This is a genomic window from Zoogloea sp. (genome assembly GCF_041914405.1).
GTDB lineage: Bacteria > Pseudomonadota > Gammaproteobacteria > Burkholderiales > Rhodocyclaceae > Zoogloea.
Window position 1 is genome coordinate 1 of sequence record NZ_JAYSDK010000017.1, and the last position, 57,671, is coordinate 57,671.

39 protein-coding genes and 1 pseudogene (1 of these 40 running past the window's edge) are annotated in these 57,671 nt (G+C 62.7%); 25 read left to right on the forward strand and 15 right to left on the reverse strand.

Going from position 1 to position 57,671, the window contains the following annotated elements; translation table 11 throughout:
- The first annotated feature begins 98 nt into the window (after window positions 1-98).
- The 6 genes from ACE3RX_RS11845 (at window position 99) to ACE3RX_RS11870 (ending at window position 13,909) form a co-directional block, all read left to right on the forward strand.
- Window positions 99-2,237, forward strand: a complete 2,139-nt coding sequence (locus ACE3RX_RS11845) for an N-6 DNA methylase (protein WP_374483669.1) — start codon at window positions 99-101, stop codon at window positions 2,235-2,237.
- Window positions 2,228-3,400 (forward strand): restriction endonuclease subunit S, encoded by a 1,173-nt coding sequence (locus tag ACE3RX_RS11850; protein ID WP_374483671.1) that lies wholly within the window; start codon window positions 2,228-2,230, stop codon window positions 3,398-3,400. Before ACE3RX_RS11845 ends, ACE3RX_RS11850 begins: the two co-directional genes overlap by 10 nt.
- The gene (locus ACE3RX_RS11855; RefSeq protein WP_374483674.1) at window positions 3,393-6,491 is read left to right on the forward strand and encodes a type I restriction endonuclease subunit R; all 3,099 of its coding nucleotides are present in this window, start codon (window positions 3,393-3,395) and stop codon (window positions 6,489-6,491) included. The genes ACE3RX_RS11850 and ACE3RX_RS11855 overlap by 8 nt, the downstream gene beginning before the upstream one ends.
- Window positions 6,488-7,213, forward strand: coding sequence for a M48 family metallopeptidase (locus ACE3RX_RS11860; protein ID WP_374483676.1), 726 nt, complete (start codon window positions 6,488-6,490; stop codon window positions 7,211-7,213). Before ACE3RX_RS11855 ends, ACE3RX_RS11860 begins: the two co-directional genes overlap by 4 nt.
- A gap of 800 nt (window positions 7,214-8,013) precedes the next feature.
- Complete coding sequence (locus tag ACE3RX_RS11865) at window positions 8,014-12,972, forward strand: hypothetical protein (protein WP_374483678.1); 4,959 nt, start codon at window positions 8,014-8,016, stop codon at window positions 12,970-12,972.
- A complete protein-coding gene (locus tag ACE3RX_RS11870; protein WP_374483680.1) occupies window positions 12,959-13,909 on the forward strand; it encodes a hypothetical protein in 951 nt (316 codons plus the stop codon). Before ACE3RX_RS11865 ends, ACE3RX_RS11870 begins: the two co-directional genes overlap by 14 nt.
- A 41-nt stretch (window positions 13,910-13,950) precedes the next feature.
- Here ACE3RX_RS11870 and ACE3RX_RS11875 read toward each other — a convergent pair whose 3' ends face one another.
- The 7 genes and pseudogenes from ACE3RX_RS11875 to ACE3RX_RS11905 form a co-directional block, all read right to left on the reverse strand.
- Window positions 13,951-16,611, reverse strand: a complete 2,661-nt coding sequence (locus ACE3RX_RS11875; RefSeq protein ID WP_374483682.1) for a helicase-related protein — start codon at window positions 16,609-16,611, stop codon at window positions 13,951-13,953.
- Window positions 16,595-18,214, reverse strand: coding sequence for a hypothetical protein (locus tag ACE3RX_RS11880; RefSeq protein ID WP_374483684.1), 1,620 nt, complete (start codon window positions 18,212-18,214; stop codon window positions 16,595-16,597). The genes ACE3RX_RS11875 and ACE3RX_RS11880 overlap by 17 nt, the downstream gene beginning before the upstream one ends.
- A 12-nt stretch (window positions 18,215-18,226) precedes the next feature.
- The gene (locus tag ACE3RX_RS11885; protein ID WP_374483686.1) at window positions 18,227-18,601 is read right to left on the reverse strand and encodes a hypothetical protein; all 375 of its coding nucleotides are present in this window, start codon (window positions 18,599-18,601) and stop codon (window positions 18,227-18,229) included.
- Window positions 18,594-19,805, reverse strand: coding sequence for a hypothetical protein (locus ACE3RX_RS11890; RefSeq protein WP_374483688.1), 1,212 nt, complete (start codon window positions 19,803-19,805; stop codon window positions 18,594-18,596). Before ACE3RX_RS11890 ends, ACE3RX_RS11885 begins: the two co-directional genes overlap by 8 nt.
- A 413-nt stretch (window positions 19,806-20,218) precedes the next feature.
- The gene (locus tag ACE3RX_RS11895; RefSeq protein WP_374483690.1) at window positions 20,219-20,785 is read right to left on the reverse strand and encodes a DnaJ family molecular chaperone; all 567 of its coding nucleotides are present in this window, start codon (window positions 20,783-20,785) and stop codon (window positions 20,219-20,221) included.
- A gap of 194 nt (window positions 20,786-20,979) precedes the next feature.
- Window positions 20,980-21,246, reverse strand: a complete 267-nt coding sequence (locus tag ACE3RX_RS11900) for a hypothetical protein (RefSeq protein WP_374483817.1) — start codon at window positions 21,244-21,246, stop codon at window positions 20,980-20,982.
- A 27-nt stretch (window positions 21,247-21,273) separates the two neighbouring features.
- Window positions 21,274-21,495: pseudogene (locus ACE3RX_RS11905) on the reverse strand (Sir2 family NAD-dependent protein deacetylase); the annotation flags it as partial.
- A gap of 169 nt (window positions 21,496-21,664) precedes the next feature.
- Between ACE3RX_RS11905 and ACE3RX_RS11910 the strand changes: the two are divergent.
- Window positions 21,665-22,021: a hypothetical protein gene (locus tag ACE3RX_RS11910; RefSeq protein ID WP_374483692.1), complete on the forward strand. Its 357-nt coding sequence runs from the start codon at window positions 21,665-21,667 to the stop codon at window positions 22,019-22,021.
- On the opposite strand, the gene ACE3RX_RS11915 is transcribed toward ACE3RX_RS11910, so the two are convergent.
- Window positions 21,940-22,185, reverse strand: coding sequence for a hypothetical protein (locus tag ACE3RX_RS11915; protein WP_374483819.1), 246 nt, complete (start codon window positions 22,183-22,185; stop codon window positions 21,940-21,942). The two genes, ACE3RX_RS11910 and ACE3RX_RS11915, sit on opposite strands and share 82 nt — an antisense overlap.
- Before the next feature lie 71 nt (window positions 22,186-22,256).
- Between ACE3RX_RS11915 and ACE3RX_RS11920 the strand changes: the two genes are divergently transcribed.
- Both ACE3RX_RS11920 and ACE3RX_RS11925 read left to right on the forward strand, forming a co-directional pair.
- Entirely contained in the window at window positions 22,257-23,039 is a 783-nt protein-coding gene (locus ACE3RX_RS11920; RefSeq protein ID WP_374483694.1) for an ATP-binding protein, read from the forward strand.
- 882 nt (window positions 23,040-23,921) lie between these two features.
- Window positions 23,922-27,266 (forward strand): PAS domain S-box protein, encoded by a 3,345-nt coding sequence (locus tag ACE3RX_RS11925; RefSeq protein WP_374483696.1) that lies wholly within the window; start codon window positions 23,922-23,924, stop codon window positions 27,264-27,266.
- A 49-nt stretch (window positions 27,267-27,315) separates the two neighbouring features.
- On the opposite strand, the gene ACE3RX_RS11930 is transcribed toward ACE3RX_RS11925, so the two are convergent.
- Window positions 27,316-28,365, reverse strand: coding sequence for an AraC family transcriptional regulator (locus ACE3RX_RS11930; protein WP_374483698.1), 1,050 nt, complete (start codon window positions 28,363-28,365; stop codon window positions 27,316-27,318).
- A gap of 367 nt (window positions 28,366-28,732) precedes the next feature.
- On the opposite strand from ACE3RX_RS11930, the gene ACE3RX_RS11935 reads away from it, so the two are divergent.
- The 4 genes from ACE3RX_RS11935 to ACE3RX_RS11950 all read left to right on the forward strand — a co-directional run bounded on the left by ACE3RX_RS11935 (window position 28,733) and on the right by ACE3RX_RS11950 (window position 34,173).
- Complete coding sequence (locus tag ACE3RX_RS11935) at window positions 28,733-29,872, forward strand: acyl-CoA dehydrogenase family protein (protein ID WP_374483700.1); 1,140 nt, start codon at window positions 28,733-28,735, stop codon at window positions 29,870-29,872.
- A gap of 33 nt (window positions 29,873-29,905) precedes the next feature.
- Window positions 29,906-31,096, forward strand: a complete 1,191-nt coding sequence (locus tag ACE3RX_RS11940; RefSeq protein ID WP_374483702.1) for an acetyl-CoA C-acyltransferase — start codon at window positions 29,906-29,908, stop codon at window positions 31,094-31,096.
- Window positions 31,097-31,140: 44 nt separating this feature from the next.
- Window positions 31,141-32,694 carry an acyl-CoA synthetase gene (locus ACE3RX_RS11945; RefSeq protein ID WP_374483704.1) on the forward strand — a complete coding sequence of 518 codons (1,554 nt, stop codon included), beginning with the start codon at window positions 31,141-31,143 and terminating at the stop codon, window positions 32,692-32,694.
- A gap of 189 nt (window positions 32,695-32,883) precedes the next feature.
- Window positions 32,884-34,173, forward strand: a complete 1,290-nt coding sequence (locus ACE3RX_RS11950) for a porin (protein WP_374483706.1) — start codon at window positions 32,884-32,886, stop codon at window positions 34,171-34,173.
- 203 nt (window positions 34,174-34,376) lie between these two features.
- Here ACE3RX_RS11950 and ACE3RX_RS11955 read toward each other — a convergent pair whose 3' ends face one another.
- The 3 genes from ACE3RX_RS11955 to ACE3RX_RS11965 all read right to left on the reverse strand — a co-directional run bounded on the left by ACE3RX_RS11955 (window position 34,377) and on the right by ACE3RX_RS11965 (window position 36,615).
- On the reverse strand, window positions 34,377-35,189 hold the full coding sequence (locus ACE3RX_RS11955) for a class I SAM-dependent methyltransferase (protein WP_374483708.1): 813 nt from the start codon (window positions 35,187-35,189) through the stop codon (window positions 34,377-34,379).
- Between the two features lie 157 nt (window positions 35,190-35,346).
- Window positions 35,347-36,042 carry a hypothetical protein gene (locus ACE3RX_RS11960; protein ID WP_374483710.1) on the reverse strand — a complete coding sequence of 232 codons (696 nt, stop codon included), beginning with the start codon at window positions 36,040-36,042 and terminating at the stop codon, window positions 35,347-35,349.
- Between the two features lie 96 nt (window positions 36,043-36,138).
- Window positions 36,139-36,615: an Lrp/AsnC family transcriptional regulator gene (locus tag ACE3RX_RS11965; protein ID WP_374483712.1), complete on the reverse strand. Its 477-nt coding sequence runs from the start codon at window positions 36,613-36,615 to the stop codon at window positions 36,139-36,141.
- Window positions 36,616-36,749: 134 nt separating this feature from the next.
- Here ACE3RX_RS11965 and leuA point away from each other — a divergent pair, with 134 nt between their 5' ends.
- Window positions 36,750-38,450, forward strand: coding sequence for a 2-isopropylmalate synthase (gene leuA / locus ACE3RX_RS11970; RefSeq protein ID WP_374483714.1), 1,701 nt, complete (start codon window positions 36,750-36,752; stop codon window positions 38,448-38,450).
- Between the two features lie 64 nt (window positions 38,451-38,514).
- Here leuA and ACE3RX_RS11975 read toward each other — a convergent pair whose 3' ends face one another.
- From ACE3RX_RS11975 to ACE3RX_RS11985, 3 genes are all read right to left on the reverse strand, one after another.
- The gene (locus ACE3RX_RS11975; protein ID WP_374483716.1) at window positions 38,515-39,834 is read right to left on the reverse strand and encodes a PAS domain-containing protein; all 1,320 of its coding nucleotides are present in this window, start codon (window positions 39,832-39,834) and stop codon (window positions 38,515-38,517) included.
- Between the two features lie 94 nt (window positions 39,835-39,928).
- Window positions 39,929-40,966, reverse strand: a complete 1,038-nt coding sequence (locus ACE3RX_RS11980; protein ID WP_374483719.1) for a zinc-dependent alcohol dehydrogenase family protein — start codon at window positions 40,964-40,966, stop codon at window positions 39,929-39,931.
- 203 nt (window positions 40,967-41,169) lie between these two features.
- Complete coding sequence (locus tag ACE3RX_RS11985; RefSeq protein WP_374483721.1) at window positions 41,170-42,411, reverse strand: GTP-binding protein; 1,242 nt, start codon at window positions 42,409-42,411, stop codon at window positions 41,170-41,172.
- Window positions 42,412-42,802: 391 nt separating this feature from the next.
- Here ACE3RX_RS11985 and ACE3RX_RS11990 point away from each other — a divergent pair, with 391 nt between their 5' ends.
- The 11 genes from ACE3RX_RS11990 to ACE3RX_RS12040 form a co-directional block, all read left to right on the forward strand.
- Entirely contained in the window at window positions 42,803-43,969 is a 1,167-nt protein-coding gene (locus tag ACE3RX_RS11990; protein WP_374483723.1) for an acetyl-CoA acetyltransferase, read from the forward strand.
- Window positions 43,966-45,507, forward strand: a complete 1,542-nt coding sequence (locus ACE3RX_RS11995) for a class I adenylate-forming enzyme family protein (RefSeq protein ID WP_374483725.1) — start codon at window positions 43,966-43,968, stop codon at window positions 45,505-45,507. The genes ACE3RX_RS11990 and ACE3RX_RS11995 overlap by 4 nt, the downstream gene beginning before the upstream one ends.
- Before the next feature lie 418 nt (window positions 45,508-45,925).
- Window positions 45,926-46,585: a CoA transferase subunit A gene (locus tag ACE3RX_RS12000; protein ID WP_374483813.1), complete on the forward strand. Its 660-nt coding sequence runs from the start codon at window positions 45,926-45,928 to the stop codon at window positions 46,583-46,585.
- A gap of 4 nt (window positions 46,586-46,589) precedes the next feature.
- Entirely contained in the window at window positions 46,590-47,225 is a 636-nt protein-coding gene (locus ACE3RX_RS12005; protein WP_374483727.1) for a CoA transferase subunit B, read from the forward strand.
- A gap of 609 nt (window positions 47,226-47,834) precedes the next feature.
- Window positions 47,835-49,874, forward strand: a complete 2,040-nt coding sequence (locus ACE3RX_RS12010; protein WP_374483729.1) for a sigma-54-dependent Fis family transcriptional regulator — start codon at window positions 47,835-47,837, stop codon at window positions 49,872-49,874.
- Between the two features lie 169 nt (window positions 49,875-50,043).
- Window positions 50,044-50,316 (forward strand): hypothetical protein, encoded by a 273-nt coding sequence (locus tag ACE3RX_RS12015; protein ID WP_374483731.1) that lies wholly within the window; start codon window positions 50,044-50,046, stop codon window positions 50,314-50,316.
- A gap of 87 nt (window positions 50,317-50,403) precedes the next feature.
- Window positions 50,404-52,341 carry a hydantoinase/oxoprolinase family protein gene (locus ACE3RX_RS12020; protein WP_374483733.1) on the forward strand — a complete coding sequence of 646 codons (1,938 nt, stop codon included), beginning with the start codon at window positions 50,404-50,406 and terminating at the stop codon, window positions 52,339-52,341.
- A 17-nt stretch (window positions 52,342-52,358) separates the two neighbouring features.
- Window positions 52,359-52,745, forward strand: a complete 387-nt coding sequence (locus ACE3RX_RS12025; protein ID WP_374483735.1) for an acetone carboxylase subunit gamma — start codon at window positions 52,359-52,361, stop codon at window positions 52,743-52,745.
- Window positions 52,746-52,832: 87 nt separating this feature from the next.
- Entirely contained in the window at window positions 52,833-54,968 is a 2,136-nt protein-coding gene (locus ACE3RX_RS12030) for a hydantoinase/oxoprolinase family protein (RefSeq protein ID WP_374483737.1), read from the forward strand.
- Window positions 54,969-55,014: 46 nt separating this feature from the next.
- Window positions 55,015-57,291, forward strand: coding sequence for a hydantoinase B/oxoprolinase family protein (locus ACE3RX_RS12035; protein WP_374483739.1), 2,277 nt, complete (start codon window positions 55,015-55,017; stop codon window positions 57,289-57,291).
- A protein-coding gene (locus ACE3RX_RS12040; protein ID WP_374483741.1) for a hypothetical protein crosses the window boundary here: on the forward strand, window positions 57,288-57,671 show its beginning. The gene runs 480 nt beyond the window's last position; only the first 384 of its 864 coding nucleotides appear in the window; its start codon is at window positions 57,288-57,290; its stop codon lies off the right edge, out of view. The genes ACE3RX_RS12035 and ACE3RX_RS12040 overlap by 4 nt, the downstream gene beginning before the upstream one ends.

Sequence of the window (57,671 nt, forward strand, 5' to 3'; positions counted from 1 at the left end):
CCCGGCCGTCAGGCTGGCGGCTGGAGGCGGCAAATTGAATATTTCAGGGCCGACTCAATACCCAGATCATCGCCCCGCTGGTCAGCGCCAACGCCCGGTTGTCGAAGAGCGATTTCCCCGACTTCAACGATCCGAACAAGCTCGGCGAAGGCAAGGACATGGTGGAGAAGCTCTCCAACCTGATCGGCATCTTCCAGAAGCCGGAGCTCGACTTCTCCCAGAACCGCGCCGAGCACGACGACATCCTGGGCGATGCCTACGAGTACCTGATGCGTCACTTCGCCAGCGAGAGCGGCAAGAGCAAGGGTCAGTTCTACACGCCGTCCGAGGTGAGCCGCGTCATCGCCAAGGTGATCGGCATCGGGCCGGACAACACCAAGGCCTCCACTATCGCCTACGACCCGACCTGCGGCTCCGGGTCGCTGCTATTGAAGGTGGCTGCCGCTGCGGGCAAGGCAATCACGCTGGAAGGTCAGGAGAAGGACGTCACCACGGCCGGCCTCGCGCGGATGAACATGATCCTGCACGACTTCCCGACAGCCAACATCCAGTCGGGGAACACCCTGGCTGCGCCCAAGTTCAAGGACGACGAGCAGCTGCGCACCTACGACTACGTGGTCGCCAATCCGCCGTTTTCCGACAAGGCCTGGAGCACCGGCCTGACCCCGTCCGACGATCTCTACCAGCGCTTCCAGTGGGGCGAGCCGCCCGCAAAGCAGGGCGACTACGCTTACCTTCTGCACATCATCCGGTCCATGAAGAGCACCGGCAAGGCCGCCTGCATCCTGCCCCACGGCGTGCTCTTCCGCGGCAACGCCGAGGCAGTGATCCGCGAGAAGCTGGTCCGCTCCGGCATTCTGAAGGGCATCATCGGCCTGCCGGCCAACCTGTTCTACGGGACCGGCATCCCCGCCTGCATCCTGGTGCTCGACAAGGAGAACGCGGCCGCACGTAAAGGCATCTTCATGATCGACGCCAGCAAGGGCTTCATCAAGGACGGCAACAAGAATCGCCTGCGTGAGCAGGACATCCACAAGATCGTCGACACCTTCACCCGTCAGATCGATACCCCGCGCTACGCCCGCATGGTGCCTTTCGACGAGATCGCCGACCCGAAAAACGGCTTCAACCTCAACCTGCCGCGCTACATCGACAGCACGGAGCCGGAGGACATCCAGGACATCGACGCCCACCTGAACGGCGGCATCCCCGAGCGCGACCTGGACGCGCTGGACGCCTACTGGCAAGTGATGCCCGGCCTGCAGTCGGCGCTCTTCGATGCCCTACGCCCTGGTTACGCCCGCCTCAAGCTGGCGCCCACCGAACTCAAGCCCACTATCCTCGGCCACCCGGAATTCGCTGCCTTCAACCAGGCAGCAACCCAGCGCTTCATCGACTGGCGTGAGGCCACCACGCCGCACCTCACCGCCTTCGACAAGGATGACCACCCCAAGGTGCTGATCGAGACCATCGCCGAGGACCTGCTGGCGCGCTTCCGCGAGGCGCCGCTACTCGACGCCTACGACCTCTACCAGCACCTGATGGACTACTGGGCCGAGACGATGCAGGACGACGCCTACCTGATCGCCGCCGACGGCTGGGTGGCCAAGCCGACCCGCATCATCGAAACCGACAAGAAGGGCAAGACGAAGGACAAGGGCTGGACCTGCGAGCTGATCCCCAAGCCCTACATCGTCGCCCGCTACTTCTCCGCCGAGCAGGCCGCCATCGACGCGAAGCAGGCCGAGCTGGACGCCAACACAGCCCGCCTCGCCGAACTGGAGGAGGAACACAGCGGCGAGGACGCAGCTTTCTCCGGCTTCGACAGCATCACCGTTGCCGTCGTCAAGGAGCGCGTCCGCGAGATCGGCAAGGACCCGGATGGTGCCGACGAGTTGAACGTGCTGAAAGAATGGCAGACCCTGACCGAGCAGATTGCCGCGCTCAAGAAGCAGCTCAAGGCGGCTGAAGTAACTCTCGACGCGCAGGCCTATGGGCACTATGCCCAGCTCAGCGAGGCGGAGATCAAGACGCTGGTTGTGGACGACAAGTGGATGGCTCACCTGTCGGCTGCGGTGCAGGGCGAACTGGATCGCGTCTCGCAGACCCTGACTGGGCGCATCCGCAAGCTGGCGGAGCGTTACGCAGCGCCGCTGCCTGTACTCACCGACGAGGTGGCGATGCTCGCAACCCGCGTCGAGGGACATCTTGAAAAGATGGGGAGGGGATGGAGGTGAAGTCGGGGTACAAGCAAACGGAGGCGGGGACTATCCCGGACGATTGGGAAGTACGTGACATCAGATCAGTCTGCAAGCTAATAAACGGACGAGGATTCAAACCGTTCGAATGGAAGACTTCCGGTTTGCCGATAATCCGAATTCAGAATCTGAATGGATCGGACGAATTTAATTATTTTGATGGCTCATACGATCGAAAGCTTGAAGTCAGCACGGGGCAGTTGTTATTCGCTTGGTCCGGCAGCAGGGGAACGTCGTTTGGCCCACATCTTTGGTTGGGTCCACTTGGGTTGCTGAACTATCACACCTGGAGAATTCAAGTTGATAATTATGAGATTAATCCGGCCTTTTTCTTTCACGCGCTCAAAAAGCTGACCGAGTTCATAGAGGGAAGAGCTCATGGAGCTTCCGCCTTAGTTCATGTCCAGAAATGGGAAATGGAAGGGTTCACCTTTCCTGCCCCCAGAGATCCACTCGAGCAACGAGCCATCGCCTCCGCCTTGAGCGACGTCGACGCACTGCTGTCCGGTCTGGATCGCCTTCTCGCCAAGAAGCGGGACCTCAAACAAGCCACCATCCAGCAACTCTTGACCGGCCAAACCCGTCTCCCGGGGTTCTTGGAGGAGTGGGAGGTTAAGCGGTTGGGCGAGGTTGTAACATTTCAGCGCGGACACGACTTACCTCAACACGCTCGACGGCAAGGCCCTATCCCCATAATCAGTTCAGCCGGCATTACGGACTATCACGATATCGAGATGGTTAGTCCTCCGGGGGTTATTACCGGGCGATACGGTACGATAGGTAAGCTATTCTTCGTCACAGAGCCTTTCTGGCCGTTGAATACGACTCTCTATGTCAGTGACTTCCATGGCAACGATCCGAAGTTCGTTTTCTACCTGCTTCAGCGATTTGACTTTCATGCATTCAGCGGCAAGAGCGGTGTGCCAGGAGTAAATCGTAATGATCTCCATAGCGAGCTTGTACTGTTACCAAACAACCACGCAGAACAACTTGCAATCGCCACCGTCCTCTCCGACATGGATACCGAACTGGCTGCCCTCGAAGCCCGCCGCGAAAAGACCCGTCTCCTCAAGCAAGGTATGATGCAGGAATTGCTGACCGGCAAGACCCGACTGATTACCCCCGAGCGCGACGATGCCTAGAACCACTCGCCCAGAACGCCAGACCCAGAACCGCGTTGCTGCCCTCTTCACCGACGAGGCGCGCCCGGACTTTCTCGGTTACCGCTATCTGGGCGACTGGAGCCAGCGCGAAGATAACCGCCCCATCGAGACCGAACTGCTGCGGGCCAACCTCCTGGCCCGGGGTTATTCCCCCGCCCACATCGCCGCCGCGCTGCAGAAGCTCGAAACCGCCGCCGACGCGACCGGCATCACCCTGTACCAAGCCAACCTGCGCACCTACCAGCTGCTGCGCTATGGCGTGCCGGTCCAGATTGCTGCCGGCCAGCCCCACGAGACGGTACATCTGATCGACTGGACCAAGCCGGAGCGCAACGATTTCGCGCTCGCAGAGGAGGTCACGCTGAAGGGCGGCTATGAGCGCCGGCCAGATCTGGTGCTCTACCTCAACGGGATTGCCATCGCGGTGATCGAACTCAAGCGCAGCTCGGTTGAAGTGGCCGAGGGCGTGCGCCAGCTCATCACGAACCAGGAAGAGATCTTCAACAAGGGCTTCTTCAGCACCGTGCAGCTGGTGTTGGCAGGCAGCGACGCCCAGGGCCTGCGCTACGGCACCACCGGCACGCCGGAGCAGTTCTTCGTTGAGTGGAAGGATGAGGCACCGGCCGACGCCGAGCCCACGCCCGGCCAGCTGCTCGACCGCCCGCTGGCCCAGCTGTGCAGCAAGGCCCGCCTGCTCGACCTGATCCGCCATTTCGTGATCTTCGACGCCGGCCAGAAGAAGGTCCCGCGCCAGCACCAGTTTCAAGGTGTGAAGGCGGCCCAGGCCCGTATCGCCCAGAAGGAGGGCGGTGTCATCTGGCACACCCAGGGCAGCGGCAAGAGCATCCTGATGGTGCTGATCGCCAAGTGGCTGCTGGAGCACGACCCGGACGCCCGCATCCTCGTCATCACCGACCGCGACGAACTGGACAAGCAGATCGTCGGCGTGATGCGAAACGCCGGGGTGATCGGCGAGAACTCACCGTCACCACGCATCACTTCCCGGGCCGACTTCATCCACAAGCTTGCGGCGACCACTCCGCGCCTGCTGTGCGCGCTGATCCACAAGTTCGATGTGGCCGACTTGGAAGGCCCCGGCCCGGCCGTGCATGGCCGCTTTTACGTCTTCGTCGATGAATGCCACCGCACCCAGGGCGGCGACATGAATCGGCAGATGAAGCGCTGGCTGGAAGGCGCGATCTTCATCGGCTTCACCGGCACCCCGCTCCTGCGCAAGGACAAGCTGATGACGCGGGACGTCTTCGGCACTTACATCCACACCTACAAGTTCCATCAGGCGGTGGCGGACAAGGTGGTGCTGGACCTGAAGTACGAAGCCCGCGATGTGCCGCAGCAACTGACTTCGCAAGCGGCGATCGACCGGTGGTTCGAGCAGAAGACCCGGAACCTTAACAACTTCCAGAAGGCCATCCTGCGCAAGCGCTGGGCGACGATGGAGGCACTGATGAGCGCGGGGGAGCGCAAGCAGCGCATCGTCGCCAACATCATCGAAGACTTCAGCCTCAAGCCCCGCCTCAATAACGACCGGGGAACGGCGATCCTGGTAGCGGCCTCCATCTACGACGCCTGCCATTACTTCCGTCTGTTCCAGAACACGAACTTCGGCCCCTACTGCGGCATCGTCACGTCCTTCGAGCCGAACCACAACGCGATCTCGCGGGAGCCGCCGAATAGCGACGAACGCTACAAGTTCGACACCTACACCCAGCACGTCCTCCAGCAGAATCACACGACCAAGCAGTACGAGGACGAGATCAAGCGTCGCTTCATCAAGGAACCCGCCAACCTCAAGCTGTTGATCGTGGTGAGCAAGCTTCTGACTGGCTTCGACGCCCCCAGCTGTACCTACATCTACCTCGACAACGAACTACACGACCACAACTTGTTCCAGGCCATCTGCCGCACCAACAGGCTGGACGGCGACGACAAGGATTACGGCTATATCGTCGACTACAAGGAACTCTTCGGCGACGTGCAGCAGGCGATCGCGGTGTATAGCTCCGACGAGCTGGACATCGATGCGGGCGACGGCGGCGACAACAACGTACGCCTCAAGAACTGGCTGGAAGAGGGCAGGAAGCAGCTCGACGATGCCCGCCAGGCGCTGCACTACCTGTGCGAGCCTGTGCCCCAGCCCGGCGAGATGGAGCAGTTCCTGCGCTACTTCTGCGGTGACGCTGCCGACCCCGAGGCACTGAACACGACCGAACCGCTGCGGGTGTCCTTCTACAAGGCGGTGGCCTTGTTTACCCGTGCCTACGCTGATATGGCCCAGAACCTGATCGAGGCGGGCTACTCTGATGCGGAGGAGGGGGCACTGAAGCGGGAGGTCGAGTTCTACGCCGAGGTCCGCGCGGCCATCAAGCGGCACTCTGGCGAAGAGCTCGACATCAAGCCCTACGAGGCGGACATGCGCCACCTCATCAACACCTACATCCAGGCCGATCACGCGGAGGTATTGGGCGAGCTCGGCGATATATCGCTGACCGAGCTGATCATCCAGACCGGCATCCACGACGCCATCGCCAAGAAGCTCAACGAGAGGGGCAAGCTGTCGAAGAACGCCGTCGCCGAGGGCATCATCAACAACGTCCGCCAGACGATCATCCGGGACCAGCTGACCGACCCGATGTTCTACGCGCAGATGTCCCAGCTGCTGGAGGATCTGATCCAACAGAGCCGGGACGATACCGCGGCCTACGAGGAGTTCCTGCGCAAGGCCGAGGAGCTGGTCAAAAAGCTAGCCGCCAAGCAGCCCAGTGACGGCATCCCGGCCAGCCTGCACGGCCTGCAGGAGGCGACGGTGCTGTACAACAACCTGGGCTCGATCCCGGCCACCCAGTTCAGCTACCCCACCGCCGACGAAGATCGCGCCGCGCTGGCCCTGAAGATCGACTCCGCCATCCGGGAGCATGCTCCCGCCGGCTGGTATGGCGACCAGGCACGGGAAGCGCAGGTGCTGAACGCCCTGTTCCCGCTGCTCGACCGCGACCGCGACGCGACGCAGGCGCTCTTCGAGATCATCAAGAACCAGCCGGGCTACCAGTGACCGAAACGATCCAGATCGGTGAATTAGCCATCGCGGTCACCCGCAAGGCCGTCAAACACGTCCATCTCTCGGTGCATCCACCGGAAGGTCACGTCACGCTGGTCGCCCCGGCCGCCACCCGGCTGGAAGTGGCCCGCGCTTACGCCATCTCGAAACTGGGCTGGATTCGCGACCAGCAGGCCAAGCTGCGTGCCCAGGCCCGGGAGACGCCGCGACAGTTCGTCGAGCGCGAAAGCCACTACCTGTGGGGGCGCCGCTATCTGCTGACCGTGATCGAGGCGGACACTAAACCCGCAGTGAAGCTCGACCATCGGCAGATCACCCTCAGCGTGCGCCCCGGAACACCTCAGGCCAAGCGGGAAGAGGTGATGCAGGGCTGGTATCGGGCGCAGCTCCACGCCGCTGTGCCGCCGCTCATCGAGAAGTGGGAAGCCAGGCTGGGCGTCAAGGTTTCAGCCTACTTCCTGCAGCGCATGAAAACTAAGTGGGGAGGCTGTACTCCCGCTACCCGCACCATCCGCCTCAACACCGAGCTGGCCAAAAAGCCGAAGGACCTGCTGGAGTACATCGTCGTGCACGAGATGGCACACCTGGTCGAGCCGACGCACAGCGAGCGGTTTACCGCCTTGCTTGATGAGCATTACTCGACGTGGCGGGAGGCGCGGGCAGAGTTGAATGAGTTACCGCTGGGGGCAGAGTCCTGGGGCGCACAAGAGTCATGAAGCGCCAATCGGCAGCTCCAGCGCTGGCGCAACGCCAGTGCTTTGAGGCTGTTGTGCCCGACTTGAGCATGCGGCTGCCCTTGGGCGTTGGGCGGAGTTCACATCCATCGGCTGCCGTTTTGGACAGCCAGACGCTGTAATCGACCTACGCCGGTGCGCGTGCCGCCTGCTGACGGATCTCGATCAGGCTCTGGACTAGGCTGACGTGCCGAGCCGGCTCCGTCCAACGAGCGGCGGCGCTCATCAGACTGATCCAATCGACACGTCTGAACGGACCGCGCATCCCTGCGTACACGCTCCAACATCAAAAAACCTATCCCAATCCCATGGGCGACTGGCTACGCGACAGAACGTCTGGCGTATCAAATTTCCATTCGCTAAAACATATTGAGATTTCACACTTGAAAATCTGAATTGGAAAATAAAGTCCGGTTTTGCCGCTTTGAAACTAATTCCATTTTCCAATCTAGAAAATGAGAAAACGCTTTGAAATCGTTTGTTTTCCGATAGATTTCATGCGAAACGAAACTCAAAAAACTCACTTTCTGATCAAGCCACCCCTGTGCTGCATGATTTTATTTTAGCCGCCCTCAAATTAGACGTCCCTAGAACTATTCCTCACGCGAAGCGGTGATATCGTCCACCAAGTCAACTGCAACAAACTTCGGCAACGATGAAAAGAAATACAACGCCCGGCAAGCCTTCATCTAGGCGGACGAACTTATCCATAAATCAACTTTGTGGGCGATGGGCTTTTTTCCGTCAGAGCCTGTGCCAAATCGAGCGCGGAGTTAGTACCAGTGAGCAATACTGAGAGTGCAGCCTTCCCTTGGCTGGACAGGGAACTAAGCGGTGACGAACTGTTTCTTGCCAAGCGCATCGCCTGGGCTATTCATTGCCCTGCAGCCGGACAGGGCTTTTTAGTGGCTTTCAGCCTGGCAATTGACTCGCTCGAAGCTCTGGCACTGGCGTGGACGCAGATGCAGAGCTCGATCGATATTTCCCACATCGTTTACGCCGTCAAAAGCGCTCGTGCATGCCTGATTGCTTCAACGACGCTGCCGTCCGTAGTACGAAGCCGCCCCGACCTAAAACCATTGTCGCAGAGTTATGCGCTATGGCATTCAGCCGTAGAGAAGGCTCACTCCATCGCAGATGCTAAAAAAGTTCGCCAAGCTCTCGGGCTGACGCTGCTTTGGCACATGGGCAAAGGGGAAAAAATCGGCGAAAGCATTTCTGATTCGCTCAGGATTTTGGTCGATTGTGGTGCTCGTCGCGGACGTCACGCACAATTTTGGAAAGATATTATCCCTTTGATCAAGCCCGATAGCACGGTACTCGAGGAACTTGCCAAGGAGGAACGTCATGATCCAGTTGTAAAGCTACTGCGATCTTTGGCCGGCTATGCAGCCACATGTGTTCTTCCCGTTCGCCCCTCAGCTTCGAGTCCCGACTCAGATCTACTACAACAAGAATTCCGTCCCGGTCTACACGCTGAAAGCAATAAGAGAACGGAGGATCGAGATTGCTCCAATGACAGGCAGGAGCCGGCGGAAGAAGTATTGGAAAAAAATCATTCCATTATTCGCTGGCAGGTTGCGCGTGCGACCCGTGCGCCGTGGCCGCATGTTTTAGGCTTGGCAAATTGGGATATCTTCACCCCGCCCTTGCTTAAAGCTGCCCTAGCCCACGTCCCGGGCAGTTTCGGCGACAAGAGTTTTTGTGCGTATGCAATTTTGTCTACAGTGTCAATGGTTGCTGCACTGCCACCTCGCTTGGCATTGAAGCTTCCTCTGACGCCGAATAACGACATCTGGATAGACGTCGCTACCGCTCATGTCTGCTGGCATCTGGCAGAGATTGTGCCTCGAGGGGACACAACAGCAGCGATCTGGGCAGGGGGGTATCAGCCCAGTCAAATCGTCCGACTGCCGTTGCCAAAGTTAGTAGCTGCTGCGCTAAATGCTATTGACGCACGCCGTGAATCTTCTAGCACTTTACTGGAATTTCTGTTCGGTGAAAACGCACATACGGAAGACGTCTTGTTTGCATATGGACGATTCCTGCGCTCAGGTGGCGCGGCTTCAGAAATACCTGTCGGCTATTCGGCGCGCATCGCATATAGCTTCGGCGCGGTGGTTTATCAGGTGAGCCGCAACGCGGTTTTAACCGCGCTCGCCAGCCTTGATCTACGCTTCAGCGCTCCTGCCGAGCTTGACTATTTGTGTATTCACGAGGATGCCATCGCTAAAGCAGTAGGTGATGCCTTCGATTATCTCGGCTTTGGCGAATGTGTTACGACACCCGATCCACGGCATGTGGGCTCGCCCCTTTGCCCAAAGCCAGAGACGATTAGAAATGCGCTCCAGAAGATCCACGAAGAGATGACCAGTATTGTTGGCAGGGTTACTCCGCGCATGCCCATATTCAACTTCGTCAAGAATTTCAACCGACTTGCGGAGCTGAGCGCCCAGGCTTTTGTCATCCTTAGTGGACATCGGGGTAGCAAAATGGAAAGAATTAACTTCACTTCGCTCTATTCCTCGCCAGAGTACTTTCAGCTCAACGACAAGCTGACGAAAAATAACTCCACCCGAATAATTTCGAAGACATCCTCCCTAAATTCCTTGCTTGACGGCCATCTTGCTGCGACCCGGTCGTTGGCAAAAAGGCTTGCCAAGGATTGCCCAGCGGTGGCAGCAAGAATAAATAGGATTGCAAATTTTGAAAAACCATTTGCACCCGTCTTCTTTACTGTTGAGGTTGAAAATGGCGCAACCCTTCATCCCGTCAAGTTGGAGCGGCAATCCATTGATGGCACTGAATCTGGAATCGCAAAAAACGGCGGACGCCATTTTATTGTTTCGGAATTGGTGAAGCGGGGAGTGTTCGCGCCATTAATAAGGGTGATCACTGGGCATGCGCGGGAGGCGGCTGCTACATTTCATGCGGCGGCAGGGTTGTCACCTGCGGAGGCGCTCGAATCTCTGCGCCCGTTGCTGGGCGATGTCTACGCAGAGGTAGTCCCGGCTGATTGGCCGTCTCTAAGACAACCCCCCTGTAATTTTCCTCTGGTGGCAATCGTTCCCAAAGCCAGGCTGATCGGAATCACTCCCGAGATTGTCGTCAATGATGATTTTGCTCCGCCCCCAAGCTTCCCCAAAGAGCCTTTTCACAGCCAGACGCTCGCCTTTTATTCCTACGGGAAGTACTTGGTAACGGAGCTTCTTTCCGGTGCGCCCGGACTATCTCCGTGGGTGGTCGTTTTTAATTCACTGATGCTAGTGGAGTCGCTTTGGCAGCCCTCTCGAATTGCATCAGCATGGGCAAGCATTTCCAAAAAGGAGGTATGGAGACTGGGCAATACGCTGACCCTCAGAATTGAGCGGGAAAACCAGCAGCCTATAAATCTTCCCCTTCACCCCATCACCACGATGATGATCAACGCTGCCTGGGGTAGCCCAATTCCTGAGTATTTTGAGTGTGTAGTGCTGACATCCCGCTGGGTATCGTCGCTGACGCCACATACTAGGTGGGCCTCAGAACCAGATATCTTCATGCGTCAATACTCGGACATTGCTCACGCGCACCATGTTATCCGACTCCCACCTTGGTTAATAACGGCCGTAAAAACCGAAATGGAGGCTGCTGCGATATCACTTTCGTCTATTGCCCGTATAGCTTATGGACGCCCGGCGCTCTCAGAGGCGGCTGAACAAAAAGCGCCTCGAAGACCTGCAAATGTGAGCAATCACGATCTTCTTTCTGAAATAATCCGTATTGTTAATCACATGGGAGACAACTCTAAACGGCATGGTGAGGACGGCGCGCGCAAAACTGAACTTGCCAAAAAACTGCTCGCATGGAAGGCAGGCTGCGGCGTTTCCGTTGGCATCGCAATCGATATCTCGGATTGGATCATTGCTGAATGTGGAAAAAAGAAAAGTGAAAAATCGCATCTGGAAGTCTCCTCAATTGCGACTTACCTATCAAGGCTGCGTCCGTTTCTGGAGAGGGTCGATTTAAACGAGGAACTGGAAGACCTGGACAGTACTGAGTGGAGAGAGGGGCGTCGACTCGTTTTGGGCGACCTCACTGGTGACTCACAGAAGCAGGCGTCCTCCATCTTTAGACACTTTGCTCGTTTTTGGCTGGACAGGGGCTGTGTCGCAATATCTCACGACATCCTTTGGGATACTCAAAACGAAGAAAAAATCGGCCGGTGTCACAATGCCTCCAGCACGTATGTGACGGCGCAGGAGGCCGACGCTATCGTCGAGTCAGTGACCAGATCATTTGACGCGGACTCTCTTGACGCAGCACGAGCTACACGCTATGCGCAATTGGCTACATGCCTCCCGCTTCGCTCCTCTGAAGTCGGTCTTATTCATTTTCAGCATGTATTTCATGATCTGGATGTGGTCGCGATAACGACTTCTGGGCGCAGCCATCTTAAAAACCCAGAATCAAGCCGGCGCCGAATTCCGGTTCCTCATTCCATAAGCGACGCACTCGACTTATTGAAAATACGCATTAATTCTGCAGATCCGACGTCGAGGGGGTATTTTCTATCGACTGACTCCAGTTCAGACCAAACACATATAGCCGACATCAAAAATGCGATGCAGGACGCCCTTCGCTCCATCACAGGAGAGGGGTTGGTTAAACAGCACTCCCTGCGTGGCTCCGCTGAGTGCCGAATGGTATGGCCTGAATTCGAGCAAGCCGTTATTTCGATGAAAAATTGTACTCCGCCTCCGCAGATGAGTCGTGCTCCTGATGCTCGCTGGAATGAGGTGGGGCGGGCTGCTATGGCTGCCGGACACCATCCACTCTCGGCAATAAAGTACTACCTTTCGATGTGGCCTATATTTTTCTATGCGGCTAATTTCCAGATCTACTCTACTTGTAGGCCACGAGTCGGTTTTGCTCGTTTTCTTCCCGAAATCAAGGAAGACAACTTTCGCCAAATTCTTTCTCGTTCAGCGAGACGTTGCGAAGAGAATGAAGCTGCGACGGGCAGTGGCGAAGCAGCGAAAGAAAAAGATTTTTGGCAGAAACTGCTCTGCCGCTCCCAGTTTGCCAGCGAGATCAAACTGATTGAGGATCTTCTGCAGCCCACGCCCAAGTCGCAGACTTCGGTTGCGCCGGATGAGCTACGGCCCGCAAGTCTTGCGCTGCAAATAAGCTATGTTGCGCTTCGTTTTAACGGATATCCACCCGAATCGAGTGCCGATATATTTGGACTATCCGCTGCCGATTCCCGGAGACTTGATCAGCTGATCCCCGACCTCCTGTCAACAGACTCAAACGAGCTCGGGATGTCCCTTAAATTCGCAAGGGCGGAATGCCCTGGAATGAGCTCAGCCATTGTCGAATGCTGCGATCTCGACCGTCTAAGGATTGCCTTACGCGCGACATCTTCGGAAAAACGAAATTCAACATCGCCTCTCACTAAAATTTTTGAGGCTACCCGGATATTGCTCAGTCTCATTCCGTCTTACCTGACGCTCACAATACTTCCTGAAGTCGATCATGAGGTAGCTCAACTTCGAGCAGCTCTTTTTAATCTGGACAACGGGGTTGAAGTCAAGCCGAGATCTCTGGTCAAGACGATGCGGTATCGAATTCAGGTTCTTCCACGCGAAAAGTCCAAGCAAGGACCTCGTCCTCAGGGGCAATACACACGTCTTTTTAGGGCTCTTCTTCGTTCGCAAATTCTGCTTCTATCACAAGGAAAAAACAATGACCTCAAATAACAACAACCCGTTTAGTCAAGATGCCGTCCAATATGTGCTTGGCCTGCCCGTTCTGTCCCTTAAAAAAGCTCAGAGTCTGCTATCTCCACCCGGAGATTGGGTGTTTATAGACGATGTAATCCGACTTCTCCAAAGTGCAAAGAGCGCTCTGTTCGGCCTTCGCCCAAGAGGCATGGCAAATACAAACGTCGTTATTTCTCGCGACATGACTCAAGCTGCACTCGTCCGTACAAAGGGTCCGCAGAGAGATCTCCATGACGATGCTGGTGATCAGCCACCAGAGAGTTCGGGAGTGGATAAGGCCGAACTAGAAAGTGACGGCATTCTCGACAACAGCAAGCCGTTTGATAGCGAAGGAGCAAAGGCGGCAAGCCGACGCGCTATTGAGACCGCGCAGAAACTGATCAGCATGTATAAAAGTGGGGCTATTTCAAACGCAGAAGATTTTCTTGAGGTGCTTTCGACGAGCCCCGATGCCGCCGTGACACGACACTACCTTACCTTCCCGGGAAAACATCCTTTTGATGTAAGCACTCCAGACTTTACTTTCCCGATCGGGGGTAGTCCTGTTTTCCCTCAACACCTTGAGTCCGCGGAGCGGTTTAAGGTTACGTTGGAGAATATTGGAGATGTTAATAAGGATTCGGTTTCTGCTCGATTGATTTCTGTGAACTCCGGCCAAAAAAACCCTTGTATTCGTTTTTTTTCAAACAACAAAAGGTTCACGGTTCATATCGGCACAAGCCACGACGCTCTCCTCATCCGGCACCCAGGGGTATCGCTGTGTGATGAGCTGAAGGCCGAAGTAACAGTAACCGTGGATACAACCAAGGGAGTTGTCTGTGCGCTAACTCTTGTCAGGATTCTTAACAAAGACGCCCTCAAGCCGTTTGTTACAGAAATTAGTAAGCAGATCGAAATTCAGTTCGACGCGTAGGCGAGGATGCCGATTTTCTCTGCGTATGGAAAAGATATATGTCATTTTAGAAGACCAAAACCCTCTGGTGAAAAATTGGGCGCGCTGGCATTGATGTCGCTGACAATGACCGGATCAATCCCGAAGTCTTCACTCATGCGAGGCGAGATCACCACGCCATGTAGTTGTGCACGTAACTCGTCCCAGCGCTCACGGAGTACCGCCCAGTTTTGCTCGTCGTATGTACCTTTGAATATGATGGGCCTGATCAAAATGCGAGGGAGATCGTCGGCTGAAATGTTTTCGTTCAGACTGGTTTCTAATTGTTTCTCCCAGAGGCTGCCGACTCGATCTACGCGTCCGATTTGCTGCTCTACCACGCCTGGATTCCATTCCGGATGGAGTAGCACGACGGTCTTGCATGCCTTATGAAGGTTAAGGCCCTCCCGGCCGACTACCGACTGGGCAACCAGCACGCGGGGGTTGCTGTGAGGACGATTGAATGCCAATTGCAGCAGACGCCGGGTTTCCGGCTTGGTACTGCCATTCATCAAGCGTGCAAAGCCACCTTCGGGGCGGTTGAATTCCTCATCTAGACGCCCCTTTAGAAGGCTCCATAGATTGTTGGCTTCGTCGTCATCAAGGCTGCCGTCTCCATTTTCGTCGCCCTCCCCACGTTCGCTGGCTGCTTCGATGAGATCGGTGAATGCCGCGGCAATGCGCGACGCATTGGTTTGATCTTGCCCTTGCCCTGAGCCTGTGAGTTCCTGCATTACCTTGGCCACCAATCCCACTGGGCTTTCGTTGCTTTCGCCGTGCAGCCCGACCGTTCGCTTAAAGGCTTCGAATACTTGTCTTTGCGTCCCTTTGGCAGGCAATCCAGCATCTAGTAGTTCAATTAGTCCGGCACGGCTTTCGCGGCGACGATTCTCAAGCTCCCGATATTGGCGGATGAGCATCGAGTTGATCTGTTCGCGATCGAGCGGCCCTACCCGCATCAGTTGGCTATGAGCGGCCTGAATCGCTTGCCATTCATTCTCGTGGATCTTGGCCTGAGGCCAAGTGTTACCAGAATCGAGCGTACGTAGCATCTCGCGGGCATTGAGCAGTGCGACCAGGGCTTGCAAAGGCAGAGTGAAGCGGCCGAAGACCAGCACCTTCTCGTCCTTGCGGGTGACCGCTTCAATAGCGTCGACTGCAGCCAGCAGGGCGGGATGTTCGTACAGCGGATTATTGTTTCCCGAGAAGGCGTCCGAGATCACCTGTCGCCACCACGCGGATCGTTGCGATCGCTTGTCTGCTGGCGGCGTCTGAGCTAGATCGCCGAAAAGCGTGAGCTCAGAGCCCTGTGGTGCTTGCTGCGTGTCTAGCGCCAGCTGCTGGCGGTCCTGTTCAGCGTCGCGCTTAACGTGATCGAGAAGTGCTGCGATGCCGTGTCCGTTACCCATGGTCAGCCGGATACGTTTGGATATGGAGTCTTTTGTTTTGCTGGAAACGATGGACAGAGCTTCTGCCGCGCAGACGGCCTGACGCCACCCGGGGCTGAGATTCAGGGTGTCAACCGATACCTCCAGTTCCTTCCGATATGCATGGATGGACGTATTGGCCCGCTTCGCAAAAACCTGCACCCAGGAAACTTCTCGTTTGTCACGACGCAGCAAATAAGGCGAGAGCGCACTCTGAAAGGTCTCAGACGCTGAACGATAGATTTCTCGGGCCTCGCCGTTGCCGGGGCATTGCCGCACCTTGGCACAGGCGTCGGCGTAGCGTTCAAAGACATCCCCGTCCGTATTGCACAGTGTGGAAGAATCGACCCCAATGCGTCCGAGTGTCTGGTGCCATTGGAGGACATCCAGTTCCACCGGCGTGGCGGTCATGGCCAGTCGACGAGCGGTGTCTCCCACCAGTACGACCTGCTCGAGCATGCGCGACAAGCCGCTCTCGTCGCCACGGCTCTTGTGAGCCTCGTCGATGATCACCAGATCGAAGATGCCCAGGCCAAGGCCTACGGCTCGCTCCAGCCACGGACGCAGGCTCTGGTTGCGGCTATAGGCTGCCCCATCCATTGCCCCCGGCCACGGCGTGTGATCGGACAGTTCGGTGATCAGGCGGACTGCCTGATGGGATTCGGGCAGGCCAGCGACTGTTTCCGCGATACTCTTTGCTGCGGCTTGAACCCAGCCATCAGTAAGTTCCTCGTGGCCGTTAAACCCTCGGGGAAAGCGAGTCCCCTGCTGCTTGCGCCACCAGGCATAGAGCGTTGGAAGCAGCGCCCACCGCCACGCGTCGCTCTTTTCCCCCAGCCGCCAGTTGGTAAACGCATGGGAAACCAGCACCACATCCTGCTCGAACCAAGGCGTGTCCTCTGAACGTTGCGGATCCCACGCGGCGAGGAATTGCCACAGGCTGCGAAGCAGATGTGGTGACTGAATGCCGCCATCCCTCAGCTCGTCGCGCCACTGATAGCCCAAGCCCGGCGGAACGAGGACTGCGACGCGGCCTCCGGCCTTGAGAACACAGCGGGCCAGAGCAACAGCTATACGTGTCTTGCCCATGCCGACTTCGTCGGCAATGATGACTCCGTTATCCGGGAGACGGGTCTTGATACCCCGCAGGCTCGCGCACTGGCCGCTGTTGAGAGGCCAGCTTTCGGTGCCTCTGGCTGCGGCCAGAGCTTCAAGCTCAGTGGCAACGGCGTGCCACCCACTAAATTGTTGCTTCATTGTGGGCCTCCCCAATCGTCAGCAAATCCGTCGTTCCCCATTTCTCATTTATCCGGGCCAGCGCCGCCTCGTACAGTCTTCCCTCCGCGGAGTCTGATGTTTCGGCAAAGGAGGGCCTGAAGGCGGCAACGCTCAAGGGGCTCAAGGGGTTCAGGCCGAGAGTATGGAAATACGCCAATACGGGGCTGTCGGCGATTTGTGACAGCGTCTGCTCTAGCCGAACACACCATGCTGTCCAGTCGGCCGGTGTGATGCCTGTCTGTTTGGCCGCGATGTTTTCGACTAACTCCATCATCTGTCGGATGGGGTAGGCCGGAACAAGGGCTGCCGACGAGTTGCCTCCAGATGTTTGCTGGGTGGGCTCCTCGTCGTCGGGCCCGCCGTCCACGTCACGTGCAGCCGGGAAGCCCACCAGTGCCCACCAGGCTTCGTCGAATTCCAGCCGTGTCAGCTCCGTTGCGGCAAGACGTCCAAACTCGTCCATCACCGGGATGAGGCATTCCCGCTCCTGACCCTCGTCCTGCCAGCGGACACGGACTTGCCTTGGTTTGCATTCTGGCCACCAAAACCCTTTTTGGCGCTTGGCGCACGGGTTGCCAGCTTCGTTTAGCACACAAAGGTCTTCGGGCAGCACCTGCGAAGACTGAAGATACCCACCGGTATCGGCGTCGAGCCATGCCAGCCATGCGATCGGCGGGGCCACGAAAGAGACGCCCTGTTCCGGCATGTCAGCGCCAGCCGCCAGGGACGTGCCTCGGGAGAGTTCGGTGTCCCACTGGATCGGCAGCAAGTTTGTGACGAGGGTACGCGGATCGATCCGGGCTTGCGGATACCACTGAAGATTGTCAGGAGCGAAAATGACCCCCGCCTCAAGATTGCCCCGATCGCGAGACATCGCCTCTATGAATCCGGGGCCAGTCAGGTTGCCCGATCCGAGATAGAGCCAAGCGCTAGTGCAGTGGTTTGAACTTTCAATTTCGCGCGCACTGAAAATGAATTTCGCGTGGAGGGATCGCTGTGTGTTAGGGCCAAACCACTGAGGCATCGGTGACGCACATCTCACGGTCCACTGACGGTCGAGAATGGCATCAAGCGAGCTTGCGACAGCTTGGCAGCCGGCGGGATTTACGAAAAGGTCGATCGATCCGGACTTGGTTAGCAGCGCCTCGTTGGTCAGCCGGGTCACGATGGCATCGAGCACGGTCGGTACTGCGCCATCAGTAGTCTGGGCCGACGACTCAAAAAAACCCGACCCCATTGCCAGGTAGTTGCGTCGGCTCTCTCCAGCCACAACCTTGACCCTGGGCACAAGTTGCTGGAATAGCGATGCACGTCGGTTGTCGATGAAGCGTGTCGTTTTACCCGCATGGGCCCTACACAGGCCAACCCACTCAGCCAGCAGGTTTCTTCCATGCGCGGTTTCACCAATGCCGTGGGCGCTAGAGGCATCTAGCACCCGCAGGTCGAACAGCTCATGGAGGGCGCCGAGCATGGACCAGGCTGCCTTCAAATCGGCGCAACGAAGCTGGAAGTCTTCGTTTCTGGACTTCAGTTCGCCCGACTCAATCTCGATGCTCCATGCCAGATCGAGGCTCTCCTCCAAGGTCTGACGGGTCTAGTTACCGGTGGAGACGAGTAGCCGGATCCGCCAGCGGCCATCGCCTGATTCGTGACGGAAACCCAATACGGCGACCTTCGCATGAAGCAGCCGGAACGGTCGCTCAGGCAGATGACGAATCGGCAAGTGGGCGAGACCAGGCACGTCCACTGGTCCGATCGCCGGATGTCCTGGATCCAGAATAAGGGCCAGTGACACGTAGCCCCCATGGGCGCGCTGTCCTTGGGTCGCGCGGGTGAAGCGCTCGGCCGCGTCGTTGAGGAAGGCCGCATCAGCGGAGTAACCGCAGATCCAGCCAAAAGCTCCCCGGTATTCCGCGGGCGCATCGAAATGCTGAGCCAGCGATAGCGGGCAAAAGTTCTTGTCAGCCATGAGTGGCCTCTTTATTTTCAGAATTCAACCAAGCTTCGATCTCGCCATCGAGATCTAGGCTGAGCCACCAAAGATTGGAAATGCGATGGGAGATTCCGTCGGGCCAGCCGTGGCTAGCGGCTCCAGGCGCATCGTTGGATTCGGGCTGAACTTCTTCAGGTTGCTCGCCGCCATGAAACGCCGGGCCGGGGCAAATGTTGGTACCAACCAGACGTAGAATCCGGCCATCGCGACCGACAAGTTTGCTCAATACCTCGACGGCAGAGTCGGATACGCACTCGCTGCAGAACTTCCTGGCCTCCACTGAGTGGTGATTTAAGTCCAGGAAGGCCTGTGCCACGCTATTCAGAGATGTCAGCGCATCCTGTACACGCGCCGGGATTGATGCGCCGAAGGCATATTTTCGTTCGGGCGTACCAATGTAAATTTCCAACTCGTCCAGCACGTCTAAGGCCGCATTACGGACCCTGAAGAATAGAGCTCCCGCATGCAAATCAGCCCAGTGCTCTGGATTGCTGATCTGTACAGGTCGGCTGTCCCAGCCGACCGGAGGTGCGGCTTGGCGCCGTGACTCCACCCAGCGGAGTGCATCGCTACGTCGGCGCCGCGACGATTCCGCCTCACGGGATGTTCCCTGATGCAAACGTGCCTGAATCAGCAATCGTGCATGGGGCGGCAAGGGGGTCAGGGGCGAGAGCGCTGCACGCAGTCGACCCGAATCGACCCGGTCGTCTTGCCCGCAAACCCACTGGACCAAGTGCTCCACAACACTCTTGTTAAATGGCCGACTGTCCTGGCAGACCGCTTCGACCAGCTCTAGCCCCTGCCTGCTGCAGGAAAAGGAGTTGAAGCGGTTGCCCGAAGTCTCGACCAGCCCCAAGGCTGGTAGGGCTGTGACGGTGGTCATGCGCATCGGTGTGGTGACATAGAAATTCGACTGGCTAACTTTGCTGAAAGAGTAGCTGTCATGCCCAATGATCTTGGTGCTTCCAAGCACGCGGCCGCCACTTGTTCGCGGCTCTCCGGTTAGCGCCAGCCAGCAGGCGATGGCTTCAATAGCATTGGCGACCGCTATTTTCGTTACCTGGCAGCCCCGTTCATTCGCCTGCTCGGCCACCAGTACGCCCAGCGTTGCAAGAAACAGCTGCTTGCCAAACCACACTCCGCCGAGTCCAGGCACGGCGAGTTCATTGAACAGGCGCACGCATGGTGTCAGGTCTAGCGTCCTGACCCTTCTGACACTTTCGACGGAGCCAGGTCCAAGTATTCCCCACTGCATTGTCATCTTCTATTGCCTCTGTTTGTCCCGATGTCATGCTAAAAGAACTGCCGCAGCTGAACCAACGCAAGGGAGCCCAGGCTCACAGTAGTAGAGCAACTGCGTCCGGGGCTGCTCCTTGCGGGTTTGAGCCGGCTTCTGGATTGATGGCTTCCAGGGAGGCCTCCATCAGTTTCATCGGGGCAGGCTGCAACAGAGTTCAGAACGATGTAATTTTACTAAGGGCGGGCGAGCCAAGGTTTTTCGAGGCGCCCTAGTGACTATCTGATTGGGGCCCAAGCACACGCTGACGTGTTTGATTACATCGAGTTGTTCTACGACCCGAAATGTATAAACGGCTAATCTGGCTCTTCACTAGAAGGGGGACTTGTGCGGAGAGCCTTCAATTCAGCGTAAGCTGAATTTATTGCCTGCATTTTTTGCAATGCAAACTGCAATAATTCTTCGTGCAGTCCTAGACGTCTTAGTTTGTCGTCATGAAAAAAATCGCATTTTTTACCGTAGGCATATCTCACCTCCGAGAAAGGACAGTTTTTTTCAACACCTAGAACTTCATACGGATCGGCTTTGGTAGCAAAGCCATCATCGTTCTTTTGATCGCCATTTTCTTTGTCGGCATGATAATTTTTCAGGTAGTCAATTTCCAATCTCAACAGATCTATATCGTAAGTTGACCTAAGGTTTTCGATGAGAATGTTTCCGTGTGCATTTTCACCGTTCCCTTTTTGAACGGCAACGGAGCTGTTTGGATATTTTTTGATGAACCGAGCTTTCCATTTGGAAAGCGTTGAATTCCCTGGGAAAGGACGAACGAAGTAATCTTTGAAGTTTTCGTTCGGAGAACTAATTGATGCGGTAAATCCTTCGATTGCATATATGCAATCCTCTAGCTCACGAACATTCATAATTACCCCCTAAAGTTGACTCCCCTCAATCCACGAAGCTCTTGAGGTTTAAAAGATACGAGCGGCCTTACCAAAGTATTGTTCTTTATTTATTTACGTCAGAAAAAATAAGTTCTTGAGGGGGGATTTCCTGATGGCATAGTTTTGTTGTCAAAGCCCCCAGCCTGCCCCTCTAATCCCGACGACGGCGACCCTCATGACATACTCCCGGCCAGTAACTCCAGCCCGGTAAGTGCGCCCAGCGGCAGGCTCACTGCCCTCGGACTGCGGATCTGCGCCTCGGTTGGGTTGATGCGTATCAGCGTGCCGCCGGCACGCTCGCCGAAATGACGTACGGTCGGAATTGCGGTGCCGGCACCCAGTTCTACCACGACGAGCTTCTCCACCTTGGCCAACCAGTCGCGCAAGCGGATGGTCTGTCTTTCGGTTCGCTGCTCGAGCCAGTCCCCATCGTTGAACATCAGGATGTTGGGTCGTGCAATGCTGCCGCAGGCACTACACCGCGGAAGCGGGGATTCAAGCCGACAGGCGTCGACATCGACGAGCGGGAGAACCCCCCCGGCGGGCCAGATCCGTGACTCGCACTGCGACGACAGGCACTGCAGGTGGTGAATGGAGCCATGGCACTCGCAAACCTGCATTTCGGAAAACCCGGCCTTCTGGAACTGCCCGTCCACATTGCTGGTAAACACGAAGGCGCCGTGCTGCATCTGCGACGCGATTCGGTGCAGTATTCCACCTCGGCACTTCGACAGGGGGCAGGCTCACCAGGGATAGTGTCAAGATGTTCTTGTCCTGCCCCAGTTCAGCCAACGCGGCGGCGGCCATGCATTCCAGTGGATCGTCTAGCCCGGTCAGCAGCAGGATCAGATGCGCGCCGTGAATGACGTGCTCGACGATGTCCGCGGTCTGCGCAGCCATTCTTTCAATGACTTCTGGTTCGCTGTCCGTGCCAAAGCCGCGCCCCACATAAAACCCCACATCGGCGCTGGAGCAGCCCAGCGTGTCGATATTGGTTTCGACGGCGATGTAGCGTATTTCCGCAATGGTCGGGGACTCGTCGGTGTCGAGTTCCTCGCGCAGGCCACACGCCATCATGCCGTCGAGCAGTCGGCAGCCGCTGTGGCCGATGCCGATGATCCTGATCTGCGCTTTCATGGGCGGTCCTTCAAGGTTTGTGGGACTGCGGCAGAGAGGCACGAGACTCCACCTTTGTCATACGGGTCAGAGCGGTGAGTGTAGGCGAAGGCTGCGACGTGACATGTCGCGTCGGCCTGGAGGTACAAGCGCGGGCCGCGCTGCAGCAGGGCCTGGGGCTGCAGCACCGGGCGGGTTAGCTTGCCGTCCCGGTCGCGGTAGGTGGCGTGCAGGGTTCGCGGCAGGGAGAGGGCTTCGAGCACTGCTGCCGGCCCAGTTTGGTGCGGCCAGGCGTCTTATCGACCTGCAGCCAGAGACCGACCCGGTAGATGTCGTGCGAGGCGGTGTAGCCGCGACCCGTCGCCTGGTGCATGGAAGCGCCAGCCCGCGTCGGCGCCAGGCCACAACGGAGTTCGATGTGGCCTATCTCAACCTCGCCGGCGGCATCGCGCCAGGGAAAATCGCCGCGGCGCTCCAGCGCAACGGCCACGGCCGGCTATGTTTCTACGGGCCGCCTGGAACCGGCAAAACCGAGTTTGCGCATGTGCTGGCCGATGCACTTGGGCGCGAGCTGGTGGTTCGTGCAACTTCCGATCTGGTGTCGAAATACGTTGGAGAAACCGAGCGGAACATCGCCGCCCTGTTCAACAACATCGATGCCGAGCGTAGCGTGCTCTTTCTTGACGAAGTGGACAGCCTGCTGCGCGACCGCCGCCAGGCCCGACAGAGCTGGGAGACGACCCAGGTGAATGAGTTGCTGCAGCAGATCGAGCATTTCCCCGGCATTCTCATCGCGGCCACCAACCTGATGGATGGGCTGGATGCTGCCGCACTGCGCCGATTCGACTTCAAGCTGCACTTCCGCCCGCTGACCCCGGCCCGGCGCCTCGCACTATTTGCCCGCGAAGCGCTCGGTGCAACCCACGACACGGAGGCCATCTCGCCACTGCTAGCCCGCAAACTGCAGAGCCTGGAACACCTCACCCCTGGGGATTTCGCCAACGTGGTGCGGCAACGCAATCTGCTGGGTGAGGAATTGGCACCGGAGGAGTTCTTGCGGCGCTTGATGACAGAGTGTCGGTGGAAGGAGCGCAGCGGTGCGACTGCGCGTGCCTAAAGAACGATATCAGCCGAGTGCGACCGTCACTCTCAGAACGCCCGAACCTCCTCTCAGCCTTTCTGCGCCAGGGTCCGTAGATTCCCTCATTCGGCAACGACCAATATTGCTTGAACAGTGAGCAAGGCCCCTCGTTCTCTTAGCTCATGGCAGGGAGTCCCGTCCGTGGGGGAGGGGTAAAGTCCAGCATCGGGCTTGCATTTGCGTTCACCCGAAGGTCAGAGTACAGTCGTTCGCTATGCGTTTGGTTGGAACAAGGTTTGTGACAGGTCTTGTAAGCGTTCCCCGTAAAGTCGGGGTAAGCTGTCACAAGATCGGTGTTAAAAGATTTCTTTTAAATCAAATGATTGTGGTCATATATACGTTTGAAGCCACTCTTGTGACACTCGGCTACGATTAAGATTGACTCTAATCATCAGCCTCATAACCCGAAGGTCGCAGGTTCAAATCCTGCCCCCGCAACCAGTTTTAAGCGTTAAGGCTCAAGCATCCAGGTGCTTGAGCCTTTTTGCTTTGTGGCAACCCATGGTCATCATGGCAGTTGCGCCCTGTAGTGGTGCGATAAAGCCGATTAAGGGCAATAGTGGTGCATTCTATGGCCATAAAGGCTGAATTCTTCGACATATGCACTGTATGAGTGCATAATCAAAAACCAATATTGCTTCAGGTATTGTGTGCCGCGTTTCCTCTCGGAAACGCGTTACGGGGTCCATCGACAACGCTCCCTCACCGGCTCCTCCCGGTGTTTCCGGAGCGGGCCTGCGGCGCGCAGTTCATGCCACGATGATCACTGTTCCTGTCTCCCCCGTCATTTCGACACGTCCCGCTGCTCCAGTCCGCCGAAGATGGTTGCGCCTTGCCTTGCCGCTCGTCGCAGTTTCGGTGTTGATCGGTGCCGTTGGGGGCGTGGGCTATCGCTACCTGAGCGAGGAAACCCGTCGGGAGACCCACCGCACGCTGGCGGTTATCGCCGAGCAGAAGCGGCAGCAGATCGAGGATTCCCTGGCGGAGACGCGTACCGACGCCGAACTCTATTTTGCGAGTCGGTCCCAGCTGGAGATGCTGTTCCGGCGCTGGCTCAACGGTGGCCGCAAGGATGCCGAAATCCTCGACCAGATTCGCAGCCGCATGCAGGAGGTGGCCCGGGTGCGTGGCTGGGGCGGCCTGGCGGTCGTCGATGCCGATGCACGCCCGGTGGTGGTGGTCGGCAAGGCTGACATCCGCGACCACAGCGCACTGATCCAGGACATCCTGCGCGAGCCCCGCATCGAATTCGTCGACCTGTACCGCAATGCCGAGGGCGAGGTGCTGTACGGCGTCCTGGCGCCCATCGGGGCATCGGGCGACAAGCCGCTGGGGGTGGCCTACCTCACCTGGAAGGCCGAAAAGGCCCTGTATCCGCTGGTCGAGTCCTGGCCGGTCCCGACCCGCACCGCTGAAACCTATCTCGTGCGGCGGGATGGCAACAACGTCCGCTTCCTCACCCCGCTGCGTCACCGCGCCGTGCCCGCCCTGTCCCTGGCCCAGCCGCTGGATCAGCCCTTTTTGCCGGCGGGGCGGGCGGCCCAGGGCGAGCATGGCATCCTCGCCGGCGGGCGGGATTACCGCAACGTGCCGGTGCTGGCCTATGCCTCGCCGGTGGGTGGCACGCCCTGGCTGATGCTGGCCGAGATCGACGAGGTCGAGGCGTATGCTGGCATTCACAACCTGGCCTGGGCGACCGGGCTGGTGGTGGGGCTCGGCCTGCTGTTCGTCTATTCGGCGGGTTACCTGCTGTGGCGCCGCGACCGTGAGCGCCAGGAGATTGCCGCCCTGCAGGTCCAGCAGGCGGCCGAGGCGCGTTTCCGGGTGATCTTCGAGCAGGCGCCCCTCGGTGTGGCGCTGCTCGATTCCCGTGGCAGCCGGATCACCGAGGCCAATGCCCGCTTCGCCGAGATCGTCGGCCTGGCGCCAGCGACGATGGTCGGACTCGATCCGATGGGGCTTACCCATCCGGACGATGTGGAGGAGAGCCGGCGCAACATCGAGGCCCTCAACGCCGGGGCGATCGACGGTTATCGCCTGATCAAGCGCTACCTGCGCCCTGACGGATCGGTCGTGTGGGTCAGCCTGAGCTGCGCGCCGGTGCAGGTCGCCAACGAGGACAGCCGCCGCTACCTGGCCATCGTCGAGGACATCACGGCCCGCAAGGAGATGGAGGAGCGCCTGCGGATCAGCGAAGCGCGCCATCGCCTGCTGGCCGACAATGCGGTCGACGTGATCGTGACGATGGACCTGGACGGCCGTTTCTCCTACGTCAGCCCGTCCGTTGAGCGCCTGCGTGGGCTGCCTGCCGACGAGGCGATCCGGCAGCCGCTGGCCGAGGTATTGACTGCCGACTCTCTGCGCATCGCCGAAGCCTATTTCGGGCGTCTGAAGAGCAGCCTCGCCAAGGGTGGGGTACTGGAGCATTTCCGCGGCGAGCTGGAGGTGCGGCGCCAGGATGGCTCGTCCGTCTGGACCGATGTCAGCGCCAGTCCGCTGCTCAGCGCGGAGGGCGGCATCGTCGAGATTCTGGGGGTGATCCGCGACGTCAGCGAGCGCAAGCGTTATGAATACAAGCTGCGCCAGGCCTCCGAAGCCGCAGAGGCGGCCAACGCGGCAAAGAGCGAGTTCCTGGCCCACATGAGCCACGAAATCCGCACGCCGATGAATGCCGTACTGGGCCTCGCCCAGGTGCTCGAGCGCGAGCCGCTGGCGGAGCACCAGCACGACATGGTCCAGCGTATCCGCCTGGCGGGGCAGTCCCTGCTGGCGATCCTCAACGACGTGCTCGACCTCTCCAAGATCGAAGCCGGTCAGCTGCGCATCGAGCAGCGCCCCTTCGACCTGGCGGTGCTGCTTGCCAACCTCGACAGCCTGATGGGCCAGAATGCCCGCGGCAAGGGCCTCGTGCTGCGCATCGACGGGCCGCCCGAGCCCCTTGGCCCGCTGCTGGGCGATGGCCTCCGCCTGGAGCAGGTCCTGTTCAACCTGACTGGCAATGCCATCAAATTCACCGAGCAGGGCGAAGTGGCGGTGCGGGTCCGCGCGCAGCCTGCCGACGATACGAGCCTGAAGCTCCGCTTCGAGGTGCGCGATACCGGTATTGGCATCGACCCGGAAGCCCTGGGCCGCTTGTTTGCGCCCTTTGCCCAGGCCGACGCGGGCATTGGCCGGCGTTTTGGCGGCACGGGCCTCGGTTTGTCGATCTGCAAGCGCCTGGTCGAGCTGATGAACGGGCAAATCGGCGCCGACAGCCAGCCGGGACAGGGGAGCTGCTTCTGGTTCGAGCTGCCGCTGCAGCGCGCCAGTGAAGCCGAGATGGAGGCGCTGGCGGTTGCTGCCGCGCCGCCTGAACCGACGGGGCCGCGTCTCGTCGGCGCCCACCTGCTGGTGGTGGACGACAGCGCGATGAACCGCGACCTGGTGGAGCGGGCGTTGCGCCTCGAGGGCGCCAGCGCGACGCTGGCCGCCGATGGCCTGCAGGCGATCCAGATCCTGAAGACCCGGCCGGAGCGCTTCGATGCGGTGCTGATGGACGTGCAGATGCCGGTGATGGACGGCCTCACCGCGATGCGCCTGATCCGCGGCGAATTGGGCCTGATCGACGTGCCGGTGATCGCCTTCACCGCTGGCGTGCGTGACGAGCAGCAGGCGGCGGCACGGGCCGCCGGCGCGAACGACGTGCTCGCCAAGCCGATGGACCTGGACCAGATGGCGCGAACGCTGGCGCACTGGGTCCGCAGTGGGGGCCGTGATGCGGCTGCACCGGCGACTCCGCTCACCGAATCCAGGCCGGAGGATGTGGCTGCCACGAGGCCGTCGGCGGGGGGGCTGGAGGCCGCCGAGACCGAGGCCGCCACGGACTTCCCGGCGATCCCCGGCATCGACCGGGAGCGTGCCGCCCAGCGCCTGGGCCGCGACCGGGAAATGTTCCTCGGCCTGCTCGAACTCTTCGTCCATGACAATGCGTCGGCTGCCGAGGAGGCCCGCAGTGCGCTCGCCAATGGCGACCGGGAGTCGGCGGGGCGACGCATGCATACCCTGGGCAGCAACGCGGGCTTCCTCTGTGCATTCGGCCTGATGGACTCGGCGCGGACTCTCGAGGCGGCCATCGACGGCGGTGAGACGGAGCTCGACGCGGGCTTCGACGCGCTGGCGCGCGAGATCACGGACTTCGTCGAGGCCAGCGCGCCCTGGCGTTGAGGGTGTGGTCGTCCGGCCGCGTTGCTGTGCAGGGATAAGGTGGTGGATATCAGGAAGGCGCGCTTTCGGGCGCGTCTTTTTTTGCCCGCTCCGTGCGCGGCTGGCGGCGGTAGGCGCCGGGTGGGCTGCCGGTCCATTGCTTGAAGGCCCGGTTGAAGGCCGACGGGTCGTCGAAGCCGATTTTTGCGCCGATCAGCGCCACCGGCTCGTCGGTTTTGGTCAGCAGCGTGATCGCCGCATCCCGCCGCAGGCTGTCCTTCAGGGACTGGAAGCGGCTGCCCTCGACGGCCAGGCGCCGCGCCAGCGTTCGCGGCGAGGTGTGCAGTGTGCGAGCCACGTCCTCGATGGTCAGCGGCTGCGCCAGCCGTTCCCGTAAATGGTCGCCGACCCGGTGGGTGACCGGGCGCTTGCTGGCCGAGACATGGAACCAGTCCATCGGCGCATTGCGCAGGAAGGCGCTCAGCGCGGTTTTGTTGCGGCGAATCGGCAGGGGCAGGCAGGCCGGATCGAGATGCAGGGCCGTCACAGGCTGGCAGAAGCGGGCCGGGCCGGGATACATGCGCGGATACTCGTCGGCGTGGGGCGGTGACGGATAAGCCAGGTCGATGCGCTGGAAGGAGATCGGCTTCTCGATCATCCACGAGGCCACGCCCTGGACCAGCAGCAACATGAACTCCAGCGCCAGGATGCGGCGCTCGCCCAGGTCGCCCTTTTCGACTAGCCTGACGCAGGCGCCGGTCTCCGATTCCCCCAGCTCGAACTGCAGGTCGTCCAGCACCAGCCGGAAGAAGCCGGCGAAGCGGTGCAGCGCGACGCCCAGGCTGGGGGCGTCCAGCATGGACAGGCACAGGAACTTCAGGGTGCCGTTGCGCAGCGGCCGGGAGAACAGGCCGGGAGTCTCGTCGTCGTACTGGACGGCGAGCAGCCGGTATAGGGACGACAGCTGTTCGATGGTCACGCGGGCGCCGTCGTGCTGTAGCTGCGCCGGGGCGATGCCGGCACGCTGCACGCAGTCCGGGTCGAAGCCCGGCGTGTCGCGCAGGTGGGCGATCAGGTCGGTGGCGAAGCGGGCGGGGATCGTCTGGAGCTGCGGATTCATCGATGGGTGTAACGAGCCTGTGCAAGATGGAATGATGGCAGAAAATGTCAATTCGTCGTCCGCCTCTGCCATCCCCGCCCGCCGGGCGATCTCCTACCATGTCGCCATCAACGGGTACTTCAAAGATGCCCGCCGGCCCCAGCCCGGGGACCGATAAATACGGAGACACGATAATCATGGCATTTCCTGCGAATCCCCCGCGCGTGAGCTGACGGGCCGTCTGGTCCGGCTGTGGCCCAGCTTTCGGCTGGCGCCCTTCGTCAATTTCCTGTTGTCCCGAGACGGTCCTTGTGCGCCCCATGGCGTGCCGAGGTGGGCGTTGGCGCGCCTGGCCGACCGTCCCGGATTGCTGTTGTGAGGATGTGCGATGCACTTCGAACTGGACGGCGAGCGCCGTCAGATCCGCGAACTGGCCCGCCAGTTCGCCCACCGTGAAATCATGCCGCGCGCCGTCCAGGCCGACCGGGACTGCGCCTTCCCGCTGGAAGTGCAGGCCCTGGCGGTCGAACTCGGCCTGGCCACCGTCAATCTCCCCGCCGAGGTCGGCGGCGCCGGACTGGGTTGCCTGGACCTGGTGCTGGTCACAGAGGCCTTGTGCTACGGCTGCCTGGGCATCGGCACCGCCTTGTGCATCAACGCACTGGCGGCCCAGCCCATCGTGCTGGCGGGCTCAAAGGAGCAGCAGGCCCGCTACCTCGGGCGCATCGCCGAAGGCGCCCTGGCCAGCTTCGCGCTGACCGAGCCCGGTGCCGGCTCGGACGTGGCCGGCATCCGTACCCGTGCGGAGCGGGTGGCCGGCGGCTATCTGCTGTCCGGCAGCAAGACCTGGATTTCCAACGCGCCGCTGGCCGAGTTCTTCGTGGTCTTCGCCAAGACCGACCCGGCCGCCGGCCACAAGGGCATGACGGCCTTCGTCGTGCCGCGGGATAGCGCCGGGCTCAGCGTTGGCGAGCCCCTCGGCAAGCTCGGCCAGCGCGCCGCGCCGACCGCCGAGGTTTTCCTCGACCGGGTCTTCGTGCCGGAGGAAAACCGGCTCGGCGAGGAGGGCAGCGGCTTCGCGTTGGCGATGGCGGTTTTCGACCACTCGCGGCCGATGGTGGCGGCTTTCGGCGTCGGCCTGCTGGAGCGCTGCATCGACGAATCCCTGGCCTACGCGAAGGAGCGCCGCTCGATGGGGCACACGCTCGTCGAGCACCAGGCCATTGCCCACAAGCTGGCCGAGATGCGCATGCGCCTGGAGGCGGCGCGTCTCCTCACCTACCAGGCCGCATGGCGGGTGGACCAGGGCCAGCCCAACACGCTGCAGGCCTCCGTCGCCAAGGCCACCGCCGCCGACGCGGCCATGTGGGGCGCCACCGAGGCCATCCAGATTTTCGGCGGCATGGGCTACTCGACCGAATACCCCGTCGAAAAACTCTTCCGCGACGCCAAGGTGCTGCAGATCTACGAGGGCACCAGCGAGATCCAGCGCAACATCATCGCCCGCGAAATGCTGCGGGCGGCCTGATCCACGATTTCTTCGTCCTACGGGAACGCTCCAATGACTTTCGCTTCGCCTTCCGAACCCCTGATCCTCGCCGCCGTGCGCACACCTTTCGGGCGCCGTGGCGGTGCCTTCCGTGACACCCGTCCCGACACCCTGCTGGCGGCTGCCATCGACGGCGTGCTGCAGCGGAGCGGCCTGCCCGCCGAGCGGGTCGGCGATGTGCTGGCCGGCTGCGTCAGCCAGGCCGGCGAGCAGGGCGCCAACATCGCCCGCCAGGCCCTGCTGCTGGCCGGCCTGCCCGAGCATGTGCCGGGCGTTTCGATGAACCGCATGTGCGGCTCCAGCCAGTTCGCCACCCACGCGGCGGCCCAGGCGGTGGCCGCCGGCGACCTGGATTTCGCCATTGGCTGCGGCGTGGAGAGCATGAGCCGGGTGCCGATGTTCCTCGACCTCACGCTGGGCCAGGGCGACTTCCGCGGCTTTGACGGACTGCATCCGGACCTGCTGACCCGTTACCCGATCCCCCATCAGGTAGAGAGTGCCGAGCGGGTGGCCGAGCACTGGTCCCTCGGCCGTGCCGAGCTCGACGCCTTCGCTATCGAGAGTCACCGACGCGCCGAAGCCGCACGGGCCGCCGGCCTGCATCGCGAGATCCTGCCGCAGGCCGGTGTGGACAAGGACGGGCAGCCGATTCTTCTGGCCCACGACGAAGGTATCCGCGCCGTCATCGACCCGGCCAGGATGGCCGCGATGCAACCGGTCTTCCGCAGCGCCGATGCCGGCGTGGTGACCGCCGCCAACGCCAGCCAGATGTCCGACGGCGCCTCCGCGGTGCTGATCGGCAGCCAACGGGCCAGTACTGATTTTGGGCTGAAGCCCTTGGCCCGCTTCCGGGCCCGCGTGGCGGTCGGCTCCGACCCGGTCATGCAACTCACCGGCGTCATTCCCGCCACCCGGCTGGCGCTGCAGCGGGCCGGTCTGTCGATCCGCGATCTGGACTGGATCGAGGTGAATGAGGCCTTCGCCAGTGTGGCCCTGTGCTTCGCGCGGGAGTTCGAGCCGGACATGGACAAGCTCAACCCGTGGGGCGGCGCCATCGCCCACGGCCATCCGCTGGGCGCCACTGGCGCCGGCCTGTTGGCCAAGATGCTTGCCGGCCTGGCTCAGGTGGACGGCCAGCTTGGCCTGCAGGTGATGTGCATCGGCCACGGCATGGCGACGGCGACCATCGTCGAGCGCCTGTGACACGACCCATAAGAAAACGATAAGCAGCCAAGGAGGAGACCAAGATGAACGACATCCGTAACGACGTCCGCCGCGCCAGCCGCAACCTGATCGGCGATGCGCTGCACCGCTCGGTGCGTCGCAATCCGGGCAAGGAGGCGCTGCGCTTCCAGACGCGCAGCTGGAGCTATACGCGTCTCGACGCGGCGGCCAACCGGGTGGCCAACCAGCTGCTGGGCCTCGGCCTGCAGAGCGGTGACCGGGTGGCCGCCTACGGCCGCAACTCCGACGCCTACGTGATCCTGTGGCTGGGCTGCGCGCGCGCCGGCCTGATCCACGTGCCGATCAACTACGCGCTGATCGACAGCGAGCTGCGCTACATCGTCGAACAGTCCGGTGCCCGCGCGCTGTTCTGCGACATCGACATCGCCAGCCACGTGCAGGCCCTCGGCCCGACGCTGGCCTGTGAATGGCAGGGCACGCTGCATGGCGGCGATGGCGCCCACGACGTGCTGGCCTGGGCCGACACGCCGGGCCGTGACCAGGCGCCGGCGCTGGACATCGACGAGGAGAGCATCGCCCAGTTGCTGTACACCTCCGGCACGACGGCGGCCCCGAAGGGCGCGATGATGAGCCACCGGGCGCTCTTGGCGGAGTACACCAGCACGCTGCTGGCGACCGATATCAAGCCCGGCGACCGTTCCCTGGCCTCGCTGCCTCTCTATCACTCGGCACAGATGCACGTTTTCCTGATGCCGCAGCTGCTGGTCGGTGCGACCACCATCATCCTGCCGGCACCCCAGGCCGAGCTGTGCTTCGAGCTGATCGCGGCGGAGAAGATCACTTCCTTCTTCGCGCCGCCGACGGTATGGATTTCCTTCCTCCGGCACCCGGCTTTTGGGCGCAGCGATCTGTCCTCGCTGGAGAAGGGCTACTACGGCGCGTCCATCATGCCGGTGGCGGTGGTGCAGGAACTGGCGGCCCGCCTGCCGGCGCTGCAGCTCTACAACTGCTACGGGCAGAGCGAGATCGCCCCGCTGGCAACGGTGCTGCGCCCCGAGGAGCACGCTGACCGGCCGGCCTCGGCGGGGCGTCCGATCTTCAACGTGGAAACCCGCATCGTCGATACCGACATGAACGACGTGCCGCCCGGCGAGATGGGCGAGATCGTCCATCGTTCGCCGCAGCTGATGAGCGGCTACTGGAACAAACCGGAGGAGACCGCCGGTTCCTTCGCTGACGGCTGGTTCCGTTCCGGCGACGTGGGCTATGTGGATGAAGCCGGCTACCTGTACATCACCGACCGCATCAAGGACGTCATCAAGACTGGTGGCGTGCTGGTGTCGAGCCGGGACGTGGAGGAGGCCTTGTACACCCACCCGGCGGTGGCCGAGGTGGCGGTGGTGGCTCTGCCCGACGAGCGCTGGATCGAGATCGTCGCCGCGGTGGTGGCGCTCAAGCAGGGTGCCACGGCCAGCGCCGACGAGCTGATGGCGCATGCGCGTGAGCATCTGGCGGCCTTCAAGGTCCCGAAGAAGATCTTCTTCATCGAAGACATGCCGCGTAACGCCTCCGGAAAGTTGCTCAAGCGCGAGCTGCGGCGGATCTATTCCGCCTAGTCCTTCCCGGGTTCGTATTTCCCCATTTGCGTCTGCTCAGAGAACACGGCGGGAGTCTTGCGCCCGCCGCCCCGCGACGGCCTGGCCGACTGGGCCGTCGCTCGCCACAGCCCCCTGCAGAGGGGCACATCGTTGCCGGCTTAAAGCCGGCTTCAGGAGAGGAGATTGTCCGTGCATCACAAAAAGTCCATGAGTCGTTCCATTAACCGTTCCATCGCCCGCCGCCCGCTGAGCCTGCTGTTGCTGGCCGTGTTCGGCACCGGCGTCGCCGCACCGGCTTTCGCCGAAAGCGAGATCGACGCGCTCAAGCGTGAGCTGGCCGAACAGCGCCAGCTGATCCAGCAACTGCTGAAGAACCAGGAAGAACAGAAGAAGACCGAGATCCAGACCGGCGGTCCGGCCCGTGGCGCCGGCCTGCAGATGGGGGTGCCGACGGGGCCGTCTGGCACGCTGACGATCTACGGGGTGGCCGATGTCAGCGCCTCGACGGTGAACAGCGGCTACGGGCAGAAATCGACGATCGGCTCCGGCGGCATGACGTCCTCCCGCCTGGGCTTCAAGGGCGAAAAGGAGTTGGGTGACGACATCAAGGCGGTGTACCTGATGGAAGCCGGTCTGCTGTTCGACACGGGTTCCGTCGGCACCGGCGCGATCACGCCGGGCATCAACAACACCGCGGTGTCCAGTGGCGGCCAGACCAGCAACGGCAGCCAGATCTTCTCGCGCCAGATCTATGCCGGTCTCTCGACCCGCTTTGGTACCGTGACGGCTGGCCGTCAGTACGCCGGTTCCTACACTTCGTCGGTGATGTCCGCAGCGATGGGCGCCGGCTTCTTCGGTTCCTCGGCGGGATTCCTGCCGGTGATCGGCGGCATGCCGACCCGGCTCAACAACTCGCTGGTCTATGCCTCACCGAAAGTCGCCGGCTTCTCTGGCCAGCTGACGCTGACCAGCGGTAGCGAGAACAACGTGAACATGGTGACGCCGGTTGCGGCCGGTTCGACGACCGTGACCACGGACAAGGCCGGCCGTGGCGGCGATCTGGCGCTGTATTACGCGGGGGGCCCGGTAAATGCGACCTTCACCGCCTGGAACCTCGATAACGGCAGCTACGTCGCCCCGGCAACGGGCCCGCAGGAAACGGGTTTGGCGAAGCGCCGCGGCTGGCAGGTCGGCGGTAGCTACAACCTTGGCTTTGCGACGCTGTACGGCAACTATGTGGCGGGTCGCATCAGTGGCGGCAACTACGAGAACGTGACGGGCACCCTGTCCAAGGCCGAAGGCTGGAGCGTCAGCGCCGGCATTCCGGTGTGGCGTGGCAAGGCTTTCGTGAGCTACAGCCAGCTCGACGACAAGTCGATCAAGAACCGCGACGCCAACCTGCTGGGCCTTGCCTACGCCTACAAGCTGCAGGACAGCACGACGCTGTACGGCACCTGGGCAAGGTCCTCAACAAGGCCAACGGCACCTACAGCCTGACCGACGGTGGCAACCTGGTCGGCACCGTGGCCAAGCCGGGCTACGACCCGAACGGCTACATGCTGGGTGTGAATCACGTGTTCTAGAACCGGCGAGGCCTTGCCCTGCAAGGCCTCAAGCCAGGACTGGGACCTGTCCTGGCGCAAGGGAAGAGCCCTGTGGGGGCGAATTCATTCGCCCCCACAGGGTGCCCCGGCTGACGCCTACCTGTCCGCGACCTTGATGAACTTGAGCGTGAACTTGTCGCTCTCGCCGATGGCCAGGTAGCGGGCCCGGTCCTGGTCCTTCAGACGCAGCGTGGGCGGCAGCGTCCACACGCCGGCCGGGTGGTCCTTGGTGTCCAGCGGGTTGGCGGCAAGCTCGGAGTGGGCGAGGAGCTTGAAGCCGGCCTTCTCGATGCGGGCGATGACTTCGTCCTCCCGCAGGTAGCCGGCCTGTAGCTGCTCGGCGGACGGTCGGTCCGTGCGGGCACGGTGATCCACCACGCCGAGCACGCCGCCGGGCTTGAGCACCGTGTGGAATTCGCGGATTACTGCGTCGGCGTTACCGTCTGTGATCCAGTTGTGCAGGTTCATGAAGGTCAGCAGCAGGTCGACGGAGTTCGGCTTGAGTGTCGTCGTGAGGCCAGGGCTGAGCGCCAGTTCGACCTTGCCGTACAGCGCCGCCTGGCTGGCGATCAGGCCGCCGATGGCGTCGTGTTCGGCGCGGGCGGCGGCGGGGTTGTGGTCGCCGGCGTGCAAGGCGGCGATGTAATGGCCGTGGTCGCGCAGGTAGGGGGCGAGGATCTCGAACCACCAGGCGCCGACGCTGGGCCAGATCTCGACGACTGTCTGGCTGGGCTGCAGGCCGAAGAACTCAAGAGTGGCTGCCGGTTGGCGGGCGGGGTCGCGCTGGCGGTTCTTCTCGCTGCGCTGGGGGCCGTCGATCCAGTGCCGGAGGGCGTCGTCGGCGTGGGCAGGGGCGGCTAGCTGGCAGGCCAGGAGGAGAGGCAACAGGATGCGTTTCAGGGTGGGCACGGCGTTCCTCTTTCGGGGCATGTTCAGGCAAGCTTGTTTCAAGCAGGAGTTGTGGGTAGATTTTTGTAGGGGCGAATTCATTCGCCCACGGAGGTCAATCCACCGGCTGAGGGCGAATGAATTCGCCCCCACAGGAAGCCCCCACAGGGCGGGGGCTTCAGAAGCCGTCACCGCCGGCCTGGCGGAAGTCGCCGTCTATCCACGTCCGGGCGGTGGCAGTGCTGAACTTGAAGTCAGGTGCCACCCGCTGCTGGGCAACCAGCTCACCGTCGGCGCCAAAGGCGCTGAGCAGGGCGTGGGGCTCGTATTCGTCGGGCACGATGTCCAGTGTCACGTTCCACTCGGCATCCTGGGCAAAGACGGTCAGCCGCTTGTGCAGTCGGGCCTGCAGTTGCAGGCGTTGGCGCTGCATGGCCTCTTCGGCCGATTTGACCAGGGTAATGAATTCGCCGTAGTTGAGGGGCTTGGGATTGCGCAGGTCCCGATCCAGGTCCCACGGGGCCACCAGCGCCGGTTCGCTGTCCCCGTCGCGGCGCAGTTCGACACTCCATTCGCCATCGTTGCGCAGCACCCGCGCGGTCCAGCCGTTCTCCTGCCACAGGCGGTTTTCGCGGATTGCGTCACCCTTGTCGGCGGGGGCTTCGACAACTTTGGGCACGGGGGCGGGGAAGGGGCGTCGTGTTGCCATGGGGGCAGAGGGCGCCACCAGACCGCCGTTGGCATTGACGAAGGCCAGCTGGGTAGGCAGGTGCTCGGCGGCGTGCGCGGCCCGGGCCGTCCGCCGGCGTGGAGCGAGGGCGGCGGGAATCGGCGCCGCGTCGAGGGGAAAATCGAAACTCATCTGGGCGTTCATGGGCATCGCGTCCTGAGGACGCTTCTGGCAAACGATGCATTTACTGTACAAAATAACACTAATTGCTTCAAGCCCGCGCCGCTGCTCCGTTTGCGGCTAGCGGCCATCCAGCCCCACGGGCAGCTCGGTGCGATCCACCACTCGCCGCAGCACGAAGCTGGTGTGTACGCCGGTGACGCCCTGGATGCGGGTGATGCGGTTGAGCAGCAGGTCCTGGTAGGCGTCCATGTCGCGGATCACCACCTTGAGCTGGTAGTCCGACTGCTGGCCGGTGATCAGCAGGCATTCGAGCACCTCCGGAATGTCGCGGATGCTGGCTTCCAGGCTGGCGAAGCGTTCCGGCGTGTGCTGGTCCATCGAGATGCCGATCAGGGCCATCAGGCTGAGGCCGAGCTTCTTGGCGTCGAGCAGGGCCCGGTAGCCGGTGATCAGGCCGGATTCCTCCAGCGCACGGACCCGACGCAGGCAGGGGGACGGCGACAGGCCGATGCGTTCGGCCAAATCCTGGTTGCTGATCCGCCCATCCTGCTGAAGGATGGCGAGAATTTGCCGGTCGTAGCGGTCGAGTTCCATTTAATTGCGTTAAAAGTATTTAAAGTGGAATTTTATGTCTATTTTATGGCGTTTTGACGCGCAAAACGCAAGCACCTGCCACGCCCCTTTCCGTAAGATTCACCCCATCGAATTCAATCTTCCGGAGCACCAAAATGCCGAAGCAAATGCCCACCAAGTACAGCGCCTTCCCGCCCGTACAACTCACCGACCGCCAGTGGCCCAGCCGTGTCATCGACAAGGCGCCGATCTGGATGAGCACCGATCTCCGCGACGGCAACCAGGCCCTCTTCGAGCCGATGAATGCCGACAAGAAGATGCAGATGTTCAAGACCCTCTGTGCGATTGGCTTCAAGGAAATCGAGATTGCCTTCCCGTCCGCCTCGCAGACCGAGTTCGACTTCGTGCGCGGCTTGATCGAGGGCGGCCACATCCCCGCCGACGTGAGCATCGAAGTGCTCACCCAGGCCCGCGAGCACCTCATCCGCCGCACCTTCGAATCCCTCAAGGGCGCCAAGAAGGCCATCGTTCACGTCTATAACGCCACCTGCAAGACCTTCCGCGAGAACGTCTTCGGCATGAGCAAGGCCGAGGTGGTGGCAATGGCCGTCGATGCGGTGCGCCTCATCCGCACGCTCGCCGACGAAATGCCGGAAACCGAGATCACCCTCGAATACAGCCCGGAGCTCTTCACCGCCACCGAACTCGACTTCGCCAAGGAAGTCTGCGACGCGGTCACCGAGACCTGGGGCGCCACGCCCGAGCGCAAGGTGATCCTCAACCTCCCGACCACCGTCGAGATCGCCACGCCCAATATCTATGCCGACCAGATCGAGTGGATGCACCGCAACCTCGCCCGCCGCGACAGCGTGATCATCAGCCTCCACCCCCACAACGACCGCGGCACCGCCGTGGCCGCCGCCGAGCTCGGCCTCATGGCCGGCGCCGACCGCGTCGAGGGTTGCCTCTTCGGCAACGGCGAGCGCACCGGCAATGTGGACCTCGTGACCCTTGCCCTCAACATGCACACCCAGGGCGTCGATCCGCAGCTCGACTTCTCGGACATCAACGCCGTTGCCCGTACCTACGAGCACTGCACCCAGTTGCCCATTCACCCGCGCCATCCGTACGTGGGTGACCTCGTCTTCACGGCCTTCTCCGGCTCCCACCAGGACGCCATCAAGAAGGGTTTCTCCGCTCAAAAGGCGGATGCGCCGTGGAACGTGCCCTATTTGCCCATCGATCCCGCCGACGTCGGCCGCAGCTACGATTCGGTGATCCGGGTGAATAGCCAATCCGGCAAGGGGGGCATCGCCTACTTGATGGAGAACGAATACGGCGTGGTGATGCCGCGCCGCTTGCAGGTTGAGTTCTCCGGCGTTGTGCAGCGCTATACCGACGCCCATGGCGGCGAGGTGAGCGCCGACGACATCTGGCGCTTGTTCTCCGAGACCTACCTCGACACCGTCGCCCCGGTGCGCTACTGCAGTCACCACCTCGTCGAGAACGGCGCCGTGCAGGGCATCCGCTTGAGCGTGGAGATCGACGGCCAGCCGCGCATCCTCGACGGCGAAGGCAACGGCCCGATCAACGCCGCCGTGCATGCCCTCCAGAGCGCCGGTATCCGCGTCCAGGTACGCAGCTATGAAGAACGCTCGATGGTGCCGATCGGCGACGACGGCAACGCCCAGGCCTGCGCCTTCATGGAGATGGCCGGCGAGACCCGCAGCGACTGCTACGGGGTCGGTATCGACGCCAACATCGTCACCGCGTCGATCAAGGCCCTCATCAGCGGCGTGAATCGGGCCCAGGCGGCGGGCCGTGTGGCACCCAAGGCCGAGGTGCAGTCGGCCTGAGCCGGGCGAGTTCGCTAACGTGGCCCTTGGCGCCCCGCTGGAAATCCGGCGGGGCGCCGTCCGTTTACGGCTCCTCGGTGGCCATCTTGCCGATGCGGGCGGTGGTCTCGCGGGTGCGCTCGGCCAGCTTGCGCACTTCGTCGGCGACCACCGCAAAGCCGCGTCCGCTTTCGCCGGCGCGGGCCGCCTCGATGGCCGCATTGAGCGCCAGCAGGTTGGTCTGGTCGGCGATCTCCTTGATCGTGCCGACCAGCTCGCCGATCCGGTGCAGCGTGGCCTCCAGCTTGGCCTGCTGTTTCTCGCGGATCTCCCGCTGTTCGTTCTCCCGCAGCCGGGTGTCGATGTCGGTGAGGGCGCCGACGGCGCGCAGCGGCGTGCCGTCAGGCGTCCGGCGGGTCTGGGCGGAGGCGCGGAACCAGCGGTACTCCCCGTTCTTCAGGGCGAGTCGGTGGGCTTCGTCGTAGGGCGTGCGGCCGCTGCGGTCGGCCAGGTGGTTGAGGAAGGCTTTCAGCACGCGCTCCCGGTCGTCCGGATGGAGGCGCGAGGACCAGGCTTCCAGCGTGTTCGGAAAATCGTGCTCATCGTTGAAACCGAGCATGCGCCGCAGCTGCTGCGACCACCACACGGTGTTGGCCGGGTTGAGGGCGTCGCCGCCGACGATCTCGATGTCCCACAGCCCGTCGCTGAGCAGCTCGCGGACTAACTCGAAGCGCTCCAGGCTACGCTTGAGCAGGGCGTCCTGCTCCAGCGTGTCGTGGATGTCCAGCAGTGAGCCGGCCACCCGCAACGGCGTTCCGGACGCATCGCGCAGCGTTGTGCCGATGGCCCGGAACCAGCGGTAGCTGCCGTCCTTGCGGGCCAGCCGGTAATGAATGTCGTAGGGCGTGTGCCCGCCCCGGTCGGCCAGATGGGCGCCGAAGGCGGCGACGACCCGGCGCGCATCGTCCGGGTGCAGGCGCTTGCTCCAGCTTTCCAGCTGGTCCGGAAAGTCCCGTTCGTCGTCAAAGCCGAGCAGGCGCCGCAACTGGGGCGACCACCAGACGACGCTGTCCGGATGGGCCGGGTCGCCGGCCACCAGGTGGATGTCCCACAGCCCCTCGCCGCTGGCGCTGCTGATCAGCTCGAAACGCTCGGCCAGTTCGGCGGTTTCCCGGCGGGCTTCGGCGAGGGCGGTCTCGAGGCGGATGGTTTCTTCTTCGAGGGCGTCAGCCCGGCGACGGATTTCCGCCGCCCGGTTGAGGGCTCCTAGGTGGGCTTGCTGCAGGCGGGTGTCGAGTTGGGTGAGGCGGCGGGAGGCGCGGAACGGGGTGAGCAGTGGGGTTTCGCCGGCGAGGGCATCGGCGAAGTGTTCCAGGTGGGCGAGCCACTGGCGATTGGCAAACACGTTGGTCGATCTCCGTGGAGAAGGGGACTGGAAGGGGCGGGCGCGGGGATGCCCGCAGCGGGCGCCCCGGCCTACGTGTCACGGAGGATGGGCCTCAGGCCGAGATGACGACCTTCAGGGCCTTGCTGCTGGCCGCGCTGGCGAAGGTCTCGTAAGCCTCGAGGGCCTGCTCCAGCGTGAAGCGGTGGGTGATCAGCAGGGACGGATCGAGCTTCTTGGCCTGCACCGTCTTCAGCAGCATGCCGGTGGTGGCGGTGTCCACCAGGCGGGTGGTGATGGAGATGTTGTGGGCCCACAGGGTTTCCAGGTGCAGGTCCACCTTGGTGCCGTGCACGCCGACGTTGGCGATCACGCCGCCGGCGGCGACGATGTTCTCGCAGATGCCGAAAGTGGCAGGGATGCCCACCGCCTCGATGGCGGTATCCACGCCGCGGCCTTCGGTGAGCGCTTTCACCGCTTCGGCGGCCTGGCCGTCGCTGCTGTTCACCACGTCGGTGGCGCCGAAGCGCTTGGCCACGTCGAGGCGGTTGTCGTCCAGGTCCACCACGATGATGCGGGCCGGCGAATAGAAGCGGGCGGTCAGCAGTGCCGCCAGACCGACCGGGCCGGCGCCGACGATGGCCACCGTGCTGCCCGGCTGCACCTTGCCGTTGAGCACCCCGCACTCGAAGCCGGTGGGCAGGATGTCGCTGAGCATCACCAGGGCTTCCTCGTCGGCGTCGGCGGGGATCGGGTAGAGGCTGGTGTCGGCGTGGGGCACCCGCACGTACTCGGCCTGGGTGCCGTCGATCAGGTGGCCGAGCTGCCAGCCGCCCGTGGTGCAATGGGAATACATGCCCTTGCGGCAGAACTCGCACTTGCCGCAGCTGGTGATGCAGGAGATCAGCACCCGGTCGCCGGGCTTGAAGGTGGTGACGCCGGCGCCGACCGACTCGACCACGCCGACCCCTTCGTGGCCGAGCACGGTGCCGGGGGCGACGGTGGGCACGTCACCCTTGAGGATGTGCAGGTCGGTCCCGCAGATGGTGGTCTTGGTGACGCGCACGATGGCGTCGCTGGCGTCCTTCAGTACCGGAATGGGGCGTTCTTCCAGAGACTTCTTGCCGGGACCGCCGTAGACGAGGGCTTTCATTGTTTCTTCTCCGATCATGTTATGGATTGCGGCGCCCGCAGCCGGGACGGTCGCGGGGCGGGGCTTTACAGCAGGGGCCATGCCATTCGGGCAGGCCTGTTCCGGCTGCAGCGGAGCGCCCTGTTTTGAAAGGTATTTCCGGTTGAGGCTGGCAGGCGGGCGGCGGGCCGTCGTCTGATCTCCGGACGTCGGCCGACCGACGATCAGACGTTGGCCGTCTTGCGGGCGAATCGGCGCGGCTGGACGACCCAGCCCTCGAGCTGCAGGCTGTCCGGAGCGGTCAGGGCGACCCGTTCCGAGAACCAGCAGCGGGTTGGCAGCAACGGATTGGCGGCAGTGGCACGGATGGCCGCCGCGTCGCCGGGCAGTTGGGCGAGAGCGGCCCGGATCGCCTCGGCGGCGTCCGGTGGCAGATCGCGAGTGATGAAGACCAGCCGGCCCCGCCGGTCTTCGAAGGCGCCCTCGGCGGGCCAGGCCGGCAGGCTAACCGGCGGGTACGCGACGCTCTGCACGCACTGCACGACCCGCGGTCGGGATTCGCCGGCCACGTTGACGAGCCCCTTTACGCGCAGGAGTCGAGGGCCGTACTGCTGCAGGATGCGCCCCAGCGCCAAAGCCAGGCCGAACCAGGGTACCGGCGCTTCCAGGCGTACCACGAAGCTGGATACGCTGCCGTCGTGGCGAGGGGCATGGGCCGGGGCGTGGGGGCTGCTCCGGCGCGTCCAGCTGAGCGTCGGTGGCGCGAGGCGGGCCTCGGCATCGCGAGCGCGTTCTTCGCCGAGCCAGGCCGCTACATCGGGCAGCTTGTCGCCGGGCGCATAGACGCCGCCGCCGAACAGGCGTGCCGGCTCCACCTGGCCGTGGCGCACTTCGATGCGCGGTGCGCCGGGGTTGAGTTCGGCCAGGCGGGCGTTGAGCCGGGCAAGCTGGCTGGAGCCGGCCAGGTCGGCCTTGGTGATCAGCAGGCGATCGGCCAGCGTCACCTGGCGCACAGCTTCCGCATGGCTGTCGAGCTGGGCGTCGCCGTGGGTGGCGTCCACCACCGTCAGCACGCTGTCGCACACGTAGCGGGCGGCGATGAAGCGTTCCTCCATCAGCGTGTAGACCACCGGCACCGGGTCGGCGAGGCCGGTCGTCTCGATGACGACCCGCGAAACCGGCGGAATCTCGCGGCGTGAGCTGCGCTGGTGCAGCGTCTTCAGCGCGTTCACCAGGTCACCCTGCACGCTGCAGCACAGGCAGCCGGAGTCGAGTAGCACGGTGCTGTCGTCGATCCGGTCCACCATGTGGTGATCCACGCCTACCTCGCCGAATTCGTTGATCAGCAGCGCCGTGCCGGCCATCGCCGGGTTCTGCATGAGGGCATTGAGGAGGGTCGTCTTGCCGGCGCCGAGGAAGCCGGTGAGCAGGCTAACTGGGATGCGGTCGACAGGGGGGGGCGTCATGGAATGTCTCCTGTTGTTGTGTTTTGTTGGGTGTCGAGAGCGGGAGCCTGTCTCCCGTGGGGGCGAATGAATTCGCCCCCACGGGTGTGGCAAGGGCTGTGCCACGAAGGCTTAGTGGCGCAGCAGCGCGGCTGGCAGGGCGTATGCAGCAGATGCGGGTGCTGACTACGTCCGGGAAGCAGTCGCAAAAAGCTGGAGGTGCGTCCGAATTCCGGTCGTGTTGGCCGGCCGCGGCGGTGGAGCGCTGCCGGCAGCCGTGATTTGCCCCCACCGATTCAAGGGCTTGGCGGCGGAGGGCGGAAATGTCGGGACGGGCATGGCCCTTGCCATTTCGTCGTGCAGGCGGCGCCAGCGCCGTCGCATCCACACCGAATGAGAAAAAGGAGACGACATGGGGGTTAGCATCATTGGCTGGGCGCATTCGCCCTTCGGACGGCTGGACGGCCTGGACCTGGAGGCGTTAATCGGCGGAGTCAGCCGCGACGCGCTGGAGCACGCCGGGATCCATCCGGAGGATGTGGACGGGATCTGGCTCGGGCATCTCAACGGCGGCTTCGTGCCGGACATCTTTTGTTCCTCGCTGGTCCTGCAGGCCGATCCGCGCCTGCGCTGGTGCCCGGCGACGCGCGTGGAGAACGCCTGCGCGTCGGGGGCGGCGGCGGTGTTCGCGGCCTGCGACGCCATTGAGTCCGGCCGCGCCGGCTTCGCGCTGGTGGTTGGCGCGGAGAAGATGACCGCGGTGTCCGGCCCGGAGGTCACGCGCATCCTCGGCTCGGCATCCTACGTGCGGGAGGAGGCCGCCCACGGCATGACCTTCCCCGGCCTCTTCGGCGACCTTGCCGAGGCCTATTTCCAGCGCTACGGCGACCACTCGGCGACGCTCGCGCGGATCGCCGCCAAGAACCACGCCAACGGGGTGCGCAACCGGTGGGCGCAGATGCGCAAGGATCTGGGCTTCGAGTTCTGCAACACGGTGTCGGAGCGCAACCCGCGTATCGCCGGCCCGCTGCGCAAGACCGACTGCTCGCTGGTGTCGGACGGGGCGGCGGCGCTGGTGCTCGCCGACGACGCCCTGCTTGCCAATGCCCGCAGGGCCATCCGCTTCCGGGCGCGGGCGCAGGTGAACGACTTCCTGCCGATATCCCGCCGCGACGTGTTGAGCTTCGAAGGGCCGCGGCGCGCCTGGGGTACGGCGCTGGCCGGCGCCGGCTGCCGGGTCACCGACCTGTCCTTCGCCGAAGTGCACGACTGCTTCACCATCGCCGAACTGCTCAGCTACGAGGCGATGGGCCTGGCGCTGCCGGGCCGCGGCGCGGATCGGTTGGCGGATGGCACGGTCTATCCGGGCGGCGCGCTGCCGGTCAATGCATCCGGTGGCCTCAAGGCCAAGGGCCATCCGATAGGGGCCACCGGCGTGTCGATGCACGTGCTGGCGGCCATGCAACTGGCCGGCGAGGCCGGTGAGATGCAGGTGGAGGGCGCGCGCCTCGGCGGCGTCTTCAACATGGGCGGTGCGGCGGTTGCCAACTACGTGAGCATCCTGGAGAGACGGAAATGAACCTGGCCCATATCCTCGCGCGTTCGGCGCGGACCTTCCCCGAGCGCCCGGCGCTGCTCGTCGGCGACCGCCAGCTGCATACCTATGCGGCGCTGGCCGCCCGTTCGGCGCGCCTCGCCGGCTACCTGCGCCAGAACCTCGGGCTCGAGGCCGGTGAGCGGGTGGCGATCTACATGAGCAATTGCGCCGAATACCTGGAATGCCTCTACGGAACCTTGTGGGCCGGCCTGGTGGTGGTGCCGATCAACGCCAAGCTGCATCCCCGCGAGGCGGCCTGGATCATCGGCAATGCCGGGGCGCGGCTGGTCTGCGTGTCGGCGGACCTGGCCGGCGAACTTGCGCCCGTGCTGCAGGACGAGGGGGGCGTGGTGCCGCTGCTGGTGCCCGGCGACGGGCATTACCTGCGCGCCGTGACCGCGCTGGCGATCCCGGTGCAGGAGCGGGCGCCGGACGCGCTGGCCTGGCTGTTCTACACCTCAGGCACCACCGGCCAGCCTAAAGGCGTGATGCTGAGCCACCGCAACCTGCAGACCATGACTGCCTGCTTCTTTACCGACGTGGATCCGGTCGCCCGCGACGACGCGTCGGTCTATGCGGCGCCCCTGTCCCATGGGGCCGGGTTGTACAGCTTCCCCTACATGCTGCGTGGTTGCCGCCACGTGATCCCGGAGTCCGGCGGCTTCGAGCCGGACGAGCTGATCGCCCTGTCACGCTCCGTCGGCCGCCTGTGTCTGTTTGCCGCGCCGACCATGGTGCGCCGCCTGGTGGATCGAGTACAGCGCAGCGCTGCGGACCCGTCCGGCTTCCAGACCATCATCTACGGCGGTGGCCCGATGTACGCCGACGACATCCGCATTGCCCTCCACGTGATGGGGCCGCGCTTCGTGCAGATCTACGGCCAGGGCGAATCGCCGATGACGATCACCGCCTTGTCGCGGGAGGTGCTGGCGGACCGCGCCGATCCGGACTGGGAGTCGCGCGTCGCCTCGGTGGGCGTCGCCCAGGCCCTGGCCGAGGTGCGCATCGTCGATGCGGAGGGGCGCAGCCTGGCCAGCGACGAGGTCGGCGAGGTGGTGGTGCGTGGTGACGCGGTGATGTCCGGCTACTGGCGCAATCCGGCGGCCAGCGAGACGACGCTGCGTGACGGCTGGTTGTGGACCGGTGACATGGGCAGCATGGATTCCCATGGCTTCGTGACCCTCAAGGATCGTTCCAAGGATCTGATCATCTCCGGCGGTTCCAACATCTACCCGCGGGAGGTGGAGGAGGTGCTGATCGCCCATCCAGCGGTGCGGGAGGTGTCGGTGATTGGCCGCCGGGATGCGGAGTGGGGCGAAGTGGTGGTGGCCTTCGTGGTGCTGGAGGAGGGGGTGAAAGGCATCGGCGCGGAAGCCCTCGACCGCCACTGCCTTGAGCGCATGGCCCGCTTCAAGCGCCCGAAGGAATACCGCTTCGTCGATGCCCTGCCGAAGAACAACTACGGCAAGGTCCTGAAGACCAGTCTGCGACGGCTGCTCGCGGAGGCTGCAGACGACTAGCCGCGCTGTCTGTGGGGCGAATTGGCGGGGGCTGCTCTGTGAGGGCGAATTCATTCGCCCCAACAGGGGCTTGCTTTTTCTGGCCTGTCCTGATCAGAAAGGCCAGGACAGGCCGCCATCATCGACCGACGCGGCGCCCGAATTTCGTACGAGTATTCAGAGTGGGCGACCGCTATTAGGACGACAATTCAACCCAAAAAGCCGGAAAATTTCCCTATTTTCTTTTTAATCAAATGGATATTTGCGCTGGCACCGCTCTTGCTGAATAAGAATTGCACGGAAGGGCCGTTCTACCAATTCACCGGGAAATGGCTGCTTGAAAGACAGGGCAATTCTTGAATAGAGAGGATGCAAGGTGTCTGTGAGAAAAATCCATTCGTCGGCCAAGGCGGCCTTGGCCGACATATTGCGCGACGACATGACCATCATGTCCGGCGGTTTCGGGCTGTGCGGTATTCCGGCGGTGCTGATCGATGCGGTGCTGGAGTCCGGTGTGCGCGGGCTGACGATCATCTCCAACAACCCGGGTACTGAAAGCATGGGCCTCGGCAAGTTGTTCAAGACCCGCCAGGTGCGCAAGCTGGTTTGTTCGTACGCCGGCGAGAACGCCGAGTTCGCGCGCCAGTACATGGCCGGCGAGGTGGAGGTGGAGTTCAATCCGCAGGGCACGCTGGCCGAGCGCATCCGCGCCGGCGGCGCCGGTATTCCGGCCTTCTACACGCGGACCGGGGTCGGCACGGTGATCGCCGAGGGCAAGCCGCTGGCCGAGTTCGACGGCAAGCTGTATGTGCAGGAGCGCGGCCTGAAGGCCGATCTGGCGCTGGTCCATGCATGGAAGGCCGACACCGAGGGCAACCTGGTCTATCGCATGACTGCCCGCAACTTCAACCCGATGATGGCCAGCGCCGCTGCATTGACCGTGGCCGAGGTTGAGCTGCTGGTGGAGCCCGGCGAGATCGATCCGGACCATATCGTCACGCCGGGCATCTTCGTTGATCGCCTGGTGCTGCTGGACAACGTGGATAAGCACATCGAGCAGCGCACGGTACGCCGTCGCGCCGCAGTGGTGGAGGAATAAAGCCATGCCCTGGACTCGGGACCAAATGGCGGCACGGGCCGCCCGCGAGCTGCGTGACGGCTATTACGTGAACCTCGGTATTGGTATTCCGACCCTGGTGGCCAACCATGTGCCGCCAGGCATGTCGATCCAGCTGCAGAGCGAGAACGGCATGCTCGGGATGGGCCCTTTCCCGTGGGAAGGGGAGGAGGATGCCGACCTCATCAATGCCGGCAAGCAGACCATCACGACGCTGCCGACGACCAGTTTCTTCGACAGCGCGGCGTCCTTCGGGATGATCCGCGGTGGTCACATCCAGTTGTCGATGCTCGGCGCGCTGCAGGTGTCGGAGAAGGGTGATCTCGCCAATTGGGCGGTGCCCGGCAAGATGATCAAGGGCATCGGCGGGGCGATGGACCTGGTGGCCGGCGTCGGCCGCGTGGTGGTGATCATGGAGCATACCGCCAAGGGCGAAGCGAAGATCGTCCGCGAATGCTCGCTGCCGCTGACCGGCAGTGGCGTGGTGAACATGATCGTGACCGACCTGTGTGTGTTCGAGGTGGGGCCGGACGGCCTGATCCTGGTGGATCTGGCGCCGGATACCTCGCTGGAGGACGTGCGGGCCAATACCGAAGCGGATTTTCTGGTGGCGTTGCAGTAACCGGCCAGCCCGTGATGGCGGGCACCGGGCTTTTTTGGGGGCAATGCGGTATCCAGCGAGGAATCCTTCTCTCTCTCCCTCTCCTCGGAATCCTCTTTGTCTGGAAGCCCCCGTTTTTTTCCTTACTTCATGTGAGGGGCGAATGCATTCGCCCCTACGGGTGCTGATGATTTTCCGGGGCGATCGAATTCGTCCGGAAATAAGCAGCCATGATCCTGTGGGGGCTAATTCATTCGTCCGCGGACGTTCCTGATCGGGCGTCCGTTTTCCGGACGGTCGGGTGTCCGGAAAGCGGACGCTTCGGCGCTCGCTGTATGCCCGATACGGGCAATATGCGGTTCTGCGGGTGGTGGCACAAAGACTGCTATGTCCGGATATCGAGTGTTTAGCGTGCTTCCCCTCAGCCACAATAGAATTGAGGCGGGTTGCACCGACTGAGCCTCGTGGCGATGCGCAGGGACACGCGTCGTCGGTCGGCTCCAAAGCAGAGCTCCCCGGAGAGCGGACAAGCGGACAGTGAGCCGCGCGACCGGGGAGAAATACACAGAATCGTGCGCCAGGATGGACTCCATCGGCGACACGGTCGGACACACATAAAGGAGGGTGGGCATGGCTGCCACAGTTTCATCCGGCCAGATGTTTTCCGTTCCGGAAAACGACGGCCGCATCATGACGTCCTGGGAGCGCTTTCTCAGCGGCGACGAAACCGGATCCGACGCACTGCGGCGGCTGATCGACGATTCCTGGCGGCGCTGTCATGGCGCCAGCGTCGATCCTGAACGCCATCGGGCGCCGGAGCCGCTGGCCGAGCATTCCCTGCATTCCCTGCGCGACGAGTGCGGTGAACTGCTTACCGCCAGCGCGCCGGTGATGGCTTCGGCGCGGGATTTCCTGTCCGAGACCGGCACCGTGATGGTCCTTACCGACCAGAGCGGCACGATCCTCAATCTCGAAGGCGACATGTCCACGCGCGGCGCGGCGGAAAACGTACATCTGCTGTCCGGCGCCAACTGGAGCGAGCTGGCTTGTGGCACCAATGCCATTGGTACGGCGCTGGAGGTGGGCCAGCCGGTGCAGATCCATTCGGCCGAGCATTACTGTGCGGGCATCAAGCGCTGGTCCTGTTCGGCCACGGTGATCCGCGATCCCTACGATGGCACGATCCTCGGCGTCGTGGACGTCTCCGGGCTCGGAGCCTCGTACAGCCGGCACAGCCTGGCCCTGGTGGTCGCCACTGCCGGGCGCATCGAGAACCGCCTGGCCAAGATCGAACTTGGGGTCCGTTATCGCCTGCTGGAGCAGTGCGTGGAGCGCCTGTCGAGCAGTTCGGCGGACGGCATCATCGTCTTCGACCGGCGTGGCCGGGCTATCAAGGCCAACAGCCGCGCATCCGCCGTCATGGCGGACATGGGCCTCGGCGAAGGTGCGGTGGCGCCGGACGGACTGGCGTCCCTGTCCCTGGCCTGGAAGAAGGGCAAGCGCCTGCCCGATGAAATGCCCGAATGGATGCGCCAGGAGTGGCTGGAGCCGGTGCTCGAGGGGGGAGAGCAGATCGGCGCGGTGCTGACCTTGCCGAGCCGCCGTGCCTTCAGTTCGGCCGGTGGGCGGATCGTGAGCTCGGTGTACGGGGGCGAGATGGCCTCCGAGAAGGAAGGCGCCTTCGAGCGCGTGGTCGGCGAGTCGTCGGCGCTGATGCAGGCACTCGGACGGGCCCAGCAGCTGGCCAAGTCCCGCGTGCCGGTGCTGCTGCTCGGTGAGACCGGCGTCGGCAAGGACGTCTTTGCGCGCTGCATCCACGAGTTTGGGGCAACCAAGGATGCGCCTTTCGTGGCCCTCAACTGCGGCGGCTTCTCCCGCGAACTGCTGACCAGCGAGCTGTTCGGCTATACCGAGGGCGCATTCACTGGCGCCCGCCGCGGCGGCATGATCGGCAAGATCGAGGCGGCCGACGGGGGCACCCTGTTCCTCGACGAGATCGGCGAAATGCCCATCGACCTGCAGCCCCACTTTCTGCGGGTGCTGGAGGAGGGGGAGGTGTATCGCCTCGGCGAGAACAAGCCGCGCAAGGTCAATTTCCGCCTGATCGCGGCAACCAACCGGGATTTGCGCAAGGAGATCCAGGCCGGGCGCTTCCGCATGGATCTGTTCTACCGGGTGGCGGTGACCAGCATCAACATCCCGTCCCTGCGTGATCGGGCGGCTGACATTCCCTTGCTTGGCGAGCACTACCTCGAGCGGCTGGCACGCCAGCATGGTCTTGCGCCGCGTCGCCTGTCGCGGGGCGCCATCGAACAGCTCCAGCAGTACGCCTGGCCGGGCAACATCCGCGAATTCCGCAACGTAATGGAGAGCATGCTGCTGACCTCCCAGGAGGCGGTGCTCACCGAGGCGGACCTGCCGCCGGACCTGCGAGCCTCGCTCGGCAGCGCGCCGGCGCTAGGAACAGATCTCCCCGGTGGCGACAGCCGTGACCTGACCTGTCTGGAGAACGCCGAGCGCGACGCCATCCTGCGGGCGATCAAGGGCTGTCGCGGCAACATGACTGCCGTGGCGCGGGAACTCGGCATCGCCAAGAGCACGGTGTATGTGAAGCTGAAGCGTTTCGGGCTTGAAAGCCTGGTGGACGATTTGCGCAACTACCGCCTCTGACCGCCGCCGCCCGGCGGCGCAACAAGGCCCGGTATTTCCGTCGAAGGGGCGGAAATACCGGGCCTTTTTCATTTTCGGGGTGGATAGGTTCCCGCGGAGGATTTCTGTGGGTGATTTCTGTTGGGGCGAATTCATTCGCCCTCTGCGGGTGATCAATCTCCGCGGGCGAATGAATTCGCCCCAACAGGGAGGAGGAACAGGGGGCGTCTTCTTGTGTCCGGTCGTTCGATGTTGCGTTGCATTAATTCAACCGGAAAACGGACGGCTTATCCGCAAAGAAAACGGGGTTGGTTCTTGGTTTTTTGTTGAATTTGTTTTTTGTTTTAAAAATCAACGATTTGATTTTTATTTTCGCCTTGGCACGCCGCTTGCCATATCTATTTGTGGAAAGTCCAGGTTCGTTGCCGGAAAAGAAGAAAGCGCTCCGGTGCGCGAAAAATAAATGCCTGGGGTCCACACGACCACGGTTTCCTTTTTAGCGATAGGGAACGGTTTCAATCCACAAGAGGATGGCAGGAGGTAATGCGGTATGGCATTGCAAATCAACATTGATAACGGTGGGACGCTCACCGATATCTGCATCATGATGGACGACGTCGTCAAAAAGACGAAGGTGTTGACCACGCCCTACGACCTGAGCAAATGCTTCTTCGAAGGGCTGCAGAAAGCGTCGGCGGTGATCTACGGCGAGCAGAACGTGGCTCGCCTTCTGGAAGAAGTGGACCTCATCCGCTATTCCACCACCCAGGGCACCAACGCCATCTGCGAACGTAAGGGGCCGCGCCTGGGGTTGATCATCGACGCCAAGACCCGCGACCTGCCGGTACGCCTGGCCGAGCACGACCCGGAAGTCTATGAAGCCCTGGTCGGCGACCGGGTGGTCTTCCTCGACACCGCGGCGGTGACCGGCCCCGATGCCGACATTGAGGTCGTCAAGGCGATCAACCAGCTCACCGCGGCCGGTGCCAACCGCCTGGTGGTGAGTTTCGGCGGCGCCGACTTCCTGGACCTGGAAACCCGCTTCAAGAAGGTCGTGCTGCGCAAGTATCCGCGCCACCTGCTGGGCGCCGTGCCGGTGCTCTACGGCAGCGACCTGACCACCGACCGGGACGTGGTCCGCCGCAGCTGGACCGCGCTGATCAACTCCTTCCTGCACCCGGCGATGGAGGCTTTCCTGTTCAACGCGGAAAACCGCCTGCGCGACTACCGCACCAAGAACCCGCTGCTGATCTTCCGCAACGACGGCGATGCGTCCCGCGTGGCCAAGACCGTGGCGATCAAGACCTACAGCTCCGGCCCGCGCGGCGGCATGGAGGGCATGAAGACCTTCGCCAAGCTCTACAACATGCCGGACGTGGTGGCCATCGACGTCGGCGGCACCACCACCGACATCGGCCAGTGCCTCGAAGGCAAGGTCGCCGAGGTGCAGCGCGGCCACGTGGAAGGCATCAGCGTGTCCTTCCCGCTGTGCGAGATCATGAGTGCTGGTGCTGGCGGCAGCTCCATATTCACGGTGGTCAACAAGCGCATCGTGATCGGCCCCGAGAGCGTCGGTGCCGTGCCGGGCCCGGCCTGCTTCGGCCGCGGCGGCAAGGAAGCCACCATCACCGACGCCAGCCTGCTGTCCGGTCTTTTCGATCCCAAGTCCTTCTTTGGTGGCGGCATGGGCCTCGATCTGGACCGCGCGGCGACGGCAGTCAGCCTGTCCATCGCCCAGCCGCTGGGCATCAGCCTCGACGATGCGCTGCTGCAGATGGAGCACGCCTACGAGGACAAGATCGCGGTCGAGCTGCACCGCTTCACCAAGATCTCCAAGGACACCGTGATGCTCGCCTTCGGCGGCGCCGGCCCGCTCAACGCCTGCGGCGTGGCGGAGAAGGCAGGCATCGACCGGGTTGCGGTGCCCAAGCTGGCGGCAGTCTTCAGCGCCTTCGGTATCGGCGCCTGCGACATCTCCCAGCGCTATGCAGTGGTCCTCGAGGAGCGTAGCGAACAGGCCATCGCGGCGGCCCGCAAGAGCCTCGAGTTGAAGGCTTCCCGTGACATGTTCGCCGAAGGCTTCGGCGCCGGCGAGTACCAGGTGGAAGCCTGGCTGGTGGGCGAGGTGGATTGCGCTGCCGACCTGATCGTACCGCTTGGCGACGGCAACGCCTTCCCGGCCGAGCTGGCCAGGGCCAAGTCCGTCGAGCTGGAACTGCGTGCCGTCAAGCCGCTGCGCAGCGATGCCGGCAAGCGCGCCAGCTTCGTTGAAGGCGAACCGGCCCAGGCCGACGGCACCCGCAACGTGCTGACCCGCGGCCAGGGGCGCATCGATGTGCCGGTCTACCGCCTCTCCCAGCTCAAGCCGGGCGACCACGCCGCGGGTCCAGCGATCCTCGAAGAAGACTACTTCACCTGCCGGGTGCTCGATGGCTGGAGCTTCGTCATCAGCGACGCGGGCGACATCCTGCTCAACAGAAAGGGCTGAAAGAAATGAAAGTACCGATGACCGAATACCTGCGCCTCGACCTGGATGCCGAGCAGTGGGAATGCCGCGTCTGCGATCACGTGATCGGCACGGCGAACAAGAGCTACAAGGAAGGGATGCTGGTCCACAACCGCGACCCGCGCGAGATCCATCCGCCCATCATCGATCCGGAAAAGTACCGCTTCACCTTCAGCCCCGATCCGGAATGGGTGCGCATCCTCGAGTACTACTGCCCCCATTGCGGCACTCAGGTGGAGACCGAATACGCCGTGCCCGGCCATCCGCCCCTCCACGACATGCAGCCTGACCTGCCCGCGCTGCGCGCCCAGTGGGCCAAGCGCGATGAGCTGAAGGACGCCGTGGTCGGCCCCGCCGTCACCGCCGACAAGGGCCACGGGCACTGAGCGGAACCCCCTGGGAATTTGCCGGCGTCCGCCCCTGCACGAGCAGCGAGGCCCTGGGCGCCAGTACGACAAAATTGAGGAGATAGCATGAGGCGCGTATCAGTCGATATCGGTGGCACCTTCACCGATTGTTTCGTGGTCTGGGATGGCAAGTACATCGAAGCCAAGGCCCTGACCACCCATCACAACCTGGCGCTCGGCTTCAACGAGGCCCTCGGCAAGGCCTGCCACGTCCTGGATCTGGACCTGGAGCGCATCCTGTCGGCGGTGGACTCGGTGCGCTACGCCACCACCCTCGGCACCAATGCGCTGATCGAGCACAAGGGGCCGAAGATCGGCATGCTGGTGACCGCCGGCTTTGAGGCCACCGTGCCCCTGAGCCGCGCCCGTGGCTACGGCGAAGGCCTGGACAACCTGGGCCAGCAGGACATGCCCAACGCCCAGCGTCCCGACCCGCTGGTGCTGCCGCACATGATCTGTGGCGTGCGTGAGCGCGTCGATTTCCAGGGCAAGCTGGTGATGCCGCTGGACGAGGATGATGTGCGCACCCAGATCCGCACCCTGGTGGACAAGGGCGCCGAAATCATCGTCGTGGCGCTGGTCAACGCGGTGGTCAATCCTGAGCACGAGCAGCGCATCGAGGAGATCCTGCTCGAGGAATACCCGTCCCACCTGCTCGGCGCGATCCCGGTGATCCTGTCCCACCAGGTGGCGGGGCGGAAGGGCGAGTACGTGCGGGCCACCTCGGCGATCGTCGACGGCTATCTGCACTCCACGATGTACCACGCCCTGTCGGCGCTGGAGCAGAACCTGCGCGCCCACCGCTACGAGAAGCCGATGCTGGTCATCCACAACTCCGGCGGCATGGCCCAGCTCAACTCCACCGACGCGCTGCAGACCATCCACTCCGGTCCGGTGTCCGGCATCGGCGCATCCGAGCACCTGGCCATGCAGGCCGGCCTCGGCAACGTGGTGGCCACCGATATGGGTGGTACCAGCTACGACATCGGTATCGTCGTGGAAGGCGGCATCAAGCACTACGACTTCAACCCGGTGATCGACCGCTGGCTGGTGTCGGTGCCGATGGTGCACCTGGTCACGCTGGGTGCCGGCGGCGGCTCGGTGGCCAGCTATGACCGCATGTACGACACCGTTAAGTGCGGCCCCGAATCGGCCGGCTCAGACCCTGGCCCGGCCTGCTACGACCGCGGTGGCATGAAGCCGACGGTGACCGACGCCGACCTGATCCTCGGCTACCTGGACCCGAAGAACTACGCTGGCGGCTCGATTCCGCTCAATCCGCGGCGTGCCTCGGCGGCCATCGAGGATGCCCTGTGCGACGACCTGGACTGCTCGGTGGTCGAGGCCGCGCTGCTGATCCGCGAGAAGGTGGACGACAACATGGCCAACGGCTTGTTCACCGAGTTGCGGGCCCGTGGCTACGACCCCAAGGACTTCACGATGCTGGCCTACGGCGGCAACGGCCCGCTGCACTGCTGCGGCATCGCCCAGAACCTGGCCATCGACAAGATCCTGGCGCCTCCGCTCAGCTCGGTGTTCTCGGCGGTCGGCGCCGGCAACATGCACCAGCTGCACATCCACGAGCAGTCGCTGTACATGGTGCTGTACGACTCCAACACCCGGCACATCTTCGACGACTACGCGCGCTTCAACCGCATCGTCGCCGAGCTGAAGGAGCAGGGCACCCAGGATCTGCTGCGCCAGGGCATCGCCAAGGAAGACATCTGCCACAACCTGGAGCTGGACATGCGCTACGGCAACCAGCTGGTGCAGACCACCGCTGTGATCCCGAAGCACGAACTGCATGGACCCGGCGACGTGCTGGCGATGATCTCCCAGTTCTCCAACGACTACGGCAAGCGCTTCGGCGAAGGCTCCCAGGCGCCGGAGGCGGGCATCCGCATCAACACCATCCGCGTGGCCGCCTACGTGCGCCACGAGACCGTCCAGTTCGAGGACATCAAGCCGGTGCCCGCCGAGCAGCGCCGGAATCCGCCGGCTCCGAGCGGCACCCGCAAGTGCTACTTCGTCGGCCACGAAGGTTCCTTCGAGACCCCGGTGTGGAGCCGCGCCGCCATCGAGCCGGGCGTGCAGATCCCCGGCCCCGCGATCATCGCCTCGGAAGTGACCACCTTCCTGGTGAATCCGGGCTGGAACTTCGTCGCCGCCAAGCAGGGCGCCTCCTGGTTCCTGCGTGCCTGAGCGCCGCGTGGATCCGATCCAAGCTAACTAGACGACAGGATTGAAAATGAGCGAAATGAATACGCCGGTTGCGGCCAAGGTGCCCAGCCCCGAGGAAGTGGCGCTGATCAAGAAGTTCCTCAACGACACCACCCTGTTCCTGGGCCCCGACCCGGAGATCATGCAGAACCACGACCTGATGCCGCGCACCGAGGTCGAGGACGAATGCATGCGCAAGGTGGGCGACGCCCATACCATCGCCAAGATCCGCGACCGCATCCAGGCCGGTTGCGACGAAGGCTACGAGATGGTCGAGCAGATGGGCGCCGCTCCCGGCGCCAAGTGGGGCGACGTAATCACCGGGGTGTATTCCGCCTCGGGCGACCTGGCCATCGCCAGTGCCGGTGGGGTGCTGATCTTCTCGGCGCTGGTGCACCATCCGATCAAGTTCATCATCAAGAACTGGGTGAATGACCCGACGGTGGGCGTGAAGGAAGGCGACGGCTTCATCCACAACGACTCCCGCTACGGCAACGTGCACAACACCGACCAGTCGATGATCCTGCCGATCTTCCACGAAGGGAAGCTGGTGTGCTGGGTGGCCTCCACGGTGCATGAGGGCGAGAACGGCGCCATCGAGCCGGGCGGCATGCCGTCGATGGCCGAGAGCCCCTGCGACGAAGGCCTCAAGATGTGTCCGTTCAAGGTGGTCGAGAACTACCAGATCAAGCGCGACATCCTGACCTTCCTGCAGAACTCGGTGCGCGAGCCCAAGCTGCAATACGAGGACATGAAGGTCAAGCTGTTCGCCTGCTTGCGCATCAAGCAGCGCATCGAGGAGACGCTGCACACCGACGGCCCCGCGGCGCTGATCTCCACGCTGCGCACCACCATGGAAAACGTGCGTGCCGAGGTGAAGCGCCGCGTCAGCGAATGGCCCGACATGACCGTGCGGACCTACATCATCCAGGACTCGACGCTGCGCGAGAACTGCGTGGTGAAGATCAACTGCCAGCTCACCAAGACCGGCGACCGGCTGATCTTCGACTTCCGCGGCTCCAGCCCGGAATTCACCAACCGCGCCACCAACACCATCGTGGCCGGCCTCAAGGGCATGCTGGCGCAGGTCTTCCTGTGCTACGTGTGGCCGGATCTGCCGCGCGGCCAGGCGGCCTTTGCGCCGATCGAGGTGATCACCGATCCGCACTCGATCGTCAATTGCTCCTACGACGCGCCGAACTCCCAGAGCCTGATGTCGATCTTCACCGGCTTCACCGCCGGCCAGCACGCCGTCGCCAAGTTCCTGTACAGCTGCCCCGAGAAGTACACCAAGGTCCACGCGCCGACCTTCAACATGATCAACACCTTCATCTGGGGTGGGGTCAGCCAGCACGGCGAGACGCTCGGCAACCTGTGTGCCGACTTGAACGGCATGGGCGCCGGCGCCACCGTGGATCGGGACGGCGAGCATGCGCTGGCGCCGATCTTCGCGACGATGGCGGACATCGGCGAGCAGGAGCTCAACGAGGAGGAAGTGCCCTTCCTGCAACTCGTCTCCAAGAAGATGACCCGCGACGCCATCGCCCCGGGCAAGTACCGCGGAGGCCAGGGCTACACCATGATGGTGGCCACCAAGGACAGCGAGCAGTGGGGCTTCATGACGGTCTGCCAGGGCGCCAAGTTCCCGCCGCTGCAGGGCCTGTTCGGCGGCTACGCCTGTGGCTCCTACCCGCTGTGCAAGGTCAAGGGCGTGGATGTGTACGACGTGCTGATGAACGAGCCGGAGAAGTTCAAGCACTCCATCGAGGAGATCATGAACGAGCAACCCTTCGAGGGCGCCAGCTACACCACCCACCACATGGGCATGGGCTTCGAGATCTCCAAGCGCGGCGAGCTGTTCATGATCTCCCAGGGCGCGGGGGCCGGTTATGGCGACCTGCTGGAGCGCGATCCGGCCGGCGTGATCCGCGACATCGAGGAAGGCCTGATGTCCCCGGGCGTGGCCGAGCGGCTCTACAAGGTCAAGTTCGACCCCACGACGCTGGCCATCAACCACGAGGCCACCGCCGCCGCCCGCGACGCCGAGCGCAAGGCGCGGATCGCCCGTGGGGTGCCGTACGCCGAGTTCATCAAGACCTGGAACAAGCCGACCCCGCCGTCCCACCTGGCCTACTTCGGCTGCTGGGGCGACGACGTGAGCAAGCTCTACATGGGCAGCCCCGACAAGTTCCGCGATGCCAACAGCCCGCGTCCCAACTACATGCCCCATCCGAAGGACGTGCGCATCGCCGAACTGGAAAGCCGTCTCGTCGCCCTGGGCGCCATGGGAGGTGAAAAGCAATGAGCCAGAGCCTCGCCGACAGCCTGCCCGGCAAGGGTGGCAGCGGCCTCAAGGTGTGGTTGAAGGCTTCGGCCTATACCCGCCGGCTGCTGCTGGGGGAAGGGGGCGACCCGTGGCAGGGGGCCGCCCAGTTCCTGGCCTATTTTTCCCAGGCCCAGGGCCTGTTGCGTCCCGACGTGGCCGTGGTGGAAGTCGGTGAGCTCTTCGATGCCTGGCTGGTGCGCCATCCCGAGGTGCGCGCCGAGCTGGGCGCGAAGCGGCGCCTCTCCTATCCGCTGCGCAAGCTGCTGGAGCAGGACGAGCCGCGCCAGCTGCTGGCCGAAGTGGTGGAGGCGGTGATCGCCAACCTGCGGGGCCAGACCCCACTGGTGCTGGCCATGCCG

What these genes read in the sequence shown, in the direction of transcription:
- ACE3RX_RS11850 (WP_374483671.1), top strand. Translation starts at nt 2,228, where the DNA reads ATGGAGGTGAAGTCGGGGTACAAGCAAACGGAGGCGGGGACTATCCCG.
- ACE3RX_RS11855 (WP_374483674.1), top strand. Translation starts at nt 3,393, where the DNA reads ATGCCTAGAACCACTCGCCCAGAACGCCAGACCCAGAACCGCGTTGCT.
- ACE3RX_RS11870 (WP_374483680.1), top strand. Translation starts at nt 12,959, where the DNA reads ATGACCTCAAATAACAACAACCCGTTTAGTCAAGATGCCGTCCAATAT.
- ACE3RX_RS11875 (WP_374483682.1), bottom strand. Translation starts at nt 16,611, where the DNA reads ATGAAGCAACAATTTAGTGGGTGGCACGCCGTTGCCACTGAGCTTGAA.
- ACE3RX_RS11885 (WP_374483686.1), bottom strand. Translation starts at nt 18,601, where the DNA reads ATGGCTGACAAGAACTTTTGCCCGCTATCGCTGGCTCAGCATTTCGAT.
- ACE3RX_RS11895 (WP_374483690.1), bottom strand. Translation starts at nt 20,785, where the DNA reads ATGAATGTTCGTGAGCTAGAGGATTGCATATATGCAATCGAAGGATTT.
- ACE3RX_RS11900 (WP_374483817.1), bottom strand. Translation starts at nt 21,246, where the DNA reads ATGTTCAACGATGGGGACTGGCTCGAGCAGCGAACCGAAAGACAGACC.
- ACE3RX_RS11930 (WP_374483698.1), bottom strand. Translation starts at nt 28,365, where the DNA reads ATGAATCCGCAGCTCCAGACGATCCCCGCCCGCTTCGCCACCGACCTG.
- ACE3RX_RS11935 (WP_374483700.1), top strand. Translation starts at nt 28,733, where the DNA reads ATGCACTTCGAACTGGACGGCGAGCGCCGTCAGATCCGCGAACTGGCC.
- ACE3RX_RS11940 (WP_374483702.1), top strand. Translation starts at nt 29,906, where the DNA reads ATGACTTTCGCTTCGCCTTCCGAACCCCTGATCCTCGCCGCCGTGCGC.
- ACE3RX_RS11945 (WP_374483704.1), top strand. Translation starts at nt 31,141, where the DNA reads ATGAACGACATCCGTAACGACGTCCGCCGCGCCAGCCGCAACCTGATC.
- ACE3RX_RS11950 (WP_374483706.1), top strand. Translation starts at nt 32,884, where the DNA reads ATGAGTCGTTCCATTAACCGTTCCATCGCCCGCCGCCCGCTGAGCCTG.
- ACE3RX_RS11960 (WP_374483710.1), bottom strand. Translation starts at nt 36,042, where the DNA reads ATGAACGCCCAGATGAGTTTCGATTTTCCCCTCGACGCGGCGCCGATT.
- ACE3RX_RS11965 (WP_374483712.1), bottom strand. Translation starts at nt 36,615, where the DNA reads ATGGAACTCGACCGCTACGACCGGCAAATTCTCGCCATCCTTCAGCAG.
- leuA (WP_374483714.1), top strand. Translation starts at nt 36,750, where the DNA reads ATGCCGAAGCAAATGCCCACCAAGTACAGCGCCTTCCCGCCCGTACAA.
- ACE3RX_RS11980 (WP_374483719.1), bottom strand. Translation starts at nt 40,966, where the DNA reads ATGAAAGCCCTCGTCTACGGCGGTCCCGGCAAGAAGTCTCTGGAAGAA.
- ACE3RX_RS11985 (WP_374483721.1), bottom strand. Translation starts at nt 42,411, where the DNA reads ATGACGCCCCCCCCTGTCGACCGCATCCCAGTTAGCCTGCTCACCGGC.
- ACE3RX_RS11990 (WP_374483723.1), top strand. Translation starts at nt 42,803, where the DNA reads ATGGGGGTTAGCATCATTGGCTGGGCGCATTCGCCCTTCGGACGGCTG.
- ACE3RX_RS11995 (WP_374483725.1), top strand. Translation starts at nt 43,966, where the DNA reads ATGAACCTGGCCCATATCCTCGCGCGTTCGGCGCGGACCTTCCCCGAG.
- ACE3RX_RS12000 (WP_374483813.1), top strand. Translation starts at nt 45,926, where the DNA reads ATGACCATCATGTCCGGCGGTTTCGGGCTGTGCGGTATTCCGGCGGTG.
- ACE3RX_RS12005 (WP_374483727.1), top strand. Translation starts at nt 46,590, where the DNA reads ATGCCCTGGACTCGGGACCAAATGGCGGCACGGGCCGCCCGCGAGCTG.
- ACE3RX_RS12010 (WP_374483729.1), top strand. Translation starts at nt 47,835, where the DNA reads ATGGCTGCCACAGTTTCATCCGGCCAGATGTTTTCCGTTCCGGAAAAC.
- ACE3RX_RS12015 (WP_374483731.1), top strand. Translation starts at nt 50,044, where the DNA reads ATGAATTCGCCCCAACAGGGAGGAGGAACAGGGGGCGTCTTCTTGTGT.
- ACE3RX_RS12020 (WP_374483733.1), top strand. Translation starts at nt 50,404, where the DNA reads ATGGCATTGCAAATCAACATTGATAACGGTGGGACGCTCACCGATATC.
- ACE3RX_RS12025 (WP_374483735.1), top strand. Translation starts at nt 52,359, where the DNA reads ATGACCGAATACCTGCGCCTCGACCTGGATGCCGAGCAGTGGGAATGC.
- ACE3RX_RS12030 (WP_374483737.1), top strand. Translation starts at nt 52,833, where the DNA reads ATGAGGCGCGTATCAGTCGATATCGGTGGCACCTTCACCGATTGTTTC.
- ACE3RX_RS12035 (WP_374483739.1), top strand. Translation starts at nt 55,015, where the DNA reads ATGAGCGAAATGAATACGCCGGTTGCGGCCAAGGTGCCCAGCCCCGAG.